Annotated in this window: 48 protein-coding genes and 1 tRNA gene (1 of these 49 only partly in view); 30 read left to right on the forward strand and 19 right to left on the reverse strand. The window is 41.9% G+C overall.

Going from position 1 to position 45,641, the window contains the following annotated elements:
* The 8 genes in view from PHR02_RS01245 to PHR02_RS01280 are tightly spaced (at most 14 nt apart) and all read left to right on the forward strand, a layout consistent with a single transcriptional unit that may run on beyond the window.
* Positions 1-581, forward strand: the 3' portion of a protein-coding gene (locus PHR02_RS01245) for a hypothetical protein (protein ID WP_299987770.1). 55 nt of this gene lie to the left of the window's left edge; the window shows 581 of its 636 coding nt (coding positions 56-636); its start codon lies beyond the left edge, outside the window; it ends in the stop codon at positions 579-581.
* Entirely contained in the window at positions 578-1,081 is a 504-nt protein-coding gene (locus tag PHR02_RS01250) for a hypothetical protein (protein WP_299987773.1), read from the forward strand. Before PHR02_RS01245 ends, PHR02_RS01250 begins: the two co-directional genes overlap by 4 nt.
* Positions 1,082-1,090: 9 nt before the next feature.
* Positions 1,091-2,740: a pilus (MSHA type) biogenesis protein MshL gene (mshL, locus tag PHR02_RS01255; RefSeq protein ID WP_299987775.1), complete on the forward strand. Its 1,650-nt coding sequence runs from the start codon at positions 1,091-1,093 to the stop codon at positions 2,738-2,740.
* Positions 2,741-2,743: 3 nt separating this feature from the next.
* On the forward strand, positions 2,744-3,553 hold the full coding sequence (locus PHR02_RS01260; protein WP_299987778.1) for an ATP-binding protein: 810 nt from the start codon (positions 2,744-2,746) through the stop codon (positions 3,551-3,553).
* Positions 3,546-4,295 carry a CDC27 family protein gene (locus PHR02_RS01265; protein ID WP_299987780.1) on the forward strand — a complete coding sequence of 250 codons (750 nt, stop codon included), beginning with the start codon at positions 3,546-3,548 and terminating at the stop codon, positions 4,293-4,295. The genes PHR02_RS01260 and PHR02_RS01265 overlap by 8 nt, the downstream gene beginning before the upstream one ends.
* Positions 4,292-4,831, forward strand: coding sequence for a hypothetical protein (locus PHR02_RS01270; protein WP_299987781.1), 540 nt, complete (start codon positions 4,292-4,294; stop codon positions 4,829-4,831). Before PHR02_RS01265 ends, PHR02_RS01270 begins: the two co-directional genes overlap by 4 nt.
* A gap of 14 nt (positions 4,832-4,845) precedes the next feature.
* Complete coding sequence (locus PHR02_RS01275; protein WP_299987784.1) at positions 4,846-6,582, forward strand: GspE/PulE family protein; 1,737 nt, start codon at positions 4,846-4,848, stop codon at positions 6,580-6,582.
* Positions 6,579-7,826 (forward strand): type II secretion system F family protein, encoded by a 1,248-nt coding sequence (locus PHR02_RS01280; protein ID WP_299987788.1) that lies wholly within the window; start codon positions 6,579-6,581, stop codon positions 7,824-7,826. The genes PHR02_RS01275 and PHR02_RS01280 overlap by 4 nt, the downstream gene beginning before the upstream one ends.
* Positions 7,827-7,835: 9 nt before the next feature.
* Here the strand turns inward: PHR02_RS01280 and PHR02_RS01285 are convergent, their stop codons facing one another.
* On the reverse strand, positions 7,836-9,914 hold the full coding sequence (locus PHR02_RS01285; RefSeq protein ID WP_299987791.1) for an ATP-dependent helicase: 2,079 nt from the start codon (positions 9,912-9,914) through the stop codon (positions 7,836-7,838).
* A gap of 35 nt (positions 9,915-9,949) precedes the next feature.
* Positions 9,950-10,333: a flagellar assembly protein FliW gene (fliW, locus tag PHR02_RS01290; protein ID WP_299987794.1), complete on the reverse strand. Its 384-nt coding sequence runs from the start codon at positions 10,331-10,333 to the stop codon at positions 9,950-9,952.
* A gap of 213 nt (positions 10,334-10,546) precedes the next feature.
* Between fliW and PHR02_RS01295 the strand changes: the two genes are divergently transcribed.
* Together PHR02_RS01295 and PHR02_RS01300 are read left to right on the forward strand one after the other, a co-directional pair.
* Positions 10,547-13,165, forward strand: coding sequence for a valine--tRNA ligase (locus tag PHR02_RS01295; protein ID WP_299987797.1), 2,619 nt, complete (start codon positions 10,547-10,549; stop codon positions 13,163-13,165).
* The gene (locus PHR02_RS01300; RefSeq protein WP_299987800.1) at positions 13,166-13,567 is read left to right on the forward strand and encodes a hypothetical protein; all 402 of its coding nucleotides are present in this window, start codon (positions 13,166-13,168) and stop codon (positions 13,565-13,567) included. It abuts the gene before it with no gap.
* A 7-nt stretch (positions 13,568-13,574) separates the two neighbouring features.
* Here the strand turns inward: PHR02_RS01300 and PHR02_RS01305 are convergent, their stop codons facing one another.
* Positions 13,575-14,141: a YceI family protein gene (locus PHR02_RS01305; protein WP_299987802.1), complete on the reverse strand. Its 567-nt coding sequence runs from the start codon at positions 14,139-14,141 to the stop codon at positions 13,575-13,577.
* Positions 14,142-14,264: 123 nt separating this feature from the next.
* Between PHR02_RS01305 and pyrF the strand changes: the two genes are divergently transcribed.
* The 7 genes from pyrF to PHR02_RS01340 all read left to right on the forward strand — a co-directional run bounded on the left by pyrF (position 14,265) and on the right by PHR02_RS01340 (position 17,070).
* Positions 14,265-14,948 (forward strand): orotidine-5'-phosphate decarboxylase, encoded by a 684-nt coding sequence (gene pyrF, locus PHR02_RS01310; protein ID WP_299987804.1) that lies wholly within the window; start codon positions 14,265-14,267, stop codon positions 14,946-14,948.
* 49 nt (positions 14,949-14,997) lie between these two features.
* Positions 14,998-15,144, forward strand: a complete 147-nt coding sequence (locus PHR02_RS01315; RefSeq protein WP_299987807.1) for a hypothetical protein — start codon at positions 14,998-15,000, stop codon at positions 15,142-15,144.
* Positions 15,145-15,214: 70 nt separating this feature from the next.
* Positions 15,215-15,304, forward strand: a tRNA-Ser gene (locus PHR02_RS01320).
* A gap of 100 nt (positions 15,305-15,404) precedes the next feature.
* On the forward strand, positions 15,405-15,620 hold the full coding sequence (locus PHR02_RS01325; RefSeq protein WP_299987809.1) for a hypothetical protein: 216 nt from the start codon (positions 15,405-15,407) through the stop codon (positions 15,618-15,620).
* Complete coding sequence (locus PHR02_RS01330; protein WP_299987812.1) at positions 15,617-15,964, forward strand: type II toxin-antitoxin system RelE/ParE family toxin; 348 nt, start codon at positions 15,617-15,619, stop codon at positions 15,962-15,964. Before PHR02_RS01325 ends, PHR02_RS01330 begins: the two co-directional genes overlap by 4 nt.
* A gap of 146 nt (positions 15,965-16,110) precedes the next feature.
* A complete protein-coding gene (locus PHR02_RS01335; protein WP_299987815.1) occupies positions 16,111-16,524 on the forward strand; it encodes a hypothetical protein in 414 nt (137 codons plus the stop codon).
* Positions 16,525-16,539: 15 nt separating this feature from the next.
* Positions 16,540-17,070: a hypothetical protein gene (locus tag PHR02_RS01340; RefSeq protein WP_299987817.1), complete on the forward strand. Its 531-nt coding sequence runs from the start codon at positions 16,540-16,542 to the stop codon at positions 17,068-17,070.
* 5 nt (positions 17,071-17,075) lie between these two features.
* Here PHR02_RS01340 and PHR02_RS01345 read toward each other — a convergent pair whose 3' ends face one another.
* The 7 genes from PHR02_RS01345 to pyrH form a co-directional block, all read right to left on the reverse strand.
* Entirely contained in the window at positions 17,076-17,741 is a 666-nt protein-coding gene (locus PHR02_RS01345; protein ID WP_299987820.1) for a hypothetical protein, read from the reverse strand.
* Positions 17,742-17,827: 86 nt separating this feature from the next.
* Positions 17,828-19,405: an N-acetylmuramoyl-L-alanine amidase gene (locus PHR02_RS01350; RefSeq protein ID WP_299987823.1), complete on the reverse strand. Its 1,578-nt coding sequence runs from the start codon at positions 19,403-19,405 to the stop codon at positions 17,828-17,830.
* Between the two features lie 8 nt (positions 19,406-19,413).
* Entirely contained in the window at positions 19,414-20,505 is a 1,092-nt protein-coding gene (locus PHR02_RS01355; protein ID WP_299987825.1) for a nitronate monooxygenase, read from the reverse strand.
* Positions 20,502-21,704 (reverse strand): tyrosine--tRNA ligase, encoded by a 1,203-nt coding sequence (gene tyrS / locus PHR02_RS01360; RefSeq protein WP_299987829.1) that lies wholly within the window; start codon positions 21,702-21,704, stop codon positions 20,502-20,504. The genes PHR02_RS01355 and tyrS overlap by 4 nt, the downstream gene beginning before the upstream one ends.
* A 3-nt stretch (positions 21,705-21,707) precedes the next feature.
* The gene (locus PHR02_RS01365; RefSeq protein WP_299987832.1) at positions 21,708-23,864 is read right to left on the reverse strand and encodes a RelA/SpoT family protein; all 2,157 of its coding nucleotides are present in this window, start codon (positions 23,862-23,864) and stop codon (positions 21,708-21,710) included.
* 22 nt (positions 23,865-23,886) lie between these two features.
* Entirely contained in the window at positions 23,887-24,102 is a 216-nt protein-coding gene (locus PHR02_RS01370; protein WP_299987834.1) for a DNA-directed RNA polymerase subunit omega, read from the reverse strand.
* Between the two features lie 17 nt (positions 24,103-24,119).
* A complete protein-coding gene (gene pyrH / locus PHR02_RS01375; RefSeq protein ID WP_299987836.1) occupies positions 24,120-24,830 on the reverse strand; it encodes a UMP kinase in 711 nt (236 codons plus the stop codon).
* A gap of 118 nt (positions 24,831-24,948) precedes the next feature.
* On the opposite strand from pyrH, the gene PHR02_RS01380 reads away from it, so the two are divergent.
* Positions 24,949-26,277, forward strand: a complete 1,329-nt coding sequence (locus tag PHR02_RS01380; protein WP_299987839.1) for a hypothetical protein — start codon at positions 24,949-24,951, stop codon at positions 26,275-26,277.
* Positions 26,278-26,279: 2 nt separating this feature from the next.
* The gene (locus tag PHR02_RS01385; RefSeq protein ID WP_299987842.1) at positions 26,280-27,377 is read left to right on the forward strand and encodes a trypsin-like peptidase domain-containing protein; all 1,098 of its coding nucleotides are present in this window, start codon (positions 26,280-26,282) and stop codon (positions 27,375-27,377) included.
* Here the strand turns inward: PHR02_RS01385 and PHR02_RS01390 are convergent.
* Entirely contained in the window at positions 27,340-27,972 is a 633-nt protein-coding gene (locus PHR02_RS01390; RefSeq protein ID WP_299987845.1) for a DUF502 domain-containing protein, read from the reverse strand. The two genes, PHR02_RS01385 and PHR02_RS01390, sit on opposite strands and share 38 nt — an antisense overlap.
* Before the next feature lie 87 nt (positions 27,973-28,059).
* On the opposite strand from PHR02_RS01390, the gene PHR02_RS01395 reads away from it, so the two are divergent.
* Genes PHR02_RS01395 through PHR02_RS01405 form a run of 3 tightly spaced genes read left to right on the forward strand, consistent with a single transcriptional unit; the run spans position 28,060 to position 31,805 of the window.
* Positions 28,060-30,012, forward strand: a complete 1,953-nt coding sequence (locus tag PHR02_RS01395; RefSeq protein WP_299987848.1) for a M3 family metallopeptidase — start codon at positions 28,060-28,062, stop codon at positions 30,010-30,012.
* Between the two features lie 54 nt (positions 30,013-30,066).
* The gene (locus PHR02_RS01400) at positions 30,067-31,020 is read left to right on the forward strand and encodes an endonuclease/exonuclease/phosphatase family protein (RefSeq protein WP_299987851.1); all 954 of its coding nucleotides are present in this window, start codon (positions 30,067-30,069) and stop codon (positions 31,018-31,020) included.
* Between the two features lie 23 nt (positions 31,021-31,043).
* Positions 31,044-31,805, forward strand: coding sequence for a CHAD domain-containing protein (locus PHR02_RS01405; RefSeq protein ID WP_299987852.1), 762 nt, complete (start codon positions 31,044-31,046; stop codon positions 31,803-31,805).
* Here PHR02_RS01405 and ung read toward each other — a convergent pair.
* The 4 genes from ung to purH all read right to left on the reverse strand — a co-directional run bounded on the left by ung (position 31,765) and on the right by purH (position 35,402).
* Positions 31,765-32,439 (reverse strand): uracil-DNA glycosylase, encoded by a 675-nt coding sequence (gene ung, locus PHR02_RS01410; protein ID WP_299987854.1) that lies wholly within the window; start codon positions 32,437-32,439, stop codon positions 31,765-31,767. The two genes, PHR02_RS01405 and ung, sit on opposite strands and share 41 nt — an antisense overlap.
* 4 nt (positions 32,440-32,443) lie before the next feature.
* Positions 32,444-32,830 (reverse strand): helix-turn-helix transcriptional regulator, encoded by a 387-nt coding sequence (locus PHR02_RS01415; RefSeq protein ID WP_299971490.1) that lies wholly within the window; start codon positions 32,828-32,830, stop codon positions 32,444-32,446.
* 3 nt (positions 32,831-32,833) lie between these two features.
* Positions 32,834-33,718 (reverse strand): J domain-containing protein, encoded by an 885-nt coding sequence (locus tag PHR02_RS01420; protein WP_299987857.1) that lies wholly within the window; start codon positions 33,716-33,718, stop codon positions 32,834-32,836.
* Between the two features lie 148 nt (positions 33,719-33,866).
* On the reverse strand, positions 33,867-35,402 hold the full coding sequence (purH, locus tag PHR02_RS01425; protein WP_299987862.1) for a bifunctional phosphoribosylaminoimidazolecarboxamide formyltransferase/IMP cyclohydrolase: 1,536 nt from the start codon (positions 35,400-35,402) through the stop codon (positions 33,867-33,869).
* A gap of 95 nt (positions 35,403-35,497) precedes the next feature.
* On the opposite strand from purH, the gene PHR02_RS01430 reads away from it, so the two are divergent.
* The gene (locus PHR02_RS01430; RefSeq protein WP_299987864.1) at positions 35,498-35,992 is read left to right on the forward strand and encodes a DNA-deoxyinosine glycosylase; all 495 of its coding nucleotides are present in this window, start codon (positions 35,498-35,500) and stop codon (positions 35,990-35,992) included.
* Here the strand turns inward: PHR02_RS01430 and PHR02_RS01435 are convergent.
* A complete protein-coding gene (locus PHR02_RS01435) occupies positions 35,981-36,781 on the reverse strand; it encodes a serine hydrolase (RefSeq protein ID WP_299987867.1) in 801 nt (266 codons plus the stop codon). The genes PHR02_RS01430 and PHR02_RS01435 overlap by 12 nt on opposite strands.
* A gap of 143 nt (positions 36,782-36,924) precedes the next feature.
* Between PHR02_RS01435 and PHR02_RS01440 the strand changes: the two genes are divergently transcribed.
* The 7 genes from PHR02_RS01440 to PHR02_RS01470 are packed head-to-tail and all read left to right on the forward strand — an operon-like array spanning position 36,925 to position 43,752.
* Positions 36,925-37,197, forward strand: coding sequence for a hypothetical protein (locus tag PHR02_RS01440; protein ID WP_299987871.1), 273 nt, complete (start codon positions 36,925-36,927; stop codon positions 37,195-37,197).
* 53 nt (positions 37,198-37,250) lie between these two features.
* Positions 37,251-39,326, forward strand: coding sequence for a TonB-dependent receptor (locus PHR02_RS01445; protein ID WP_299987874.1), 2,076 nt, complete (start codon positions 37,251-37,253; stop codon positions 39,324-39,326).
* Between the two features lie 24 nt (positions 39,327-39,350).
* Positions 39,351-40,469, forward strand: coding sequence for an ABC transporter permease (locus PHR02_RS01450; protein ID WP_299987878.1), 1,119 nt, complete (start codon positions 39,351-39,353; stop codon positions 40,467-40,469).
* Positions 40,466-41,221, forward strand: coding sequence for an ATP-binding cassette domain-containing protein (locus tag PHR02_RS01455; protein WP_299987881.1), 756 nt, complete (start codon positions 40,466-40,468; stop codon positions 41,219-41,221). The genes PHR02_RS01450 and PHR02_RS01455 overlap by 4 nt, the downstream gene beginning before the upstream one ends.
* Positions 41,205-42,173 (forward strand): MlaD family protein, encoded by a 969-nt coding sequence (locus tag PHR02_RS01460; protein WP_299987884.1) that lies wholly within the window; start codon positions 41,205-41,207, stop codon positions 42,171-42,173. Before PHR02_RS01455 ends, PHR02_RS01460 begins: the two co-directional genes overlap by 17 nt.
* Positions 42,174-42,175: 2 nt before the next feature.
* Complete coding sequence (locus PHR02_RS01465; protein ID WP_299987887.1) at positions 42,176-42,775, forward strand: ABC-type transport auxiliary lipoprotein family protein; 600 nt, start codon at positions 42,176-42,178, stop codon at positions 42,773-42,775.
* Positions 42,772-43,752 (forward strand): 6-phosphofructokinase, encoded by a 981-nt coding sequence (locus PHR02_RS01470; RefSeq protein ID WP_299987891.1) that lies wholly within the window; start codon positions 42,772-42,774, stop codon positions 43,750-43,752. The genes PHR02_RS01465 and PHR02_RS01470 overlap by 4 nt, the downstream gene beginning before the upstream one ends.
* On the opposite strand, the gene PHR02_RS01475 is transcribed toward PHR02_RS01470, so the two are convergent.
* The 3 genes from PHR02_RS01475 to PHR02_RS01485 all read right to left on the reverse strand — a co-directional run bounded on the left by PHR02_RS01475 (position 43,706) and on the right by PHR02_RS01485 (position 45,603).
* Positions 43,706-44,569: a TIGR01777 family oxidoreductase gene (locus PHR02_RS01475; RefSeq protein WP_299987893.1), complete on the reverse strand. Its 864-nt coding sequence runs from the start codon at positions 44,567-44,569 to the stop codon at positions 43,706-43,708. The genes PHR02_RS01470 and PHR02_RS01475 overlap by 47 nt on opposite strands.
* Before the next feature lie 157 nt (positions 44,570-44,726).
* Entirely contained in the window at positions 44,727-45,068 is a 342-nt protein-coding gene (locus PHR02_RS01480) for a hypothetical protein (protein WP_299987896.1), read from the reverse strand.
* A gap of 208 nt (positions 45,069-45,276) precedes the next feature.
* Positions 45,277-45,603: a c-type cytochrome gene (locus PHR02_RS01485; RefSeq protein ID WP_299987898.1), complete on the reverse strand. Its 327-nt coding sequence runs from the start codon at positions 45,601-45,603 to the stop codon at positions 45,277-45,279.
* Positions 45,604-45,641 lie beyond the last annotated feature (38 nt).

A 45,641-nucleotide genomic window follows, 5' to 3' on the forward strand; every position in this document is an offset into this window, starting at 1 on the left:
AAACAGAACGCGATAAAATGATGCTTTATGTCATGATATTTGCTTCGTTATTTGCATTTTCTTACTTATTATTTTGGGACAGCTCTGAAGCAAGTTTTCAAGTTTCGCATGAAAAAGCGCTTAAAGTTGAAAATGACCTCAATATTGATAAAGACTACTTAACCCTTAATCCGCCTGAGCGTATTATACAAATTGAGCAAGAAACCGTAGAAATACAAAGACAGCATACTCTCTACATTCAATACAACACTTACATAAAAGAGCAGTTAGAACAGATTTCTTCTCTTTATTATGATGAAAAAGTTTGGGGCGCATACCTCGATTCAATTTCACGTTATGCACGTACTTATAATGTCAAATTAGTGGAATTTGGAAACACACTTCAAATTGACAACAGCTCATTCGGACACGTATTAGATATTTCTATAGCATCTGAGGGAGCATATAAAAATACCTTGAAATTCATTAATGCCCTTGAGCAAAGTCAATTGGTTGTTGATCTTCATGATTTTAATATTACCGCTGATGAAAAGCTAAAAGGTGATCTCAATATCTCAGTATGGGGGATCGTAAGACAATGAAAAAACACATACTTTTAGGATTAATATGTGGGACACTACACGCTGCAGTAGTCATTCCAACTATCTCGAATAGTACAACAGTACTACAGCCGCAAAATGATAAAGAGCTCGCGTGGGTTGATGAGCAGATTCAAGCCATTTTACCTTCTCGAGTTGGTGTGCCAGAAGGGTTTATTAATTCACTGCGTGATCCTATGAAAATGAAAAAAACTCTTCCCTCTGCGGCTAATGGGTCAAAGCTTCTTGCTCCTCCAAAATTAGGGATAGGAATAGACGTTTTAACTATGCCAAAAGTTATCGATGTGCCACTACGTCTACTAGCTATTATGAATAAAACCGTCTTGATCAACGGTAAATGGTATAAAGTAGGAGACAGTGTCCGAAACTTCACCCTTTCTGAAGTAAAACAAAATTCTGTTTTACTTATTGGGAAAAAAGATCAAAAGCTTATTTTGTTTTTAACGAAACAAAATAATAACATTAAAATAACCACTAAATAGGAAAGTATCATGACATCTATAATTAAACACCATGCACGAGCGTTTATGTTATCCGTTGCTACGGCTGCACTGCTCTCTCCTACGGTACACGCAGATTGCACCTACGAACTCTTTAATATTTCGTCGGTAAAAGGGACCAGCGTAGGAGAATTTGTAGACCAACTCAGTGATGAGTGTGGTATGAGTGTCATTGTTACCGATGAACAGGCTGAAAATGTTCTGAAAAAACCTATGAACAAAACATTTTTGAAGAATCTCACTATTAATGAAGTGTTTGATTTGATTATTAAAGAAAATAATCTTCAATACACACTTCAAAATAATGTGCTGAAAATCTCTTATTTAACCACAAAGACCTATAATATAGATTATATTACCACAGAACGAAAAGGGACAGGAAGTACCAATATACGATTAAGTTCCAATTCTGGTACAGCAGCAGGAGCTGCTAGTGGTTCGGCCAAAGGCACAGGTGCCAACAATGCTTCTTCCGAGTCAGGAACCAATATTTCAACCATAGATGAGGTGAAATTTTGGGATACATTAGAGCAAGAAGTTAAAAGTATCCTTAGCCGCCCAGAAGATGATTATAAACAAAATAACACTCTAAATCAAGTATTAGATACAAAAGCTGACCCAACAAAAGCACCAGAACAAGATTCACACCACAATATCTTCATCAATAAAAGTGCCGGCTTAGTAACAGTAACAGGGACTGGAAAGCAAATTCAAAGACTTGATGGCTATATCAATGAATTACAGAAAAAAATGCATACACAAGTCCTAATTGATGTTAAGATGTACAGTGTCGTCTTTAGTGATGGCGCTTCAACAGGTATTGACTGGTCGCAACTGTACGCACTCCAAAACATTGATTTAAGTTTCAATAGATTTAATCTACATAATGCTGCTGGATTTAAAGCGACATCAGAAGGTACTACTAATATTATGTTCCCATATAGTGAAGTTTCTCCTTTACCTGGTGTAAATATTGGAACCAACATTTTTCAACTTGGAGCAAAAGGAAGTTTGAACGAAGTGGTTAAGTTTTTGAAAACCCAAGGAGACGTTTACTCCATCTCTAATCCAAAAATTTTAACGCTTAATAATCAACCTGCTCTTATTACTGCAGGAACAGAATTATTTTATAAAACAAAAAGTAGTTCTACTCTTGCCGGTGGAACAACAGGAACAACCTCACAAACTGATATTGTTAGTTCAGTTTTTTCGGGTGTTTTATTAGATATTACTCCTGAAATTGCTGGCGATGGAAGTATCACGTTACGTATTAATCCATCAATATCAGAAACAGCGAGTGAAATATCAACCAATAATTCAACACGCGACATGCCACCTGACTTGAGTCGTCGTCAAATCTCTTCAGTTATTACGGTTAAAGATGGAAGCCGTGTCATTCTAGGAGGCTTAATCAATACTAAAAATGTTCAAGATGACAACAAAGTTCCTTTTTTAGGTGATATTCCGGTATTAGGATACCTTTTTAAACGTGAAGCAATGAGTAAACGTACAGAAGAAATTGTTATTATTATCGAACCACATATTATCAAAAAAGAGAAAGATACCATTAGTTTAGGTGATTTAGGTTACACACGACTAGGTAGACAAATTGAAGAAGAAGCAAAGCAAGAAAGCAAGTAACGGATGGAGAACTCTCTTTTCTCAAAACCGCGTGAACTCTTTTTAGATATTGTCAATCCAAGGGATTATGTCCAGATTGACAGTGTCTCTCATATGTATCAATCGCTAAAAAGTTCTGTCCAAAAACCATTAAAAATGATTCTTCTATACGGCCGACCAGGGACTGGTAAAAGCATGTTGTTGCATAAATTGCATCACGACTTATCAAAACATCAAAAAGTTCATATGATTTCTACTCCAATCATTGATGAAGAGGATTTTTTACGGGTATTAGCGCAAAATATTTTTGGACATGCTCCTCGCGAGACAATGACATTGACACGTTTTTTAGAAATTTCTTCAGCTCTTTCTATGAATCCAATTCCTATTGTCTTATTGGACGAAGCTCAATTGTACAGCTCTGCTTTAATGGAAAAAATCCGTCTTATTTCTGATGCAAGATCAATTAAATTCGTCATCACACTGCACAAAACAGACAAAGAAGACATCATCGCAAAAGAGCATTTTCAAACACGAATATGGGAAAGTGTTGAATTACAAAACGCAACCGCTGAAGAGTTAAAAATATATGTTCAAAAAAAGCTCTTAAAGGCCAACTGTTTTGATGTTGCCAATATGTTTAATGACAAAAACATGAAATTAGTAGCATCTCTAACCAATGGGAACTACCGAGAAACTAATAAATTGCTTTTTTCGCTGTTTAGCCTGTACTGCTGGTATGAAGAAAACAATCCAAATCTTATTAAGTACAATTCTATCAAATCAAAATGGATTGAAATGGCAGCTATTCATACGGGGCTCATACATGCTTGATATCAAAAAGTTAGAACGTCGTTGGCTCAAATATAAAATCAAATCTTTTGCCCCTTATTTTATGGTTTTTTTTCTATTACTCTTAGTGTTGAGTGGCGTTTCTTGGTGGTTTAAATCACAAATCTCTACGCAAACAAGTATTACTAAAGTTCCTATGACAAGTACATTAAAAGCAGTAAGTGACAAATCGTTACCGCTCACAATTGATGAAAATACTACTATCTTGGAACCATCTATGGATTTTATTCAATCTTTTCAAGATGCACCAGTACCTAATGAAATACAAACATCTCCTACGTCAATCAAAAAAATACCGACACCGCAGTTGCCACCCATACCAAAGAATTTAAAGATACCCGAGTATTCACCTAGCCAAACAGTGCCAGTTGCATCTCGCTTGCTTGGTGATGATAAATCTCTCTCTATCAAGAGAGATGATACAAAACTTGATATTAATGAGTTACAACGTAGATTTAAAGAGACATCAAATGCTAATCTTGCTCTTTTTATATCCCGCTACTATTATGATCATGGAGATTATAATGAAGCTTATAATTATGCTCTGAAAACCAATAATCTTAATAATCGAATTGATGAGAGTTGGATACTGTTTTCAAAATCACTTGTCAAACTTGGAAAAACCGATCAAGCAAAAAAAACACTTCAACTTTATATTTCTCAATCAAATTCTGATGCAGCTAAAAACCTATTAGATAATATTGAAAGAGGAAATTTTAAATGAAAGTATTACTACTCATTACTCTTTTCTCGTACAGTTTATTGGCAGATACAAACCAAAAACTTTTTGATCTGTATCAAAAGGGGATGTACACAGAAGCCTGTAACTATGGATATAGTATCTTTTCGCGTAATATGCATAATGAACCCTTTATATCGCTGGTAGGATTTTCATGCCTTAAAGCTGATCAAATTGATCGCTTATCTCCAGTCATGTCTTCTTTATCCCAATCTCCTGATGCACGTGCTAACAGCGCTTATTTTGCCCTTATCGTTATGCAAAAAAAACTGCTAATGCAGGCACTTTATGATAATAAGCCGATCATAAATTTAAAGTTTCCAACAAATTCTCATCTTCTATCTAAAGTATTCCAGTTTTATCTTAAAAACCCAAAAATGACTGAATCAATAAAAGAGTATCAAGACCCTACTAATCCAAGGCAAAGTTTTAAACTATATACTACACAAATTGATGGTCGCAAGAGTTTAGCAATAGATGAATATTATGATAAAATATTAACACTTCATCATGTGTATTGAATAAGGAATAAGATATGGATCGTATCACCCAAGATTTACTCGAAAAACGCCATATCACCCAACAACAAATTGATCGTCTCACTTCTCGTGGTGTCCAAGATGACACAATATTGGAAACGCTTAGTAAAATAGGTGCAATTTCTCTTAATTTTATAAAACGTTTCATTGTAGAACAAATTCGACTGGGTCGATATGAACTCTCTATTATTAAAAACTACCATTTTCTGGATGAAGGCTCAATATTATCACACTTAGCGGAAGTGATGGAAGTTCCATTTTTAGATCTGGACTCCATCGATATGGATTATCGTTTAGTAGAAAAAATACCAACCACGCAACTTAAACGCTACAGTGCGCTCCCCATCTCTCAGGATGACATGTATGTCCTTGTTGCTTTGTCTGATCCTCTTAATATCGAGGCTCAAGAATCCATTCAGCGTCTCTTTCCACGAAAATCACTTAAAGTTGCTGTTGCAACAGAAAAACAAATCCAAGCTTATTTATTTAAAATGGAACTTAAAGATAGCGTTAAAGAGCTTGTAACCAATATCCGTAATGAATTACGCAACATCGGAACCATTGAAGAGCAACAAGAAGCTTCATCAATTTTACAACTTATCGATGTCATTTTAAAAGCTTGTATCAAAGGACGGGCCAGTGATATTCACATCGAACCAACCGAAAAAAACTGTGTTGTTAGAGGACGTATTGATGGTAAATTGGCAGAAATTTTTATTTTTGACCGTGATATTTATCCTCCGCTAGCTTCTCGTATTAAACTTTTAGCAAATCTGGATATTGCTGAACGTCGTAAACCGCAAGATGGCCGTTTTTCAGCGATGGTTATGGATGCTGAATTTGATTTTCGTCTCTCTACCCTCCCAATCATATACGGAGAATCGATAGTCATGCGTATTTTGGACAAAACAAAAGCACTGGTTAAACTCGAATCTTCTGGAATGGACACTGAGAGTTACCAAAAATTGATTAAAGGGTTAGAATCCCCTTTTGGTATTATCTTGGTTACGGGACCAACCGGAAGTGGAAAAACAACAACCCTTTACGGTGCCCTTAATGAACTTCGTAATGTTGAAGATAAAGTTATTACGGTAGAAGATCCCGTCGAATATCGTATGAATCTTATCCAACAAGTTCAAGTTAATCCAAAAGTTGGTCTCTCTTTTGCCGATGCGCTTCGCTCTATCCTTCGTCAAGATCCGGATAAAATTATGATTGGAGAGATTCGTGACCACGAAACGCTCGAGATTGCAATTAAAGCGGCACTCACAGGGCACTTAGTAATTTCAACGCTTCATACCAATGATGCGATTAGTGCTATTCCACGTATGTCAGATATGGGGATTGAACCTTATTTGATTAGTGGAGCACTTGTTGCGGTTCAAGCACAACGTCTTGTTCGAAGAATATGCACCCATTGTAAGAAAGAGGCTGATGTTCCGCAAACCATTCTTCAAGAATACAGTACCTTTATACCTCCACATACGGTTTTTTATGAAGGAGCTGGGTGTAAAGAGTGTAACGGGTCAGGATACATGGGACGAGAAATGATTTGCGAAGTTCTTCCCATTACTGAAAATCTCTCAAGCATGATTGCACGTGGAGCATCTAAAGACGATCTCCTTAAAGAGGCAAAACGTGAAGGTTTTGTAGGGATGTTTGAAAATGGAATGGCTAAAGCTGTTCATGGGGTTACAACACTAGATGAAATATTAAGGGTGGCAAAAGGATGAAATATTTTGTAGCAACGGTTCTCGTTAAAGGTAAAAAAATAGAGCAAGGTTTGTACGCTGAAAGCAAAAAAGAAGCCCATTATTTAGCCAAAATAAAATATACAGGAATGCTTTTAAAAATCAGTGAAACTCCTGCACCCATGGAAGATCAGCTCCGTCGTTTTAAAGAAAGCTTGTTTTCAAATATTAAAAAACGCAAATTAAAACAAGATTCTCTTATCGCTGCCATTCGTCAGCTTGCGGTTATGACCAATGCCGGAATCTCTATTCATGATTCACTAAAAGAAATTGCCGATGCAACGACAGATACAACACTGCAAGTCGTTTTAGGAACAATTGCGGAGGATATTAATGCCGGGCACAGCCTTTCTCAATCCGCTGCAAAATTTTCTTATGAGCTGGGCAACCTCTCTTTAGCAATGATTGAATTGGGTGAAAAGACCGGAAATATGGCGGAAGCACTCCATAAACTCGCGGATATGCTCGAAGAAATTCGTCGAAATATTATCAAATTCAAAAAGGCAATGGCCTATCCGAGAAATGTCATGATCGCTATGGCGATCGCATTTACCGTTCTTATTTCCTACGTTGTTCCTCAGTTTAAAACAATTTTCGAACAATTGGGCGCTGAGTTACCGATGCCAACCAAAATCCTTCTATTTTTAGAACATTTATTTAATACCTATGGGCTGTACGTCCTCGCAGGAATTTTTATTTTTATTTTTGCATTTCGTTATATGCTCAATCACAATCGAGAGTTTCGCTACAAATGGCACCAATTTCTACTAAAAACCTATCTTATTAAAAATATTATTATGTATGCTACCCTTAACCGCTTTACCCTCGTATTTTCTGAGTTAGTTCGTGCAGGTATCCCCATTGCTGAAGCACTAGAAACATCGATTGCCATGATTGACACACTTCCTCTTCAGGAAAAATTATTAACCGTTCGCCAAACGGTTGAAAAAGGGGGAACCCTTCATGATGGCTTAGCCGAAACGAAACTTTTTGAAAACATGATTATCCAAATGATCTCCGCTGGAGAATCAAGTGGTCAACTCGATGCTATGATGCAAAAAGTTATGGAATACTATAAAATGAAATTTGATGCGATTATCGATGGACTCTCCGAAGCGATAGAACCCATTATGCTTTTATTGATTGCGGCGATGGTTGTACTGTTAGCATTAGGAATTTTCTTACCGATGTGGGAAATGGGAAATGCAGTACAAGGTCGCCGATAAGCAGAGGCATTAAGCCTCTTCGTTTGCCCCCTTCGAGACTAAAACGGCATACATTTCATCTTTAGGGATTAGTCCCGCCTCAAATAAAAACTGAGAAGGGACAAAATTGGTTTTTTTAATTTTGTCATACTTTGCGTAACTCAAAAAGAGACGATCTTTTGCCCGTGTTACGGAAACATAAAAAAGTCGACGTTCTTCTTCTATACTTCCACTCCGTGTCATCAGTTTTCGGTTTGGGAATCGTCCATCCATCAAATCGATAACGTAGACTTCTTGATATTCAAGCCCTTTTGACGCGTGTATGCTTAGCAGATGGACCCCTTCTCCTTGGGTTAAATCTTGTGAACCCAATACCATCGCATTTAAAAAACGTTCATGATCTTTATAAGGGCGTGAAAGTTCGAATAAAATTGTACATTTACGCCGTATTCTCTCTTGTGATTCACTTTTAGCACGCTCATCAATCGCACCATTTTCATTCATAGCTCGCCGAGAAGACAACATTTCAATGACGTGCCCATAAAGGGCTGAAAGTGCTATTTTTTGCACCGCAACTTTAGGTTCTTTAATATCTCTCAATTGACGAAATAACATAAATAAATCGTGTAAAAAAGTAGCAGAATCTTTGGAAAGCTTTGCATGTTTCAAAATAGGATTACCCATAAAATTAGGATCAAATCCAAGCTTGGCAAATCGCCCTGCACTGCCTAATTCAGCATAATCATCAAACAATCCTAACTGATGGTTAAGTCTCCGTTTTTCAAATGGGTTAGAAATTTCAGAATCAGGAGAGTATAAGCCACGCAAAAATGAGCCTCTCCCCAATTTTTGTAGAGCAACAAATAACTCTTTAGCAATAGCGCTCCCTACCCCTTTGGCATAATCAAACAAATGAATAAAAGCCATCATGTCTGATTCATTAACGAGTAACGTATACATATCTAAAAGGGCTTTGATCTCTTTTGAATCAAAAAAACTGGTTCCTCCACGGCGTCGACACGCAATACCAAGTTCTCGAAGTGTTGCTTCAATCCCATCTGCTGAAGCGTTGTTTCGAAAAATAACCGCGATCTCTTCACGATTGGTAGAGGAATCTCCGATTTTTTGGGCAATCCCATGATACTGATCAAACAGTTCATCATAAATAAGTAAAGAGGGGCTTTGCGCTTCTGCTGTTCGCGTTACTTCTAGTGCTTTTGGATAGATACGTTCATTGTACGCTATAACGGTATTGGCTAATGAAAGGATAGGAATCGTGGAACGATAATTTTTGTTGAGGGTATAAACTTCAGCATCGGGGAAATTGGTCGTGAATGAGCCGATAATAGAAATATCGGCACCGTTAAAGGCATAAATACTCTGATCATAATCTCCGACACAAAAGAGCGACGGTGGACGCATAGCGTTGATCAAAGTTCCCTGAAGGGCATTCGTATCTTGGTACTCATCAATCAATACCTCTTTGTAGCCCAAATCACTCTCACGTGCAAGATCACGCATATGTAAGAGCAAATCGTTAAAATTAACAAACCCATACTCTTTTTTCAGCGCTTCAAACTCATCGATAATATCAGCATAAATAGCTGCATAAACGGCGTGTTCATCTTGACGGGTTAAAATCCACTCTTCGAAGTTCGTAATTAGTTCGGTATTTTGATAAAACGAATAAACATCATAAAGGTAATTTGCACCGTACGCCGATGTGGCGCAATCAATATGGCTAAATGTCCGTTTCTCATAGACACTGCGAAAAAGAGTTTTGAGTTCACGCGGTTGCTTTAAAACTACCTTCCCCTCTTTGCGTTTTAGCCATCGGTAGCTCACTGCATGAAATGTCCCCGCATCGATCTTTGAAGCAATCTCGCGTCCGAAAAATGCCGCTACCCGCTCCACCATCTCAGCAGCTGCTTTATTGGTAAAAGTCAGTAGCAATATCTCTTCGGGTTTCACGTTTTGAGAGATCAGGTAAGCGATGCGCCCCACAATCGTCGACGTTTTACCCGTACCAGCAGATGCAATAATAAGATTATGTCCATAAGGAGCGGTTGCTGCAGTATATTGTTGATCATTAAGACGGGAGAGTGGCAAAAGGCTCCTTGAAGCCCCTAGAAAAAGAGGCTAGATTATGCTTTAAATTTTTTGATCGGCTCAGCTAAACCGAAACCGGGATGATTTTTCACATCCAATACCGCTTGAGCCATAGTCGCGTTGTCTTGATTAAAAATAAGCGGAGCTAGGAAGTTAATGCACGATTCATCTAGCGGGTCTTGAATAACGGCGATATTATATACCACTACCTTTGAATCTTCGCTAATGTCAAGTAAAACTCTGATTGATGTCGGAAGATCAAAAGAATATTCACGTAACAGATACGGATTTATGATGCTGAAACTGATATCACCCCCATCACAACTTTTAAGTGTAGCAAACATTTCATCGATTGGTATTAATTCTACCTTCGTTATCTGATCGAATCCTAGAATCATTGACTTAACCTCATATTCCATTTTTTATCCTTTAATCAAGATGTTTTGCTTTTTTAGCACAATGATTCTACCACACTATTATTATAAATAACATTTTTTTATTAAATTTAGTTATTTTTATTCAATTATCTTTATGTATTTGTGGCAAACCAATAATATCAATAAATTTAAGCAATTACCGTTCCTCAGATTTTTGGTATAATTCGCGATATTTTCTGTTACCAAGGCCTTGTTATGTCAGCTACCCACTACGATCCCAAGAATATTGAAGAGAACTACTATCCCATCTGGGAAAATCGGGGTTATTTCGAAATCGACGGAAACCAATCCATCGTAAAACCAAATAAACATTTTGCCATCATGATGCCTCCGCCAAACGTTACAGGACGACTTCATATCGGTCACGCTCTTACCTTTACCCTCCAAGACATCATCGTTCGCTACAAACGGATGGACGGGTACATGACCCTTTGGCAACCGGGGACCGATCATGCCGGTATCGCAACCCAAAACGTCGTCGAGAAACAGCTCCTCGCCGAAGGCAAAACAAAAGAAGAGCTCGGGCGTGAAGCCTTTTTAGAGCGTGTTTGGGAGTGGAAAGAGGAGAGCGGCGGGATCATGGTCGGTCAGCTGCGCAAACTCGGAGTCTCACCCGCGTGGAGTCGTGAACGCTTTACGATGGATGAGGGGCTGAAATCCTCCGTAAAAGAGGCGTTTGTCCACCTCTACAACCAAAACCTCATCGTGCGCGGCAACTACATGGTTAACTGGTGTACTCATGACGGTGCACTCAGCGATATCGAAGTGGAACACGAAGAGCATCAGGGCCATTTTTACCACATGTGCTACCCTTTCACCGACGGCAGCGGCCACATCACTGTTGCAACAACCCGTCCCGAGACCTATTTCGGCGATACCGCGATTATGGTACACCCTGATGATGAGCGTTACCTCCACCTCATCGGCAAAAGCGTCACCCTACCCCTCATCAACCGTGATATCAAAATCATCGCCGATAGCCATGTTGATCGCGAATTCGGGACAGGTGTCGTTAAAGTCACCCCAGCTCATGATACGAACGACTACGAAGTGGGCAAACGTCACGATCTCGAATTCATCACCGTATTCGATGAAAAAGGGATGTTGAATCACCACGCAGGTGAATTTGAAGGGCTAGAGCGTCTCGAAGCACGCGCGGTCATTGTCAAACGTCTCGAAGAAGCAGGATTTATTGAGAAAATCGAAGAACATACCCACCAAGTAGGGCATTGTTACCGTTGTAAAAATATCGTTGAGCCGTACATCTCTAAGCAGTGGTTTGTCCGAAAAGAGGTAGCACGCGGTTCCATCGATAAGACCAATGAGGGGCTAACTCAGTTTTTCCCACCTCACTGGATCAATAGCTATAACGCATGGATGGGAGACCTTCGCGACTGGTGTATCTCTCGCCAGCTTTGGTGGGGACACCGTATCCCTGTGTTTTACTGCGATGATTGTAATCATGAGTGGGCAAGTTTGGAAGAAGTTCCGTCTTCGTGTCCTCATTGTGCAAGTAAAAACTTCACCCAAGACCCTGATGTCCTCGATACATGGTTCAGCTCTGCACTTTGGCCGTTCTCGACGCTAGGATGGGGCAACGGCGATACCGCGCAAGATCAACTCTTCCAAAGCGAAGATATGGCTCGCTTTTATCCTAACACCCTTCTTATCACCGGATTTGATATTCTTTTCTTCTGGGTTGCGCGAATGATGATGATGGGAGAGAGCTTTACGGGTGAATTACCGTTTAGACATATCTATCTCCATGCCTTGGTACGTGATGAAAACGGTCAAAAAATGTCTAAGTCCAAAGGTAATGTCATCGATCCTCTCGATATGGTCGAAAAATACAGTGCTGATGCACTTCGCTTTACCTTAGCCGTCCTTGCGGCACAGGGACGTGATATTCGTCTGAGCAACGACCGTCTAGAACAAAGCCGTAACTTTACCAACAAACTTTTCAACGCCTCTAAATTCTTGCAAATGAATGTTCCGACATTTAAAGATTTAAACGATCAAGAGATCACGACTCCGTTAGGTCGCTATATGCTCTCTCGTTTCCATCGCGCAACGGCAGAGACAAGAGCGTTCTTGGATGAATACCGCTTTAACGATGCGGCGACGGTACTCTATCGCTTCTTGTGGAACGAGTTCTGCGACTGGGGTATTGAGCTGGGCAAAGCGTCCAAAAAGAGCGTAGATGAGCTGGGAAGTATCTTCAAAGAGTCGATGAAACTTCTCCATCCGTTTATGCCGTTCATCACCGAGTACCTCTACCATGAGCTATCAGGGACAACCCTCGAAGAGGGGAACTCCATCATGATTATGGCGTACCCTGAAAATATCGAGATAGATGAGACCATCGAAGCAGAGTTCGCGATCATCATGGATGCCATCGTCACGATCCGCCGTGCCAAAACTCTCGTCGATCTCGGCAACCAAAAAATCGATCTCGCCTACCTCAAATGCGGCGGAAATCATTCTATGATGGAACCGTTTATCATCCGTTTGGGGCGAGTTGAAACACTCCACTTTACCGAGTCTAAAATCGATAATGCAATCAGTGACATCGGTGATGCTGTCGAGGTCTATCTCCCGACCGATGCGATTGATCTCAGCCCGATCATCGACCGACTCACCAAACAACGCGAAAAACTCCAAAAAGAGGTAGATAAACTACGTGGGATGCTCTCAAACGAGCGTTTTGTCGCTAACGCCCCTGAGGCCGTTATTACTGAAAACCGCAATGGACTTGCCGATGCCGAAGATAAAATTTCTAAAATCACGGCTCAACTCAGCGCACTAGGAAACTAAGTGCAATTTCGCGAACTCTCTGCGTCCGAGCTGGTTGAGGGGTTTGCCCTCCTCACGACACTGCGCACGGAACTCACCTCCGAAGCGTTCGATGCGTTCATCACCTCTCAATATCCTAAAGATTATCGCCCCATCGGTGCCTATCAGCGAGGCGAATTACAGGTCTATGCAGGGGTGAGTATACGGGAAAATTTGGAGTTGGGACGACATTTGATCGTGGATGATTTCGTCACCTATAGCGGATGTGAGAATCTCAGCGGTGAAATGGTTGATTATCTGTGTGATTATGCCAAACTGCACAAATGCAAAAGCATTTTAGTATGGGGAAAACAAAGAGGACTCTCCATCACTGATTTGGAAGAATTCCGTCCCAAAAGGGACGTTTTCCTTAAAAATTTATAGATAAAACTTATTCTTCAATCCCTTCGATCTCAATCACTAGTTTAACCTCATCGCCAACAACAACCCCACCTGCTTCAATCGCTTTATTCCAATTAAGACCAAAGTCTTTACGATTAATTTGTCCATTAAGGACAAATCCTGATCGCTCATTTCCCCATGGATCAGTAACCGTTCCCCCCATATCGATATCAAGTGTTACTTTTTTGGTAATACCCCGTATCGTAAGATTTCCACTCATCTTATCCTTGCTAGCACTTGTCATCGCAAAGGTAATATCTCCAAATTTAGTTGCATCAAAAAAATCGGCACTTCGTAAGTGGTCATCTCGTTTAACGATTCCAGTATCAATTGAAGCCGATTTAATCTCTCCCTTTAACGATTTGAACTGACCTTTATCAAGATCATAAGATCCGCTAAAGTTCCCAAATTTTCCAGTTACAGTACTAATCATCATATGTTTAACTTTGAACCCAACCGTCGAATGTGATGGATCAACTTTATAAACCGCCGCTGACAATGCCGTTGAACCGAGCAATAAACTTGCTAATACCGTTGCTAAAAGAGTCTTTTTCATCGTCTATCCTTTTGGGTTAATCTCTGCACATTGTAGATTGTTTTTCTCAATGAATTATTAACGTAACGATAATGATACTACTTTTTAAGCTATACTTTTGGTATCAATTTCCAAAGGTTTCTTATGCAATTATGTGTCGCTCTCGATCTTCCTACTCAAGAAGAAAATTTAGCTCTCATAGAAAAAATCAAAGAGTATCCCATCTGGCTAAAAGTAGGACTTCGCTCTTATATCCGAGACGGAAAACCTTTTATCGATGCGATCAAGGGTATCAACCCCGATTTTAAAATATTTTTAGATCTCAAACTCTACGACATCCCCAACACGATGGCAGATGCCGCCGAATCGATCATGGGCCTAGGGGTTGATATGTTCAACGTTCACGCCTCAGCAGGGCGAAAAGCGATGTCTGAAGTGATGAAACGACTAGAGCCATACGAAAACCGCCCCCTCGTCCTCGCTGTAACCGCCCTCACCTCGTTCGAAGAGGGTGAGTTTAGCCATGTCTATAGTTCCGGAATCGCCGAAAAAGCAGACCATTTTGCCCAAGATGCGCATGAGTCAGGCTTGGACGGTGTCGTATGCAGTGCCTATGAGAGCGCCTCGATCAAATCACTCACCTCAGAGTCATTTGTCACCCTCACCCCCGGCATTCGCCCTTTTGGTGAAGATGCGGGAGATCAAGAGCGGGTTGCGACGATCGAGACTGCGCAAGGTGAAAAAGTGGACTTCATCGTTGTCGGACGCCCCATCTACAAAGCCGCTAATCCTGCCGAAGTGGTAGAAAAGATTCTCGCTCTATTATAAATTGGAATATTCCTTGCTTTATTTTTACAAATAATGCCAAGGAGTCTGCATGAAATTTATGGATAAAATTGAGCTCATCGTAAAACTCAAAGAAAAAATCGCGGAAGCAAAAGCGTCAAATGAAGCACTTGCGATGCAATTACAATCCCTTTTGGATCAAATCATCTCTAATCCAAAAAACTCTCCGGTAATTTGATCTAAACAAGCACCCATTTAAGGTGCTTGTTATCTACACCTGCTTATAATTACGCCCTCTTTATAACACTGGACGAGTAGGAAAGCGGCTGAATCCACCTCCCTGCTAAGGAGACGTACTGGCAACGGTACCGAGAGTTCGAATCTCTCCTCGTCCGCCACCCTTATTTTTAACACAATACCCATTTTAATTTCTCAATAATCACTTTTAATTTACACAAATTGTTGTTATAATAAACACACTTAGATGAAGGAACAACAATGCAAACATTGACCATACGTGTAAATGATCGCTATGCAGAAAAACTGTATGCCCTTCTTGAACTCTTCCCTAAAAATGCACTCAAAATAGAAACACTCGAAGAAAAACGTGCTAATGAACTTGAAAAACACAAAAGAGCAATTTTAGAAAGTCTCGATGATGTGAAACATGGACGCGTAACCCCCACTGGAATCACAGTAAATCTCAAATCATGAATATTACGGCGTTTTCAGTCTTCGAATCATCTGCCTATCAACACTCCAAAAAACAACTCAAAAAACGCTTTCGCCTCATCGATAGCGATGTCACCAAATTTTTACACTCTTTAGAATCAGTCGATGATCTAGGTATTTCTCTAGGCGATGGGATCTATAAAGTTCGAATTGCCAACAGTGATAAGAACAAAGGGAAAAGTGCGGGATATCGTCTTATAACGCTATTGAAGGTGATCGAATCGAATATCTACCTCATTTACATTTATGATAAGAGTGATTTTGAAAATATTACGGAAAAAGAGTTAGATGAAATAATTCAGGGGTTGGTAGGAGAATTAAAATAGTCTATCCCCATTTTCTCAAAATCATTCTATAGACCTTAAAATCAAAAACTCATCACATTAATATCACATATATTTCCCTTTTAAAATAACAGTTTTATAAGATGCTAAAAGTAAGCTATACTAACAAAAATCATTTTTGGAATATCATGGGCTATACAATCACGAACCGAATCAATGTCCTCATCAAAAAAACCTATTACCATCATGAACGATTTCAAGTCGACTCGACATTCGCACTTCTCTATCATGAAAATCCTTTGAGCGTTGTCGAGTTCTCTCAATATGTCCGAATCTCTGATCACCTTATACAAGTTGACGATCATCATTACTTTGTTATTTTTGCTTTTACCTCACACGATAATGCGTACAAAGCAGCCCAAAACATTATCCATAAACTGGATAACCATTTTAATGCTACCACTAGCTGTATCGCATTGGATACTTTTAACGCCACGAAATCTGCTCAAAGTGTCTTAAATCGATTGGAACAAATACTCTTAGAGACACGTAAAAATCCATTTGTCCGTATCGAGACCGAAGATATTTTAGACCGAAAATAATATAAAAGAGAGATTATGGCAAATATACTTACACTCATTATCTTAGCTGTTATAGGATATTGGGCGATGATGATTATTTCTCGTAAAAAACGAGAATTAGCGGATAAAGAGTTGCTACATAGAGAACAATTTTTAAAAGAGACTCAGTCACTTTTAAAGATGGAAGCTCCTGTTACCGTCGATATTGCTGAACAATCACCTACACTACAGCCAACTTCCAACACTGATTTCGTCCAAAAAGTCTCTGATTATTTTAGTGCACAAGGGTATTCGATTACACAATCACCTAAAGCAGAAGGAATTGATCTCATCGGGGTAAAAGAGAAGGAGTTGTTGCTCATACGCAGTGATAATGTTATCAAAGAGGTTAAAAAAATCGATCTTCAGCTGTTTATCTCAGAATGCAGTGTCTACATCGATAATAATCCGATGCTAGAGAGCCGATTGTTGATGCGACTATACGCAACCAATCGACCCATTACCGAAGAGGCACAAAGATTTGTACGGGAAAATCCCGTATCTTTACGTTTAATCGAAGATATTTAAAACCCTTAACGATCGTGTTGGTTGCCGTGTCCTTTGTTTCCATTGCCACGATCGTCACGTGAATCTTTACGATCATCTCTCAATTCTCTGCGGTCCTCTTTAAGTTCACGTCGATCCTCACGAATCTCTCTGCGATCTTCACGTATCTCTTTCCGGTTATCACGGTAATGTCGATCGATACGATCGTAATGATCACCTCCACGACGACGCTCAATCACCTGATCAGGGCTGATACGATGATAATCGGAGAGAAAACGTACATTAACCAGATCAACAATCTCACGGTCATGCAAACGGTGCTTTTTATTATAACCGTATGATTTACCGTATGGAGGGCCGTATGATCGACCTGTATCTACCACGTAAATGGTTCTAGGATCAAGCCCAAGACGGACGGTGATATCCCACCAACTTTGGCCACGTAGACGCAAATCGGTAATATATCCAACATCTCGATGTGCATGACGAGCTAGATAATAGGCTACCCCTACCTCTTCGCGTGGGATACGTCGCTCAACGACGACAACTTCTCGCTGCGGCACATGGTAATAATCCCCGATTGAGAGAGAAAAACCGTCGATTTTTCCATCTGAACCTGAAACGCCTATATCAAAATTTGATCCGAAAAGAAGAGTTCCGGCCAATACGAAAGCGTATGCTGTAGTTTTCATGTATGACTCCTTTGAGTTTATAAGGAGCATTGTAACGACTATTTGTGTATTAATGGTGAATACAAAGAAGAGAAAAAAAATCGATTTTAAATATTATTAGTAAAATAGCGTCCGACACCTTCAACCAAACCATCTGTCAAAAAGCGTTGATATTTATCATCGGCAATACGATGCGATTCTTCAGGATGACTGATATAACCTACTTCTAAAAGTACGGCTGGCATTTGAGCACCGACAAGAACCCAAAATGGAGCTTCGCGTACACCATTATCATGCACAGAGGGAAATTGTTTGCGTAAACTGCCTAGTATCCCTTTTTGCAAATCGATAGCAAGTTTGTTGGAAGCGATGATTTTTTCTTTATTCAAAAAGCTCAGGAAACTAAGTTTCCCGTATTGACCCATCTCTTCCATCTCTTCAGAGTTTTCTAAAGCCGCAACCCTCATAGAACGCTCACTTCGTGTTGGTGAAAGAAAATATGTCTCCAACCCTTGTGCACCATTGGGATCTGAAGTTTTAGGAATAGAATTGGCATGTACCGAAATGAAGAGATCTGCTTCTTTGTTATTCGCAAACTTAGTACGGTCTTTAAGTTCAATAAACGTATCGTTACTTCGAGTCATGTAAACGGTATATCCTTGCTCACGAAGCTTTTCACTGAGTTGTGAGGATATATTCAGAACAATCTCTTTTTCCATAAATCCATTACCGACAGCCCCGCTATCTTTTCCACCATGGCCTGGATCAATAACAATGATCTTTTTACTGCGATCACGCGGTGTAACACTTACAAGTGGAGGAAGTGCCGCGATAAGCGGTTCTTTTATTTCTGTTGGCACAGGTGGAGTGGATGCCAGAGGGGGAGTATTTTTAGGTGCTTCTAAAGAAAGATCAATGTAAAGAACTGAACCTTTAGGCATTGGCTTAATCGACATTGGTTGGTTATGTTCAATCACTAAACGAAGGGTTTTTGAATCAAATTGGGCCATCTTGATTCGATTAATACTTTGATGTTCCAAGGTTTGTGTTTTTGAAAGTAATGAAGCATCGATATCAATAATATACCGAAATCTTTGTTTATCGGCCTCAATAATTTTTGACATTCGAATTTCAGAAAGCTGAATCGGCGTATCGAATACAAGTTCAAGCCCTTTATCTCTCCATCTGCTATCAAGAAGGCGATGACGCATTGTCATAGAGATTTCATCCGTATGAATCATATTTTCTGATTTAATCATTTTTTCGGGTTCAGGGGTTAGAAATCTACTCGCTGCAAGTGCCGGTTTGAATGTTTTATCATAAATGACTGAAGGAACGACTGAAGCGGCTACAGGTGCTTCTACTAAAAGGGGAGATTTAGCAATCGGTTCATTTTTTTTAATGAGGGGTTTAATCTTCGCTAAATCTGACTGGTATTTACTGACGTCAATCCCAAGTTTTTCACCACCGACAACAATCCCCTCTAGCGCTTCAGTTGCTAAAACTTTGTTCTTATCCAAAGTGGCTCGTAAATAAATCGTTTTGCACTCGTTATATCCACGAAATTGTTCAACTTCATCATTGCTCTCTAGCGCTTTTTTTGCAGCTTCTAAACGACTGTTTTCAGTTGCGCCCATTGCTAAAGCAACACATAAAAAGGTTAAAAATACAATACGAATTAGCACGCTCTCACTTACTCCCCGTGAGTCAGTTTTTCCATCAATTCTTTGACGGAAATAATCTTATCGATTCGGTAGCCATTACTCCCTGAAAAGAATAAACCAAGTTCTTTATCACCAAGATACGCATCACTCAGACGGTCTGCTATACAAAATCCTACCTCTTTAGCCTCTACCCCACGATTACACGGGGCGACACAGTTCGAGATACATTTGATCGATGGACCAGTTCGAGTATCGATGAGATCTCGTAGGTTTGTTCGTACACCGCGAGCAGGATACCCAACAGGGGATTTCATCAACGTGATATCCTCTTTTTTAGCTGAGAGAAGCACCTCTTTGAAATTTTCATGGGCATCACATTCATGGGTGCCGATGAAACGAGTACCCATCTGAACCCCCGATGCGCCTAATGCCATCATTTTATCGATATCGTTTTTATCCCAAATTCCCCCTGCTGCAATTACCGGCATTCCACCCCACAAAGCAGCTTCTTCGACAACTGGAGCAACAAGGTTTTCAAGCTGGAATTCTTCCATCGCACATTGCTCATACGTGAATCCTTGATGTCCTCCACTAAGAGGCCCTTCAAGAATAACGGCATCAGGAAGACGGTTGTACCGTTTTTGCCAACGCTTGCAGATGATAGAGAGCGCTTTAGGTGATGATACGATCGGTACCAAAGCGACATCTGGATAGTCTGCCGTAAATTCAGGCATATTGGTCGGTAATCCCGCACCTGTAATAATGATATCAACCCCTGCTTCACACGCATCCGTGACCACACGTCCGTAGTCGTTGATCGCGTAAAGAATGTTACACGCTAACGGGGCATCTCCACAAATTTTACGCGCATTTTTGACGATCGCGTCTAACCCTTTTTTAGAGTAAAAATTTTCAGCATCTAAAGGACGATTGGCAATGAGCTTATCCGCATGAACTTTATTCTCATAATATCCCGTTCCGACCGAACTAATGACACCAAGTCCCCCTTCAGAAGAGACCGCTCCGGCGAGTTTATCCCAGCTGATACCGACACCCATTCCACCTTGTACGATCGGAATTTTAATGGTGTGCTTGCCGATTTGAATTGGATTTAAGCTCATTGGGTTACCTTTAATCGCGCAAATTTTCGTTTTCCGACTTGAAGGATATATTCACCCGCTTCAAGTTGGTATTGCTCATCGCTTAGTTTGTTTTGATCGATTTTAACAGAGCCTTGCTTAATCTCCCTACGGGCTTGTGAAGTAGAAGGACTTAAAGCACAATCAACCAATGCTTTAGCAATCCAAATCGGACCTTCAAGAGTAAACTCATCCATTTCACTCGGAATTTCACTCTGAGCATGGACACGCTCAAACTCCTCTTGTGCAGCTAATGCCGCTTCCTCGGAGTGAAACCGTGTCGTGATCTCTAATGCAAGGGATTCTTTCACTTTTTTCGGATGAAGTGAGCCGTTTTCCACTCCTGCTTTAAGTGCTTCGATTGCATCAAGCGTTTGTGTACTCAAAAGCTCATAATAACGCCACATTAATGTATCACTGATACTGAGAATCTTTCCGAACATCTCGTTCGGCTCATCGGCAACGGCGATATAGTTCCCTAATGATTTAGACATTTTTTGAACGCCGTCAAGCCCTTCGAGAATCGGCATCATAAGGACCGATTGCTCTTTTCCAATCTCATAAACACGTTGCAGATGACGCCCCATCAAGAGGTTGAATTTTTGATCCGTTCCGCCGATCTCAATGTCACTTTTGAGATGAACGCTGTCATATCCTTGTAGCAACGGGTATAAGAATTCACTGATAGAGATCGAGATTCCTGCTTTATGACGTTTATCGAAATCATCTCGCTCCAACATACGGGCTACATTATAGGTCGTAGTGAGTTCCAACATCCCCGCCGCACCGAGAGGATTAATCCAATCGGCGTTGAAAACAACGGTCGTTTTTTCAGGATCAAGGATTTTGAACACTTGGCTCTTATAGCTATGGGCATTCTCCTGAATTTGTGCTGGAAGTAGTTTTTTACGCGTTTCACTTTTCCCCGTAGGGTCACCGATTTGTGCGGTGAAATCGCCGATCAAAAACTGGATGCGTCCTCCGAATTTTTGAAACGCGGCAAGCTTTTGAAGCAACACGGTATGCCCTAAATGCAAATCCGGGGCGGTAGGATCGAATCCCGCTTTAACCGTATAGGTTTCCCCTTTTTCAAAAAAGTTTTTTAACAGTGTCTCAAGGCGTGCTTCGTCAATAATCTCAGCAGTGCCGCGTCTAATTTCTCGTAAGGCTGTTTGTATCATGATTTATCCTTGGCTTCGGTACGCGTCATCGGTCCGAAAAAATTGTATGATTTTCCCTTTTTTCTCTAATTTGGAGCGAAGGCGATTGATATCGGCTTCCAGGGTTTGAAACTCCATTTCACAATACTGAGTATGCTCTGATTTCTCTTTTCCCAGTTCAATCGAGTTAATATCGGCTCCCATTTTCGCCATGTAGGTGAGTAAATCAGCAAGTACCCCTTTAGCACTTTGCATACTAACAATCAGGTGATAGCGAAAATAGTGTTGTGCTTTCCATCGTACAAAAACCATCGCCTCTCTACGATCGATTATTCCTGCAGCATTTTTACACATTTTATGGTGAACATGCGCTTTCCCTTGCTGTAAAAAGGCAACAATTTCATCACCTGTTTTAGGATGACAGCAATAATCAAATACTGCATCATTTACACTGCTATTGGCATAAACTTCCAACGATGCAAAAACATACGGTTTTAATCGGAAACGATTTCGAGAGAGAAAGCTGAATCGATTATTTTCACCTAGTTCCTGAGTAAACCGATTAATAGTCTCTTTCAGTAAATCCAGTTCACTTGGAATGCGATGACGTTGTTCTTCAAGATGTGTTTGGGTAAATAACTCATCGATACGAACCGGATCCATACTAAAGATAGTACTCAAAATATTAATTCCAGTCTCAGTGTCAATCGCTTTGATTCTCTGATTACAGTTCGTCCGCATACTTGCTTTAGCTCGAGAGGTTTTAACGGCATCGATCCAACTACAGCGATTGATTTTTTTACTTCCCGTTACAATTTTAATCATGTCTCCGTTATGCAATTCACTCAACAAAGAAGCTTTTTCTTTATTAATTAAGCACCCCTCTGCACTGTCGCCTATCTCGGTATGTACTGCATACGCAAAATCAAGTGCTACCGCACCATGAGGGAGAGTAAACGGTTTCCCTTTTGGAGAAAAAACACTGATATCTTCACTGTAAAGATCATTTTTAATTAACTCATAAAATGCTTCTACCGACTCATTTTGATATTGGAGATTATGGAGCCAATCTAAACTGATAGGATTGTTTCCCCCACTTTTATATTTCCAATGGGCCGCGACCCCAAGTTCAGCAGTAGCATGCATTTCATAGGTACGAATTTGAACTTCATAAATAGCACTTTCATGAAAAACAGTCGTGTGAAGTGTTTGATATCCATTCTCTTTAGGAATGGCGATATAATCTTTGAAACGGGAAGAAAGTGGTTGAAAACTAAGATGAACCATTCCGAAAACACGATAACAATCAATCGGTTTTTTAACCAAAATCCGTACGGCTAAGAGATCAAGAATCTCATCGATACTGATCCCTTTGCGTTGCATTTTTAGATAAATGGAGTAATGATGTTTAACACGGCTAAGAATCTCAAAGTCTTCTTCATTGAAACCATTTTCCAACATCATTTTGGTCAGTTTTTCGCAAAAATCATTTAACCGTGTATTGATCGAGCGATAATTTTCTTCCAAATAACTATCTATTGCCAATTTTTCTTCTTGAAATAGATAGTGAAAACTTAAATCTTCCAAAAGATTTTTCAAATAAGAGATCCCTAGACGCTGAGAAATAGGGGCATAAACAACGAGAGTTTCTTCGGCGATACGATGCTGTTTGGCAGGGGAAAGAGCTCCTAATGTTAACATATTATGTAGCCGATCACATAACTTGACTACTAAAACTCGAACATCTTCGATTGAAGCCACTAGCATCTTACGAAATGAGAGTGCCGAAACGACTAATTTTTCATCAGAATTTGAAGGGAGAAGTTGCGCATCACGGATGGTATCGATTTTCGTCAATCCCTCAACCAAATGAGCTACATCATCACCATAATCACGAGAAACTTCATCAATAGTAATATTGGTATCTTCAATAACGTCATGAAGAAGGGCTGCGATCACCATCGCTTCATCACCAGTGATAGTTGCAACAATCGAAGCAACCAATACCGGATGAACAATATAAGGTTCGCCACTTTTACGAAATTGATTTTTATGAGCTTCTTGAGAAAAATTTAGCGCATTTTGAATAGCACTTGAGGGGAGGATATGTTTATAGAGATGTGCGATTGCACTCTCTACATCATTGATTCCGATTACGTTTTCTATGTCGATTGTATTCAATGATGCAGCTTTAAATTAAAAATTAGTCTCTATCTACAAAACCTTTGATAGTGATATGCCCCTCGGCAATCTCCATCAAAGCGATATCAGCGGTTTTAGCTTTTTTTACATCTACATTAAGCTTAGTTGTTGCTCCATTTAGAAGCTCTTCTGAGCGTTTTGCAACAGCAATAGCCAATTGGTAACGGTCGATATTAGCAGTTTCAAGTGCTTTTGCAGTGAGTTGTTCAAGTCTCATTTAGTATCCTTTTAGGTTTATTTTACGATAGAGCAACGCGTTAAATTGCCCTGAATAATTTCGAGTAGATTACCCGGGGTGAACATATCACACACGATGATCGGTAATTTATTCTCTTTTGCCAATGCGATAGAGGTGTCATCCATCACTTTGATGTTGTCTTGCAACGCTTGCTCATATCCGAGGCTCGAAAGTTTGATCGCATCATCGAATTTTTTAGGGTCTTTGTCATAAACGCCGTCTACTTTGGTCGCTTTGATAATCACTTCAGCCCCGATTTCAATCGCACGGAGCGTTGCCGCCGTATCGGTGGTAAAGAACGGATTTCCGGTTCCTGCGGCAAAAATCACCACACGACCCCGTTCTAAATGACGGGTTGCACGGCGAACGATAAACGCTTCGGCAATTTGTTCCATCTTGATCGCACTTTGAACACGGACAAGCATCCCTTCGTGTTCACATGCCTCTTGCATCGCGATTGCGTTGATGACCGTTGCCAGCATCCCCATATAATCGCCCGAAGTACGGCGGATAATTCCATCTGCTGCCGCAGTCACACCGCGAATGATGTTACCGCCACCGATAACGATACCCACTTCAATCCCTGCATCTACGAGGGTTTTAATCTCACCCGCGATAAATTTGAGGATTTTTGTATCGATGCCGTGACCATTTTCACCTGCCAACGCCTCACCGGAGAATTTTACCAAAACACGTTTATAGCCCATACAACTCCCTAGAAAGCATCTTAGATGTGCCCTTTAAATTACGCGTATTATACTTTATTGTCGCTTTAAGGTTGCTTTGATTACACTAAGCTTCATAATGGGCAAAGGAAATGGTGAGGTGAAGTTGTTCGAAAAGATCAAAACGTGGTTTAACCCAACCCAAATGCATCGCGCACCTCAGTATGGACGGGGGACACATGCCCTCCCGAATCCGGATGAACGAGAGCTGTTTGAACGGGCATCGGAGGCTTTTGTTCAGGGTGATATATTAAGCGGGTATGAATTTTTTCTCTCCTCTCTCACCCACCAAGACGATACTTTTTCCCCCTCTCATCTGAGTATTGAACGCACCTCTGAGACTATCAATTTTTCCCTCTATCAGGGGTATGCCCTCATCAAAGGAACTGTGACTCCGACATTTCTCGAAGCGTATGCCGATATCGCCCTCAGTGAAAAGTTGCACGTTGCTATCAAACGCCGTTTTTTAGAGCGTGATTTTCAACTCACTTACTGCCGTTTTAGTCACAAGGATGGGGTAGCAAAACTCTCAATACGACTCGATAACGCGACGATCACCCCCCAAAAAATCTTTTTTCCCCTCCGCGAAATTGCCCTTAATGCCGATTTTGAAAAAGAGTTTATCGCTGGTGAGTTTGACGAGTTATCCCTTTTGGATACCCAACATCTCCTGAGTATTTCACGTGATGTTATCGAATCAAATTACACTTTTATGCACCAATGGATCCAAGAGACCAGACAAAGTCTGATCGGTCTTTTATCGAATGACAATACCGGCATGGTCTCTTTTAGTTATCTTGCTTTGTTACTTCAAATCGATTATCTTTTCCTCCCTCATAAAAAAATGGCCAAAAATATCAGTGAAAAAATCAACGGCTATTTCACGGATGATGAGAAACTGACCGAAGATAAGAATGCCGACTTGGAGCAATATCTAGCCGAGCTTGAAACGATGGATATTGAATCGTTTAACACCCAATTTTACAATTGTCCCTACACCTTTTCTCCATTTGATCAAGCGTTGCATGATGAGATTGCCGCCTTTATCGAGGAGTCGTTAAACAAAGTGCGCTGGTATAAAAACAATCGTTCAAACTACGTTATCACCGTAATTTACCGCTATATTTCCCTCTATATCCTCTACAACTACGGGTTACACCCCTCACTGCGATCTCTCTTTCATTTGCATGTCGAAATCTACACCTCTGAGTTTTTTAAAGCCTCAGGCGAAACACCGCTGTACGATCCTGCCACACAGACGTTCAAACAAAATCTCATAGCGCAACGTATCCGTGAATCGATTGAACCGTACATGAATCGCTATAAGGGGCTTCAAAATTTCGCCGAACATCTCAATTACAGTGATTTAAACCACTTCAGCCAAAGTTTTTATCTCCAAATCAAAAATCTCGATTATACGGAGGTGTAAGTGTGAATACCACCACCCAAAAAATGGTCGAACAGAGCATCGAAAGTATCGTCCAAATTACCAACCCCTACGGGAGTGGAAGCGGATTTTTAATCGATGGCCTCATTATCACCAATTCCCACGTGGTAAGCGGTCTCAAAGAGGTTCTTATTAGTACCAAAACCCTCCCAAAAACAATCGGTACGGTGATCTATGATGACCCTGCCCTCGATTTGGCCTTTATCCGATCCCCCATCCCGATCAAACATGAGCATCCCTTAAAACTCTCCGCGCAGAGTGTACAAGATGGAGACAACGTTATCGCCATCGGGCACCCCTACGGGCTCAACTACTCTACGACAGAGGGGATCGTTTCCAAAGCCACAAGGCTGCAAGGTGAAGTTGAATACATCCAGTTTGATGCGGCAATAAACCCCGGAAACAGCGGAGGACCTCTGCTGAATGACTCGGCAGAGGTGATCGGCGTCAATACGTTTATCATCCAAAACTCAAACAATCTGGGATTTGCCCTCCCAGCCTATACCCTCAAAGAGGCACTCGATCAGTTTAACGCCCTCAAAACTGAAGATGTCATCCGCTGCACCTCATGTAAAAACGTCATACAAGAGATGGCTATTCAAAATGACTATTGCCCGAAATGCGGTACGAAACTCGACGTCGCCAAACGCAGACGCGAGGGGTATAAGCCCTCCGGCGTTGTTGCATTGATCGAAAAGATTTTAAAAGCGTTGGATATCAATGTTACCCTCGCCCGCCGCTCGCAGAGAAGTTGGCGCTTTGAGATGGGACCTACCCGAATCGACATCAACTACTACGACAACGGGATCGTGATCGCCGATTCAGCCCTCTGCCGAATCCCTCAAGAAAACATAGAAGTGTTGTACGATTTTTTACTGGGGGAAAACAGTGCATTGGAGCGACTCCAATTCTCCATCAACGAGAATACCGTTTATCTCTCGTATATCGTTGTGGATTCTTCTTTAAGTGAAGAATACGGTATCACGGCACTGCGCAAACTCTTCGAGAGTGCACCGCACTACCAAGCCCTCTTACTCGGTGAGTTTAAAGCACTGGAACCGAAGTTTGATGAGTTCGAATAGAGTTGGTAATTTCCTCTCGTTTCGGGAAATCGGCTCCCATACTGATAATAAAAGAAGATGCTTCCTGAAGCGTCAATGAGGTTTTGAGTGTCAAATTCTCATCCACGATAACGGTATATCCGCTTGTAGGATTGGGAGAGGTCGGAATAAACAAAACACAGATATTTTCATGACGATTTAAAAGATAAGCAGGAACCCATACATCTTTTTTAGGATATTCGACGAGCACTACCTCTTTACGAGCTCCATCTTCTCCCCCTGAAAACATAGCCGCCATTTTTTTCGAGACTGAGTAGATCGAACGAATAGCGGGAATCCGCTCGAACGTATTATCGATGATAGAAACAAACATTGATTTTCCATATTTCTCAATTGAGTACCCTAATAGTGCGAAAACAGCTACCACAGCAATCATAAGAAAAATAGTAAAACCAAAAGAATGGGTGTAATCATGGAGTGATAGATAAGCACTCACCCCTAAATCTTTTAGGAAATTAACAACCACTAAAACTAAAATCAGAGGGAACAAAGAGAGTGCACCGACAAAAATATAGCGGACTAATAATTTGGAGCGTTCATTCATTGCGTTGCGCATCGATTCATAACCTTCATAACAAATTGCAAAATTATAGAATAGTTTTTGAAACACTTTACTACAATAACACCACATATAGGAGAAATCATGCACCCATTCGCCGAATTTAAACTCAATTTAGAGACTTTTATTACCGATTTGAACGCTCTTATCGAGATCAACCATAAAACCATAGAGAATTTACTTGCTACGCCGGAAAAAACCTACGCCAATTTTGTCCGCCCTTTTGATCTGATGGAGGAGGATTTGGAGCTGTTGTTTACCCCGCTATCTCATATCAATGCGGTTAAAAACTCCGAAGCGTCCCAAAAAGTATACGCTGATACCCTACCGATCCTCACTGATTACTCCACCTTTGTGGGACAAAATCTCGATATTTATGAAGCGTTCAAAAGTGTCAAAGCTCGTGAATATGACTCTCTAAATATCGAACAGCGCCGTATTTTGGATCTCAATATTCTCCATTTTGAGCTTGCGGGTGCCCATTTGGATACGGTTTCTAAAGAGCGTTTGGCGCAGATCAATCTACGTAAAAGCACTCTTACCAACGACTTCTCCCAAAACGTTCTCGATGCCACCAATGCGTATGAGAAAGTCATCACCGATCCTACCGATGTGGAGGGTATCCCTGAAAGTGATTTAGAAAATGCCCGCTTTGAAGAAGACGGCGTCACCAAATACCGCTTTACCCTCCAAATGCCCTCTTATATCGCCTACATGACCTATGGGGTTAACCGCATCATCCGAGAGGAGCTGTACCGTGCTTATACCACCCGTGCACCGCAAAACGGAGCAATTATTGATGAACTAATGGCATTACGTCAGGAGAGTGCAAAACTCCTCGGATTTGAGAACTACGCTGAGTACTCCCTTGCGTCCAAAATGGCACCGAGCACAGAGAGTGTTTTAACATTTTTAAATTCCCTCATCGAAGCGTCTCGCCGTCAGGGGCTGCGAGAACTCGAAGAGCTTCGTGCCATCGCTCCGGACGTTGTTCTGCAAAGCTACGACACCGCCTATTTCGGCGAAATCCTCAAAAAAGCTCAATACGACATCGACGAAGAGGAGTATCGCCCCTACTTCGAACAACACAGTGTAATGGAGGGGATGTTCACCTTTTTGAATGAACTCTTCGGCATCCGTTTTGTCCGCCAAAACATCAAATTATGGGACCCGAAAGCAAGTGCCTATGATATTTATGAGGGGGAAGAACTCACCGCGCGGGTCTATTTCGATCTCGAAGCCCGCAAAGACAAACGGGGTGGCGCATGGATGCACAATTTCCAAACCCATTGCGAAGATACTCAGGGGTGCACCCATCTCTCCAGCGCATTCGTTGTCTGTAACTTCCCCCCATCTTCGGATACCTCTCCCTCACTGCTGCGGCACGATGATGTAGTCACCCTCTTTCACGAGATGGGACACACAATCCACCATCTACTGAGCAAAGTCAAAGAACACGGGGTGAGCGGAGTCAACGGTGTTGAATGGGATGCGGTGGAATTTCCATCACAATTTTTAGAGAACTTCGCTTATGAGCCAAAAGTTCTGAAACTGTTTGCTTCGCATCATGAGAGCGGCGAAATCCTTAGTGATGAAATGATCGAAAAACTGATCCGAGCTAAAAACTTTCAAAGCGGTATGTTTATGCTTCGACAGATCGAATTCTCCCTTTTCGATTTCGAACTCCATTCAAAACTCTATCAAGGTGATGAGATTCAAAACCTGCTCGATTCCATCCGTGACCAAACAGCTCTTATCAAACCTCCGGCGTATAATAAATTCCAAAACGGATTCAGCCATATCTTCAGCGGTGGATACAGTGCGGGGTATTACAGCTACAAATGGGCGGAGGTGCTCAGCGCGGATGCTTATTATGCCATTGTCGATGAGGGTGTTTTCGGGAGTGAGCTTGCCCGTCGCTACAAAGAGATCGTATTAGGAAAAGGAGGATCTCAGACTATGCAGGAGCTTTTTGTAGAAATGATGGGACGTGAATGCGACTCTAAAAATCTCCTGCGTCTGAGCGGAATCGAATAAATGCGTATAACATTGCTCTTGGCATTATTAATCTCATTTTTGGGAGGGGTAGATGTGAAAATAGCGAGCTACAACGTCGAGAACCTGTTTGATATGAACCGTGATGGAAATGAGTACGAAGAGTATACCCCTAACGGCGATTGGGGATGGACACAGGATATTTATCGCATTAAACTCAAAAATACTGCCCAAGTTATCCGAGCTGTCAATGCCGATATTATCGCCCTTCAGGAGATTGAATCAGAGGTTGCACTCAAAGATCTCAAAACCGAGCTCAATCGACAAGGGCTTTATTATCAATACTATCTCTTTGCGCGCGGAAAAAAATCGAGCGTTAACACTGCGATTTTAAGTCGCTATCCTATTCAAAGCGGCCTCAAACATCCCGTTAGTTATACTCGAAAATATCGCGATATTTTAGAAGCAAAAATCGATATCAACGGCCAATCGTTACGGGTATTTGTCAATCACTGGAAATCGAAAAGTGGTCCTGAGAGTGAGCGAATCTTATCCGCCAAACGTCTTATTTATCGTCTCAATGAACTATCAGAAAATGAGCCTTTTGTATTACTCGGAGATTTCAACTCCCATTATGAAGAGTACAAAACCTTTCTCAAAAGCCGTAAACATAACGATACCGAAGGGATAACCGGGATCAATCATATCCTCAAAACCATTGATGATGAGGGAAATCCTATCACCTACGCATCCCTTAAAAACAGTGATGGACATCTCTATAATCTCTGGTATGACGTGGATGAAAAACAACGATGGAGCCATAAATACAAAGGCAAAGGGGAAGCTCTGGATAATATGATTATCTCTTCTGCCCTAGCAGATGGAGAGGGACTAGAGTATGTTCGAGGGAGCTTTCAACGTTTTGAAGCAGACTATCTATTCTACAAAGGTAAACCCTACCGCTGGCAACATTCTAAAACCCATCCAAAACACCATCTAGGGGAAGGATACTCCGATCACTTGCCGATTTACGCTCTCTTTCGAATGTAACGCAGATTGGCTATAATGGGTAAATGGAAGCAACAAAATTAACGCAATATCTACTCTATCAGCTCTATCATTCACGTGTACTTCTCCATTCACTGCAACAAGGTGCAAAGGAGGAGCAAATTCATGAGTTCCGAGTTACTCTACGCCGTATCCGTTCACTCGTCAACCTCTTTTTAGGTAAATCACTCCCATTTCCTAAAATACTGAAACTTGCCATGCAAGAGACCAATCCCATTCGAGAACTCGATGTACTTATCGATTCTCTCTCACGTTCCAAGTACCCTAAACTCTTCAAGTATCTCTTAAAACTTCGAAAAAACAATGTTAAATCTCTTTTTACCCAAAAATACACCGACAAAACACTCGTATTGATCGATGAGTATTCAGCTCTACTCTCAGAGAGCAATCCCGATTATCTCTCAGAAATACTGATACAAAAAGTTCTTACCCACTATCAACACTGCCTTGATTCGTATTTAGCACTTGAACCCGATGCCGATCCTAGAACACTCCATCGTCTACGAATCGAGTTCAAAGACGCACGGTACGGTTTTGAGTTTTTGGAGATTTCCGATCTGCATCACTGCAAAGAGGTGATTTCCCATTGTAAACAGCTTCAAAACACTTTAGGAGCGATTCAAGACACGGTAAACCAAATCGATCTGCTTAAAAAAATCTATCTAGAGTTCCCCGTACCCGAGGTCAAAGAGCTTTTACAAAAACAGAAAAAAGAGCTTCAAAAGCTCAAAGCGACCACTCAATCGGAGCTATCTGCATCGATTTGAGATAGTCGTTCGTTTGACTAAATGGCTTCGATCCGAAAAATCCCCGATAGGACGAAAGAGGCGAAGGATGGGGTGCTTTGAGAATTAAGTGTTTAGACTCATCTATTAAAGCCGCTTTTTTCCCCGCAGGTGCCCCCCAGAGGATAAAAACGATATGTTCGCGCTGTGCACTAAGCGTTCGGATTACTTGATCGGTAAATCGCTCCCACCCCCGCTCTTTATGGGAAAATGGTTCACCTGAGCGGACAGTGAGGAGAGTGTTGAGAAGCAATACCCCCTCCTGCGCCCAATGGCTCAAATCGCCACTTTTGGGGTACGGACATCCGATGTCACTCACCAGCTCTTTAAAGATATTTTGGAGTGATGGGGGAAGAGGAATCCCTTGCTGAACCGAAAACGATAACCCGTGTGCCTGACCTGCTCCATGATAAGGGTCTTGACCTAAAATAACCACTTTGACATTCTCAAAAGGGGTAGAATTAAATGCATTGAAGATATGGTTGCCGTGCGGGAAAATAGTGTAGTTTTTTTTCTCTTCGACTAAAAAAGCTTTTAGCTCTTCCATGTAGGGGTGAGCAAACTCACCCTTTAATGCCTCTTTCCAGCTCTCATGGATAATCGGAGAAACACTCATACAATTACTTTAAAATATCATCATCAAAAATGACCATTTCATAGATACTACGCTTGGTCACGAGCGATTTTTCAGGAGGAACACCGCTAGAGCTTCGCATACGCGCGATTTCGGCGCGTAACTCCATCATCTCCTGCTCCATCGCCTCCATTTTGTCTTTGAGACGAATCACGACATCGACACCGGCAAGGTTCACCCCTACTTCACGAGTCAAACGGAGAATCATTTTGATTTTTTCGATGTCACGCTGAGAATAGAGACGGATACGTCCGTCCGAGCGTGAGGGGGCGATCAAATTTTCCCGTTCATATTGACGAAGGGTCTGCGGATGAATATCCAAAATCTTGGCAACAATACTGATCATATAAACCGGTTCGTCAAAATGGTGCATACCCTACTCCTGTGGAAGAGATTTTTTCATTTGTTCGACCAAATCCACATCGATTTTATCGACAGGAGGTAAAACGATATTTGCTTTGAGATACAAATCACCGCGTACATTGCTCTGACGGTTCATTACCCCCATCTCTTTGAGACGGAAACGTTGACCGTTTTTGGTGTTTTCAGGCACCTTTAGCGTTACCTCTTTTTCCAATGTCTGAATCGCTACTTTTCCGCCGAAAAGTGCGGCATAGAGAGGGACGTTAAAGGTTTTGACCAAATTATCCCCTTCGCGCTCATACTCAGGATTTGCGGCGACATCGATCCGCAGGTACAAATCACCCACTTGCGATCCATGTTTTTTCCCTTTTCCGCGAACACGGAGTTTTTCACCGCTTTTGATCCCAGCAGGGATTTTAATGTCGAAACTCTCTCCCGAGAGGCTGATCGAGTGTTTTCCACCGAGAACTGCTACGGCAAAGGGAACGGTAACATTGGCATCGATATCGAGGTTCATCCCTCCGCCGAAGCCACTCCCTCCGAATCCTCCACCGCCAAAGCCGCCGAAACCGCCTCCGCCAAATCCTCCGGCACCGCCGCCACCGAACATACTGCGTAAAATCTCATCCAAATCAACATTCCCGCCTTGACCGCGAGCAAAATCGTGAAAATTCTGACCGCCGAACATCGAGTCGCCATACTGATCGTATTTTGCACGCTTGTCTTTGTCACTGAGGACTTCATACGCGGCATTAATCTCTTTAAATTTCTCTTCTGCCGCAGGATCTTTGTTCACATCGGGATGATACTGACGTGCAAGTTTGCGGTACGCTTTTTTGATCTCGGCTTCGCTTGCACCGGGAGCGATTTCGAGAGTAGTGTATAAACTTTTAGACATAGTTGTATCCTATTAAAATCATAGCTAGTTATTTGTTAAAAATTATAGCACTAAGTTTGAGTCAATGTCAATCAAGGTTAAAAAGAAAAGTTCGTAGACAAGGGTTTTATGGGGGATTTAAAGTTGCGCCATAGCGGCGCAATCATTCTTAGTGCAGAAAGTGTCGAACACCAGTGAAATAGAGTGCCATACCGTGCTCATCCGCCGCCGCGATGACTTCCTCATCACGTACCGAACCACCCGGTTGGATAACCGTTTTAACACCCGCACCCGCCGCCGCGTCGATAGAGTCACGGAACGGGAAGAACGCTTCAGAAGCAAGAGCTGAACCGCTCACATCCAGACCCATCTCTTCGGCTTTACGAAGAGCACAGCGCGCCGCATCGACACGAGAAGTCATCCCCATACCGACGGCTACCATTGCCGCGTCTTTGACATAGACGACACAGTTTGATTTGGTCAATGACGCTACTTTGTACGCAATCTCCGCATCTTTCATAGCAGCATCACTCGCAACGTGCTTCGTTACCAATTTAGCGTTTTTGACTTCTTCCACAGTTACACGGTCAGCGTCTTGAAATACAAACCCGCCATCGATGTGTTTGAAATCGATTGCGTCGTTGCTGAGGGCGATACGATCACTGCCGTATTCGAAAAGTTTGAGACGTTTTTTCGGCTCGAACACCGCGCGCGCTTCGTCGTCGATAGACCCTGCGATAATAACTTCGAGGAACATCTCATTCATTTTTTCTGCAAGTTCTTTGGTCACGACACCGTTGACCGCTACGACACCGCCGAACGCAGAGATCGGATCGCATTTGAGAGCCTCATTATACGCATCAAGGAGGTTTTCACGGATTGCAAAGCCGCACGGATTACCGTGTTTGACGATACAGATTGCATTTTCATCCCCGAATGCTGCCGCGATTTTCACCGCACCGCTGATGTCGGTAAGGTTGTTGAAGCTCGCTTCCCCTTTGAGGGTTTTGAAGTTTTGTGAGAAGAACGTATCGAACTCGTACAAACCGCCTTTTTGATGAGGGTTTTCGCCGTAACGGGTATCCATTACTTTGGATCCTACGATGAACTGTTTAGACCCCATGCCGTTGTTGAAACGTTTGTTCATGTAGTTGGCGATCATCGAGTCATACGCTGCAGTATGCTCATACGCTTTTATCATAAGATCACGGCGGAACTCAACCGTATTTTCACCGTTTGCAATCGCATTAAGAACGAGTGAGTAGTCTGACGGATCAGTAAGGATGATAACACTGTCGAAATTTTTCGCCGCAGAGCGCACCATCGCAGGGCCGCCGATGTCAATGTTTTCGATAATCTCTTCGAAATCGTCGGTTTTCTCGATCGTCGCTTTGAACGGATAGAGGTTGACACATACCAAATCGATCGCTTCAACACCGAGTTCTACCGCTTGATCGAGGTGTGATTGTTTGTCACGTCGGTGCAAGATACCGCCGTGGATGTACGGATTTAAGGTTTTAACACGCCCCTCGAAACACTCAGGGAATTTGGTCACCTCATCGATTTCGATGGCACTTACACCCGCATCTTTGAGCATTTTGTACGTTCCGCCCGTAGAGATGATCTGATATTCCAACCCGATAAGAGATTTGGCAAATTCAACGATGTTGCTTTTATCGCTGACACTGAGCAATGCACGCTTCATGCAGTTCCTTTGATTGGGTCGTATGCCCATAAATTAATGGTGGAATTGTAGCAAACGGTGGTTTAGGGGAAGGTAAATTGAGATAAAATTCCTCTATGAAGCCCTATGTTCACCCTTTTCCACCCATCCTTGATGAGTATACCCGTATTCTTTTCCTCGGAAGTTTCCCCAGTATCGCGTCATTCGAGCAGGCTTTTTATTATGCCCATCCCCGCAACGCATTTTGGCCGATACTCGAAGAAATTTTTGATCTCCGTTTAGAAACCAATGAGGCGAAAAAAGCATTTTGCCTTGAGCAGGGGATTGGGTTGTGGGATGTGATCGGTTCATGTGAGCGGAGCAATTCGAGCGATACGAATTTGAAAAACTGCATCCCTAATGATTTTGAAAAACTGTTACGTGAGTATCCCAATATCCAAGCCTTCGCCTTTACAGGGAAAAAAAGCCATGATCTGTTTATGAAGTTTTTTAAAGATTTGAAAGTAGAAAAAGTGCTTCTCCCCTCCACCTCACCCGCTCATGCGGCAATGACGTTCGAAGAGAAAAAAGAGAGTTATGAAAGTTTTATCAAAAAGTATTTAACTGTTTAAAACCTGCTCAAAAATATTTTTAGCGGTCTTCCAACGATCCCCTTTGGCATTCATCATCACAATCACACAATCTTTACCATCTTTTTTTGCCCGTGCGATCAGACACGGTCCCGCTTTGGCAGTGTAGCCAGTCTTTATCCCGACGGCATACTGGTAACGGTTCAAAAGACGGTTATGGGTGTAGGCGTAAAATTCGCGGTTTTTATTGATGGCACGATATCGGTGTTCGTTCATTTTGCTGATTTCGTTAAATTTGCGATTTTTTATCGCATATTCGGCCATTTTCATGAGGTCTTTGGGGGTGGAATAGTGCCCTTTAGTATCGTAACCGCACGGATTGGTAAAATGGGTATGGCTCATGCCTATCGTTCTAGCTTTAGTATTCATCATCTCAACAAATTTTTCTTCGCTTCCCCCCACCGTAATCGCGATCGCTTTAGCCGCATCATTATCCGATTTGATCATCGCTGCTTTGATCAAATCTTCCATTAGGATCACATCACCCCGTCTATACCCCGCGATCGTCGGTTCTACTTTGGTCATTTCCCGTGTAATCGTAATCGGTTTTTTAAGACTACCGTATTCAATCGCCAACATAACCGTCATCACTTTAGTCAGGCTAGCCGGCTGTACCTCTTTAAACGGCTCTTTCGAATAAAGCATTTGTTTTGTAGTCATATCTTTAACCAACAACGCTTCTACTTCGAGTTTATTGAGCTCATTTTTATCGATCCCTGCCATCAGAGTGACAGAACAGGTTAAACACAAAGTTATTAATTTTTTGATCATATTTTCTACCTCATCTATAATTCTATCCTGCTGAAGCAAACACTATGCCACATACTCTCATTTATTAATCGACAAAGTAGATTTTTTATTTAAAACCCGTATCGGCTGCTTATGGTAAAATTCACATTATTAAAAGGGAAATAATGCGACGATTTAGACATTTTTTTGTTATGTTGTTTGTTGCTTCAACCCTTTTAGGTGCCATGCATGAGATCGTCCACCATCATCACGATATGGATAACCATGTCGAAGAAAGTTGCCCAATCTATCTTCTCACACAAACAATCGCTTTACCGACAGAAGCGTATCAACTTCCATTGCTTGCGTTAGTTTATGAGCCTTTTATCGGACAATCTTTACCCAAACTCATTAATTCGATCATCTCCTCTCGCAGTCGTTCTCCCCCTCTTTCTTAATCTCTTTTTTCAACAAGCAAACCATTTTATAATTTAAAAATTAGGATATTTCTATGAAAAAAACTCTCTCCATCGTTGCGTGTGCAGCATTATGCACTTTTGCATCGGCAAATGATCTCCAACTGGACAAAATCACTGTTGACGGTACTGCTCCTACTATACAACACAAAGGTTCTCTCAAAGATTTGGTTGAAAAAACAGAAGTGATCGACAAAAATGAGATCACTCAAACCCAATCAGCCACCCTCGCCGATCTCATAAGTAAACAAACCGGTATTAGTGTTACAACAGGCTGTTCTATCTGTGGGCTCAAGCGAGTACAAATGAACGGATTAAAAGGGGAACATACAACCGTATTGGTGGATGGTATCCCGTTTAACTCTACCGTTTCCAGTTTTTACGGTATGGATGCCATCGGCACTACAGATATTGAAAGTATCGAAATTGCCCGTGGTTCAGGAATGTCCCTTATTGCTCCCGAAGCGATCGGAGGGACAATCAACATTATCCCGCGCAAACCACGTAACAACAGTGTCGAAGTTGATCTCTCAATGGGGACATTGGGAACTAAAAATTATTCAATCCTCGGCGAAGCAATGAGTACAGATCAAAAAACGGGAGTACTTATTTCCGCATCGTACCATGATAAAAATCAGGTTGACAACGATCATAACCGTGTTAGTGAATCTCCGAGTCTAAAAAATCAGTCCCTCACTTTTATGCTGACACATGAGTTTTCATCCATCGATTCAGTTGAGATCAAAGCAAGCCATTTCACTTCAAATTCCTTCGGTGGTTCTATGGTCTCAGAAAGCTCTGCGGTTGCTAGCTTTAATCCGGCGAACAATGATCCGCTATTTACTGTCGGGAATGTAAACAATCCCCTCACCAGCAGCCCTATGTCAGTATTAGAACGTATCGACACAACACGTGATGAACTCTATCTCAAACAACGTCATGCACTCAACAATGAGATGAATCTTCAAACAACTCTGGCTTACGCTGAACAAAAACAAGATTCACTTTATGAAGGATCCGATTATCTCAATACCGATAAAACCTATTTCGGTGATCTAAAAGTCGATCATGTACTCAATAATAACCATTTCCTTACCTATGGAGCCGATGCAAAAATCGAAACAGCACGATCACAATCTGTGGCATTTTTCGATGTTGCAGGTATGGATAAAGATGACTTTGATTACACAGCCTTAGGAGTTTATGCCCAAGATGCATGGATGATCGATGATCAAAATGAGCTCACTCTCGCTCTTCGCACAACTAAAATCACCACCGATTGGCGTGCCAAAACAGTACAAGGAAATGAGATTGACGAAACATTGTTTGTTCCCAGACTACACTGGCGTCATAACTTCACAAACACTTTGACGTCACGCTTTAGTGCCGGTATGGGGTATCGTTCACCGCTTACCTTTTTTGAATCAGAACACGGTCTGCTCGATAGCGGATTCGATATGGCTATCACGGAGCTGGAAAAATCGCGTGGAGCGAGCTATTCACTCTCGTATGAGGCAAATGCGCTTAGTGTAACCGCTTCCGCTGCCTATACACAGGTCAAAAATCTCGCCTACATCGATGATTCCGCCGCAACTCCGGTTTTACGTAATAGCAACGAAACGGTCAGTGTCAAAAATATGGATATCACTATCGGTTATGAATTGAGCGAAGGGCTCAATCTCTCAGGTGCCTATGAAATCTATCGATACGATGATGCATATAAATCACACCTCTCACTAGCCGCTATAGAACAGCGTGCACGTGTTAGTATCGACTATGATATTAACGGTTGGGAATTCTATAGTGAAGCAACATGGGTGGGTGCACGTGATTTAGCACCATACGGATACGGTGATCGTTACAACGATGATCTCGCCACCTCTCCTAAAAGTACAACATCACCGGCATTTACGACTGTCGATATCAAAATTTCAAAAGCCCTTAACAAAAACTTTACCCTCTATGCCGGTGCCAAAAATCTATTTGATTACGTGCAAACCGATACTGAATCTCCTCTCTTCTATGATGTGAACGGTGGCTTTGATTCAGCCCACATCTGGGGACCGCTTCGAGGGCAAATGGTATACGCAGGATTAAAAGCAACGTTTTGAAATATTTTTTCGTTACAATAGAGAATGCAAAGTTCATCTACTGCCCATCTTAAAATCATTAGTGAACCATCACATACCCTGCTTCAATGTAGCGGTATGTGGACATTACCCTATTTAAGCACAGTCACCTATCAATTGGAAACACTACATCCCAAGTCTTTACTCATTTGGGATGTGAGTAACATTAGCGAGCTTGATTCTGCCGGAATAGCGTTATGGCACCTCTACCACCGCGCCTTCGAAAAAGAGGGGATCACCTCTGAACTCATCGGTATCAATGAAAACCACTCAAAACTCTATTCCCTCCTCTACTCCGGCAAAAATGAAATTTTCTCTCCTCCGACTCGTCCCTCATGGCTTTATTCGCTAGGAGAGGGAGCGCACAAAAATCTCACAGGTATCACTCAGTTTATCGCCTTTTTAGGAGAAGCGTTTGTCTTGCTCTTTTATACACTTCTCCACCCCTCCAAAATCCGTTACCGTTCCATCGTCGCCCATATCTTTACCACGGGAGCCTCTGCCCTCCCGATCATCGCCATAAGTGCCTTTTTAATCGGAGTTGTCATCGCCTATCAAAGTATCGTCCAACTCCAAAAATTCGGAGCCGATATTTTTATCGTCGATACTATCGGAATCTCCCTCACCCGTGAGCTCGCTCCTCTCATCACCGCCATCGTCGTCGCAGGAAGGAGCGGTTCAGCATTTACAGCGCAAATCGGTGCGATGAAAATGACCCAAGAGATCGATGCGATGAAAACGATGGGGTTCGATCCCTTCACTTTTTTGGTATGGCCGCGTGTGATCGCACTGATGATTGTAATGCCGCTGTTGATCTTTTTTGCCGATATCATCGGGATATTCGGAGGGATGGTGATTGCTCAGGCACAATCGAATCTCAGTTTCACCGAATTTATCCACCGCCTCCAAGGTGCATTAGCCCTCAAACACTATATGATTGGGATTATTAAGGGACCGTTTTTTGCCTTTTTAATCGCGATGGTCAGCACCTATCGAGGGATGCAGGTCTCCTCGAATACGGAGAGCATCGGCTACTACACGACCAAAAGTGTAGTTAACGCTATTTTCTTGGTTATCGCGTGTGATGCCCTCTTTTCAATCCTCCTCACGGAGCTTAATTTATGAAACACGTCATCATCGAAGCACGCGATATTGTGACCTCTTTTGGAGATACTATTATCCACGATCATGTCAACTGCACGGTGTATGAAAATGAAATCTATGCCCTTTTAGGGGGGAGTGGGTCTGGGAAATCTACCCTTCTGAGAGAGATGATACTCTTGCAATCATTCCAAAGCGGTACCCTCAATGTACTCGGATATAACCTCACCACCATCACCCCTCTCCAAGCGCAAGATCTTCGTCGTCAATGGGGAGTTCTCTTTCAATCCGGCGCCCTCTACTCTTCACTGAGTGTAGGGGAAAACATCGCTATGCTTTATCGTGAGTACACCGATTTATCTCCTAAACTGATCGATGAGCTTGTTGCCCTGAAAATCGATCTCGTAGGATTACCGCAACACGCACGCTATCTCTTCCCCTCCGAGCTTAGCGGAGGGATGATAAAACGTGCCGCTCTCGCCCGTGCTCTGGCACTCGATCCGAAACTCCTCTTTCTCGATGAACCCACTTCCGGCCTTGATCCGCTGAGCTCACGCCAGTTTGATGCACTGATTCAGCAATTACGTGATTTATTAGGGCTTACCATCGTGATGGTTACCCATGATTTGGATACTATACATAACAGTATTGATCGCTTCGCACTGCTGGGTGACAAAAAAGTGATCGCAGAGGGGAGACTAAGCGAAGTGCTCCAAATCGATCATCCGCTTGTCGATTATTTCTTCCAAAAGGGGTCTTATGGAATCAAAGGTTAACTACACTGCCGTAGGGGTGTTTGTCCTCATTTTTGCCTCAGCACTGATTGCTTTTGCCTTCTGGCTCGGCAAATATAACCAAGACGAAGCCTCCTACCATCGCTACCGACTCTACATCACCGAATCGGTTTCAGGTCTAGCACCCGAAGCGGCCGTTAAATTCCACGGTGTCGATGTCGGAAAAGTTGAATCAATCCGTATCAACCCTAAAAACAGTGAAGAGGTGGAACTCACCCTCAAAATCGAAAAAGAGACCCCGATTAAAACCGATTCGAGTGCCGTTTTGAAATTCTACGGAATCACAGGTCTCGCCTTTATCGAAATTGTCGGCGGCTCTAAAGATGCTCCCTTACTCACCACCAACAGCCATACCTTTAATACCATCGCTTCTTCTCCTTCGATGATCAAACGCCTCGATGAATCGTTGAGTAACGTTGCCTCCAAACTCTCTATCACACTTGATCGTGCCGATCGTATTTTCAGCGATAAAAATGTCGATAATATCGCTCAATCACTGGAACATTTACGCTCACTTACCGCTCAAATCGATAGCTATCAAGATGAAATTCAAATTCTGTTAGATCGCAGTATTGCCCTAGAGACCAATGCCACTGAATCGCTCACTGCGATGAAGGAGGCCGCAGGGAGTGTGAAAAATACTTCCGGCAACTTCAACACTCTGGTTCAAACCAAAATGACTACCGTCCTCGAATCACTTGCTACAACTTCTCAAGAGAGCCATACTCTGATCCGTAAACTTGAAAACAATCTTGACCGAGGTGATTACAATGTTCACTCCCTAATACAGCCAACAACAGCCGAATTGAACGATCTTATTCACCGTAGCCAAACACTTACTCAAGAGATGGAAGCGACCCTGCGTGACTTACGCCAAAGTCCTTCAGATTTATTATTCAAAAAATCATCACCAAAACCCGGTCCAGGAGAATAAAGATGCGATTGTTTACCCTTATCATTCCCACAGCGTTTATCCTAGTAGGATGTAGCCCCACAGTGACCCCGCCCATAAGCGAATACACCATTTATCCCTCAACCAAGACTATCAAGCCTGCCACAACACTTTCAGCAAAAACCCTTCGAATGAGCAGAACCAAAACAATCCCCTCTCTCTCCTCCAAAAATCTTATTTATTTACGTACATCGGGAGAGAGTGGAAGCTACCTTTACACCCAATGGAGCGATTCTCCGAGCTTACTGATCGAGCGTTCTCTCAGCCATAAACTTCAATCAGAAGCTATTTTTTCAACCTTAATCCCCCCTGCGTCTTCCGCACACGCGGATTGGATACTTGAATCAGACTTACACGCTTTTTACCACCGTTTTGAATCGGGGCAAAAAAGCAAGGGAATACTCGATATCACCTATTATCTCATCGATGCAAAAACCAAACTTCCAATAGAAAACAAACGTTTCTTTATCACTAAAAATGCACCGACAGAAGATGCATCAGGGGGAGTCTCTGCCCTAGTGGAAGCAACTGAGGAATTAAATAATCAATGCAGCCAATGGCTAAAAGAGAAGGTAAAACAATGAAGCAAAATATAGCGATCCTTTGCTCCGGCGGAGATGTTTCAGGGATGAATCCCGCACTAAAGCGCTTTGTCGAATACGCGTATGCAAAAGGGATGCAACCGTACTTTGTACGTAACGGATACGAAGGGTTGATCGACAACCAGATCACACCGGCTAGCTATCGAGATGTTTCAGGAATCATAACCAGGGGGGGAACAAAAATCGGTTCTGCCCGTTCCAAGCGTTTTATGGAACCCGCTTTTCGCTCCCTCGCAGCAGAAAATCTCAAATCCCATGGGATTGACAAGCTTGTTGTTCTGGGAGGCGATGGGAGCTTTCGAGGAATGGAGCGATTCTACCATGAGAGCGGGATCGCTTTTTGTGGTATTCCCTCAACGATTGATAATGATATCAACGGTACCGATTATTGTCTTGGAGTTGACACCGCACTAGGAGTTATCAAAGAGGCGATTGATCAGATACGAGATACTGCCTCCTCTTTCCACCGTGCATTCGTAATCGAGACAATGGGGCGAAACTGCGGCTATCTCGCCCTAATTTCGGCGATTACTTCAGGTGCGGAGATGTGTCTTATCCCTGAAATTCCAATCGACATCCATGAATATACCGACTGTTATCGTTCTCAAATCGAAAAAGGTCGGGACTATTTTATCGCTATCGTCTCAGAAGCACTAAATAGTAATGAGGTATCCCAATGGTTTGAAAAAGAGTTAGGGTTTGAATCACGGGTCACCGTGTTAGGACATATTCAACGAGGTGGAAATCCTAGTGTTTATGATAGACTCATGGCTTATAAATTTGTTACTTATGCGATTGATGCACTAATAGAGGGGCAAAATCATTTCATCATCTGCTACAACAAAAGCCATTTTAACTTTAAAACCATTGATGAGGTTGCCCTCCATCCCTACCAATTGGATGAAGAATTACTTACCCTTGCACGTGAGCAATTTCTTCCATCGCACTGTCAAATGTAGGGTAGTGAAAGAGAAATCCTCTCTCTTGTAAAATACGAGGATAGACCTCTTTGGATTCGAGCATTACAACAGAACCTTCGCCAAAAGCAAGTTTGACAATCCATGAAGGAAGGTCAAAAAAAGTAGGACGATGGAGAATTCTTCCCATCGCTTTCGCTTGTTCGAGATTGGTAATTGGCTCAGGAGAGGTGAAATTTACCGCTCCCTGAATTTCATGATGATCGATCAAAAATTCACAGGCACGAACCAAATCGTCCAAATGAATCCATGAAATCATCTGAAAACCATCCCCCATTTTCCCTCCAAGACCTAGTTTAAATGGGGGAAGCATTTGACTCATTGCCCCTCCACCCCTACCATAGACAACGCCAAAACGCATTGTACATACACGGGTCAAATCAGATTGAGCACGAAATGCAGCATGTTCCCAACCCTGAACCAATTCAGCTAAAAAATCATTTCCGAAGTAGCTGGAAAATTCATCATGTTGATGGTACGCATCATAAAGACCCACAGCAGAAGCATTTAAAAAAACAGAAGGAGGTATATCGCAAAGAGAGAGTGCAGCCACAATCTTATCTGTAGTCTCCAAGCGACTTTGTCGTAAAAGTGCTTTGTACTTTTTACTCCATCTACCCATGATATTAGCTCCGGCAAGGTTAATCACAACATCAACCCCATTGAGCCTTTGAGCTATCGATTCGATCGGGAAAGTGGAGCGAATACTCAGAGAAACTACTTCATCACCGCGTTCTTGGAAAAAACGTTCTAACGCACTCCCTACAAAACCACTTATTCCGCATATTGCTATTTTCATGCTTATCCCTTTAATTCGGGTTTATTGTAGCTAAATGGGAGCGCACAGCGGATTTAAAGATAGAACTGAGTTGAGAGCTTAAACTAACTCTTATTCAAATTGTAGGGAAGAAAAAAAGAGCGAAGAGGAAAACACCCAGTAAAGGGTGTTTAGAGCATTATCCGCAAGAAGGGACGTTGCCTGAATCTGAGCCGTATTCTTTAGCAAAATCTCCAATATCTTGAAGCTTATCTTTCATTGAAGGGTTTGTCAAAACTGGGACTGCCGTTGGGAAACGTTGTCCGTATTCTTTGATGAATCCAGCAGCATCATTAGCAAAAAGTTCTTCCCACTCAGAAACAGTATGCTCAGCAGCAAACTTAGTTCCATTCATGTTGAATTTTGCTTTCAACGTTTTAAGATAGATTTTTTGACCTGCTTTAGCATCAGCGAACGCAGACGTACTCATCAAACTTGCAGCAACAACAGCCGCAAGAAAAAATGATGTTGATTTTGTCATTGTATTCTCCTTCGAAATTTAATTGATTTTAAAACACTTTCAATATTTACAAAAAATAGTGTGAGTGTTTTGATACCACACAATCATAACCGATAAAGGATAAATGAAGCTTTAATAGAATGTTAATGTGATGCTTTTTCAGCTTATTTTATCAAAAATGTATCAAACTCTCACACTTTTAAATTTCTACACTCTAGATTTTTATCCCTTAACAAGCAGGTACATTTCCCGAATCCGAACCATATTCGAATAAGAAATCACGAATATCTTTTGAACGATTTTTAAAGCTTTCCCCTTTAAAATACGCTTCAGCAGGTGTCCCTATATGTTTTTTGATGATTTGTTCATTGTCATTCCCAAATAACTCATCCCATTCATCTTGCGTATGCATTCCTGCACCTTTCGTTCCGTTGCCATGACAGCTTTTACACTCTTTTGTGTACCATTTCTGCCCTTTTGCCACATCAGCAAACAGTGGTGAAGTCATAATCCCTGTACAGACGGCGACTGATAAAAAAAATGAAATCGGTTTCACTAAATATATCCCCCATTACTATTTAAAAATCTAATAAT

This window comes from Sulfuricurvum sp., from assembly GCF_028688295.1.
Taxonomy (GTDB): Bacteria; Campylobacterota; Campylobacteria; order Campylobacterales; family Sulfurimonadaceae; genus Sulfuricurvum.

Coding starts and splice junctions, on each gene's coding strand:
- PHR02_RS01250 (WP_299987773.1), top strand. CDS start 578: ATGAAAAAACACATACTTTTAGGATTAATATGTGGGACACTACACGCT.
- mshL (WP_299987775.1), top strand. CDS start 1,091: ATGACATCTATAATTAAACACCATGCACGAGCGTTTATGTTATCCGTT.
- PHR02_RS01260 (WP_299987778.1), top strand. CDS start 2,744: ATGGAGAACTCTCTTTTCTCAAAACCGCGTGAACTCTTTTTAGATATT.
- PHR02_RS01265 (WP_299987780.1), top strand. CDS start 3,546: ATGCTTGATATCAAAAAGTTAGAACGTCGTTGGCTCAAATATAAAATC.
- PHR02_RS01270 (WP_299987781.1), top strand. CDS start 4,292: ATGAAAGTATTACTACTCATTACTCTTTTCTCGTACAGTTTATTGGCA.
- PHR02_RS01275 (WP_299987784.1), top strand. CDS start 4,846: ATGGATCGTATCACCCAAGATTTACTCGAAAAACGCCATATCACCCAA.
- PHR02_RS01280 (WP_299987788.1), top strand. CDS start 6,579: ATGAAATATTTTGTAGCAACGGTTCTCGTTAAAGGTAAAAAAATAGAG.
- fliW (WP_299987794.1), bottom strand. CDS start 10,333: ATGGAATATGAGGTTAAGTCAATGATTCTAGGATTCGATCAGATAACG.
- PHR02_RS01295 (WP_299987797.1), top strand. CDS start 10,547: ATGTCAGCTACCCACTACGATCCCAAGAATATTGAAGAGAACTACTAT.
- PHR02_RS01305 (WP_299987802.1), bottom strand. CDS start 14,141: ATGAAAAAGACTCTTTTAGCAACGGTATTAGCAAGTTTATTGCTCGGT.
- pyrF (WP_299987804.1), top strand. CDS start 14,265: ATGCAATTATGTGTCGCTCTCGATCTTCCTACTCAAGAAGAAAATTTA.
- PHR02_RS01315 (WP_299987807.1), top strand. CDS start 14,998: ATGAAATTTATGGATAAAATTGAGCTCATCGTAAAACTCAAAGAAAAA.
- PHR02_RS01325 (WP_299987809.1), top strand. CDS start 15,405: ATGCAAACATTGACCATACGTGTAAATGATCGCTATGCAGAAAAACTG.
- PHR02_RS01330 (WP_299987812.1), top strand. CDS start 15,617: ATGAATATTACGGCGTTTTCAGTCTTCGAATCATCTGCCTATCAACAC.
- PHR02_RS01335 (WP_299987815.1), top strand. CDS start 16,111: ATGGGCTATACAATCACGAACCGAATCAATGTCCTCATCAAAAAAACC.
- PHR02_RS01340 (WP_299987817.1), top strand. CDS start 16,540: ATGGCAAATATACTTACACTCATTATCTTAGCTGTTATAGGATATTGG.
- PHR02_RS01345 (WP_299987820.1), bottom strand. CDS start 17,741: ATGAAAACTACAGCATACGCTTTCGTATTGGCCGGAACTCTTCTTTTC.
- PHR02_RS01355 (WP_299987825.1), bottom strand. CDS start 20,505: ATGAGCTTAAATCCAATTCAAATCGGCAAGCACACCATTAAAATTCCG.
- tyrS (WP_299987829.1), bottom strand. CDS start 21,704: ATGATACAAACAGCCTTACGAGAAATTAGACGCGGCACTGCTGAGATT.
- PHR02_RS01370 (WP_299987834.1), bottom strand. CDS start 24,102: ATGAGACTTGAACAACTCACTGCAAAAGCACTTGAAACTGCTAATATC.
- pyrH (WP_299987836.1), bottom strand. CDS start 24,830: ATGGGCTATAAACGTGTTTTGGTAAAATTCTCCGGTGAGGCGTTGGCA.
- PHR02_RS01390 (WP_299987845.1), bottom strand. CDS start 27,972: ATGCGCAACGCAATGAATGAACGCTCCAAATTATTAGTCCGCTATATT.
- PHR02_RS01395 (WP_299987848.1), top strand. CDS start 28,060: ATGCACCCATTCGCCGAATTTAAACTCAATTTAGAGACTTTTATTACC.
- PHR02_RS01405 (WP_299987852.1), top strand. CDS start 31,044: ATGGAAGCAACAAAATTAACGCAATATCTACTCTATCAGCTCTATCAT.
- ung (WP_299987854.1), bottom strand. CDS start 32,439: ATGAGTGTTTCTCCGATTATCCATGAGAGCTGGAAAGAGGCATTAAAG.
- PHR02_RS01415 (WP_299971490.1), bottom strand. CDS start 32,830: ATGCACCATTTTGACGAACCGGTTTATATGATCAGTATTGTTGCCAAG.
- PHR02_RS01420 (WP_299987857.1), bottom strand. CDS start 33,718: ATGTCTAAAAGTTTATACACTACTCTCGAAATCGCTCCCGGTGCAAGC.
- purH (WP_299987862.1), bottom strand. CDS start 35,402: ATGAAGCGTGCATTGCTCAGTGTCAGCGATAAAAGCAACATCGTTGAA.
- PHR02_RS01430 (WP_299987864.1), top strand. CDS start 35,498: ATGAAGCCCTATGTTCACCCTTTTCCACCCATCCTTGATGAGTATACC.
- PHR02_RS01435 (WP_299987867.1), bottom strand. CDS start 36,781: ATGATCAAAAAATTAATAACTTTGTGTTTAACCTGTTCTGTCACTCTG.
- PHR02_RS01440 (WP_299987871.1), top strand. CDS start 36,925: ATGCGACGATTTAGACATTTTTTTGTTATGTTGTTTGTTGCTTCAACC.
- PHR02_RS01445 (WP_299987874.1), top strand. CDS start 37,251: ATGAAAAAAACTCTCTCCATCGTTGCGTGTGCAGCATTATGCACTTTT.
- PHR02_RS01450 (WP_299987878.1), top strand. CDS start 39,351: ATGCAAAGTTCATCTACTGCCCATCTTAAAATCATTAGTGAACCATCA.
- PHR02_RS01455 (WP_299987881.1), top strand. CDS start 40,466: ATGAAACACGTCATCATCGAAGCACGCGATATTGTGACCTCTTTTGGA.
- PHR02_RS01460 (WP_299987884.1), top strand. CDS start 41,205: ATGGAATCAAAGGTTAACTACACTGCCGTAGGGGTGTTTGTCCTCATT.
- PHR02_RS01465 (WP_299987887.1), top strand. CDS start 42,176: ATGCGATTGTTTACCCTTATCATTCCCACAGCGTTTATCCTAGTAGGA.
- PHR02_RS01470 (WP_299987891.1), top strand. CDS start 42,772: ATGAAGCAAAATATAGCGATCCTTTGCTCCGGCGGAGATGTTTCAGGG.
- PHR02_RS01475 (WP_299987893.1), bottom strand. CDS start 44,569: ATGAAAATAGCAATATGCGGAATAAGTGGTTTTGTAGGGAGTGCGTTA.
- PHR02_RS01480 (WP_299987896.1), bottom strand. CDS start 45,068: ATGACAAAATCAACATCATTTTTTCTTGCGGCTGTTGTTGCTGCAAGT.